This is a genomic window from Nostoc sp. (genome assembly GCF_036917935.1).
Classification (GTDB): Bacteria; Cyanobacteriota; Cyanobacteriia; order Cyanobacteriales; family Nostocaceae; genus Nostoc.
The window spans coordinates 1-57671 of record NZ_JBALEL010000067.1; the positions used below are offsets into that span (position 1 = coordinate 1).

49 protein-coding genes, 4 pseudogenes and 1 riboswitch are annotated in these 57671 nt (G+C 42.0%); of the genes and pseudogenes, 30 read left to right on the top strand and 23 right to left on the bottom strand.

What is annotated here, in order from left to right; translation table 11 throughout:
- Positions 1 to 274 precede the first annotated feature (274 nt).
- Both V7K62_RS29200 and V7K62_RS29205 read right to left on the bottom strand, forming a co-directional pair.
- Positions 275 to 1405: an SAM-dependent methyltransferase gene (locus tag V7K62_RS29200; protein WP_334870384.1), complete on the bottom strand. Its 1131-nt coding sequence runs from the start codon at positions 1403 to 1405 to the stop codon at positions 275 to 277.
- A gap of 393 nt (positions 1406 to 1798) precedes the next feature.
- The gene (locus tag V7K62_RS29205) at positions 1799 to 2776 is read right to left on the bottom strand and encodes a carbohydrate kinase family protein (RefSeq protein WP_334870386.1); all 978 of its coding nucleotides are present in this window, start codon (positions 2774 to 2776) and stop codon (positions 1799 to 1801) included.
- A gap of 363 nt (positions 2777 to 3139) precedes the next feature.
- On the opposite strand from V7K62_RS29205, the gene V7K62_RS29210 reads away from it, so the two are divergent.
- The 4 genes from V7K62_RS29210 to rfbB all read left to right on the top strand — a co-directional run bounded on the left by V7K62_RS29210 (position 3140) and on the right by rfbB (position 6817).
- On the top strand, positions 3140 to 3403 hold the full coding sequence (locus tag V7K62_RS29210; protein WP_099103136.1) for a helix-turn-helix domain-containing protein: 264 nt from the start codon (positions 3140 to 3142) through the stop codon (positions 3401 to 3403).
- A gap of 366 nt (positions 3404 to 3769) precedes the next feature.
- Positions 3770 to 4471, top strand: a complete 702-nt coding sequence (locus tag V7K62_RS29215; RefSeq protein WP_334870388.1) for a DUF6391 domain-containing protein — start codon at positions 3770 to 3772, stop codon at positions 4469 to 4471.
- A 107-nt stretch (positions 4472 to 4578) separates the two neighbouring features.
- Complete coding sequence (locus V7K62_RS29220; RefSeq protein WP_334870390.1) at positions 4579 to 5580, top strand: glycosyltransferase; 1002 nt, start codon at positions 4579 to 4581, stop codon at positions 5578 to 5580.
- A 175-nt stretch (positions 5581 to 5755) separates the two neighbouring features.
- Complete coding sequence (rfbB, locus tag V7K62_RS29225) at positions 5756 to 6817, top strand: dTDP-glucose 4,6-dehydratase (protein WP_334870392.1); 1062 nt, start codon at positions 5756 to 5758, stop codon at positions 6815 to 6817.
- Positions 6818 to 7176: 359 nt separating this feature from the next.
- Here rfbB and V7K62_RS29230 read toward each other — a convergent pair whose 3' ends face one another.
- Positions 7177 to 7407: an addiction module antidote protein gene (locus V7K62_RS29230; protein ID WP_334870394.1), complete on the bottom strand. Its 231-nt coding sequence runs from the start codon at positions 7405 to 7407 to the stop codon at positions 7177 to 7179.
- Positions 7408 to 7594: 187 nt separating this feature from the next.
- Between V7K62_RS29230 and V7K62_RS29235 the strand changes: the two genes are divergently transcribed.
- A complete protein-coding gene (locus V7K62_RS29235; protein WP_334870396.1) occupies positions 7595 to 8791 on the top strand; it encodes a serine/threonine protein kinase in 1197 nt (398 codons plus the stop codon).
- Positions 8792 to 9196: 405 nt separating this feature from the next.
- Here V7K62_RS29235 and V7K62_RS29240 read toward each other — a convergent pair whose 3' ends face one another.
- A complete protein-coding gene (locus tag V7K62_RS29240; RefSeq protein ID WP_334870515.1) occupies positions 9197 to 14863 on the bottom strand; it encodes an alpha-2-macroglobulin family protein in 5667 nt (1888 codons plus the stop codon).
- A 559-nt stretch (positions 14864 to 15422) separates the two neighbouring features.
- Between V7K62_RS29240 and pbpC the strand changes: the two genes are divergently transcribed.
- Positions 15423 to 17786 carry a penicillin-binding protein 1C gene (pbpC, locus tag V7K62_RS29245; protein ID WP_334870398.1) on the top strand — a complete coding sequence of 788 codons (2364 nt, stop codon included), beginning with the start codon at positions 15423 to 15425 and terminating at the stop codon, positions 17784 to 17786.
- Positions 17787 to 17835: 49 nt separating this feature from the next.
- On the opposite strand, the gene V7K62_RS29250 is transcribed toward pbpC, so the two are convergent.
- A complete protein-coding gene (locus tag V7K62_RS29250) occupies positions 17836 to 19455 on the bottom strand; it encodes a sensor histidine kinase (RefSeq protein WP_334870400.1) in 1620 nt (539 codons plus the stop codon).
- A 56-nt stretch (positions 19456 to 19511) separates the two neighbouring features.
- Positions 19512 to 20006 (bottom strand): hypothetical protein, encoded by a 495-nt coding sequence (locus V7K62_RS29255; protein WP_334870402.1) that lies wholly within the window; start codon positions 20004 to 20006, stop codon positions 19512 to 19514.
- A 364-nt stretch (positions 20007 to 20370) separates the two neighbouring features.
- Between V7K62_RS29255 and V7K62_RS29260 the strand changes: the two genes are divergently transcribed.
- The 8 genes and pseudogenes from V7K62_RS29260 (at position 20371) to V7K62_RS29295 (ending at position 27716) form a co-directional block, all read left to right on the top strand.
- A complete protein-coding gene (locus tag V7K62_RS29260) occupies positions 20371 to 21135 on the top strand; it encodes a red chlorophyll catabolite reductase (protein WP_334870403.1) in 765 nt (254 codons plus the stop codon).
- 65 nt (positions 21136 to 21200) lie between these two features.
- A complete protein-coding gene (locus V7K62_RS29265; protein WP_334870404.1) occupies positions 21201 to 22250 on the top strand; it encodes a nitrilase-related carbon-nitrogen hydrolase in 1050 nt (349 codons plus the stop codon).
- A gap of 60 nt (positions 22251 to 22310) precedes the next feature.
- A complete protein-coding gene (locus V7K62_RS29270) occupies positions 22311 to 23729 on the top strand; it encodes an aldehyde dehydrogenase family protein (RefSeq protein ID WP_334870405.1) in 1419 nt (472 codons plus the stop codon).
- 42 nt (positions 23730 to 23771) lie between these two features.
- Complete coding sequence (locus V7K62_RS29275; RefSeq protein ID WP_334870406.1) at positions 23772 to 24008, top strand: hypothetical protein; 237 nt, start codon at positions 23772 to 23774, stop codon at positions 24006 to 24008.
- 185 nt (positions 24009 to 24193) lie between these two features.
- Positions 24194 to 24640 carry a DUF3598 family protein gene (locus V7K62_RS29280; protein ID WP_334870408.1) on the top strand — a complete coding sequence of 149 codons (447 nt, stop codon included), beginning with the start codon at positions 24194 to 24196 and terminating at the stop codon, positions 24638 to 24640.
- A gap of 111 nt (positions 24641 to 24751) precedes the next feature.
- On the top strand, positions 24752 to 26140 hold the full coding sequence (gene hisS / locus V7K62_RS29285) for a histidine--tRNA ligase (RefSeq protein ID WP_334870410.1): 1389 nt from the start codon (positions 24752 to 24754) through the stop codon (positions 26138 to 26140).
- Positions 26141 to 26346: 206 nt separating this feature from the next.
- Positions 26347 to 26985, top strand: a pseudogene (locus V7K62_RS29290) (Uma2 family endonuclease).
- A gap of 155 nt (positions 26986 to 27140) precedes the next feature.
- Positions 27141 to 27716 (top strand): TMEM175 family protein, encoded by a 576-nt coding sequence (locus V7K62_RS29295; protein WP_334870412.1) that lies wholly within the window; start codon positions 27141 to 27143, stop codon positions 27714 to 27716.
- A 27-nt stretch (positions 27717 to 27743) separates the two neighbouring features.
- On the opposite strand, the gene V7K62_RS29300 is transcribed toward V7K62_RS29295, so the two are convergent.
- A complete protein-coding gene (locus V7K62_RS29300; protein ID WP_334870414.1) occupies positions 27744 to 29054 on the bottom strand; it encodes an efflux RND transporter periplasmic adaptor subunit in 1311 nt (436 codons plus the stop codon).
- Between the two features lie 493 nt (positions 29055 to 29547).
- Between V7K62_RS29300 and V7K62_RS29305 the strand changes: the two genes are divergently transcribed.
- The gene (locus V7K62_RS29305; RefSeq protein ID WP_334870416.1) at positions 29548 to 30090 is read left to right on the top strand and encodes a DM9 repeat-containing protein; all 543 of its coding nucleotides are present in this window, start codon (positions 29548 to 29550) and stop codon (positions 30088 to 30090) included.
- 660 nt (positions 30091 to 30750) lie between these two features.
- Here the strand turns inward: V7K62_RS29305 and V7K62_RS29310 are convergent.
- The 4 genes from V7K62_RS29310 to V7K62_RS29325 all read right to left on the bottom strand — a co-directional run bounded on the left by V7K62_RS29310 (position 30751) and on the right by V7K62_RS29325 (position 34588).
- A complete protein-coding gene (locus tag V7K62_RS29310; RefSeq protein ID WP_334870418.1) occupies positions 30751 to 32823 on the bottom strand; it encodes a glycoside hydrolase family 10 protein in 2073 nt (690 codons plus the stop codon).
- A 182-nt stretch (positions 32824 to 33005) separates the two neighbouring features.
- Complete coding sequence (locus V7K62_RS29315) at positions 33006 to 33578, bottom strand: HdeD family acid-resistance protein (RefSeq protein WP_334870420.1); 573 nt, start codon at positions 33576 to 33578, stop codon at positions 33006 to 33008.
- A gap of 182 nt (positions 33579 to 33760) precedes the next feature.
- Positions 33761 to 34312: an alpha/beta hydrolase gene (locus tag V7K62_RS29320; RefSeq protein WP_334870421.1), complete on the bottom strand. Its 552-nt coding sequence runs from the start codon at positions 34310 to 34312 to the stop codon at positions 33761 to 33763.
- Between the two features lie 60 nt (positions 34313 to 34372).
- A complete protein-coding gene (locus V7K62_RS29325) occupies positions 34373 to 34588 on the bottom strand; it encodes a bromodomain-containing protein (protein WP_334870423.1) in 216 nt (71 codons plus the stop codon).
- Positions 34589 to 35176: 588 nt separating this feature from the next.
- On the opposite strand from V7K62_RS29325, the gene V7K62_RS29330 reads away from it, so the two are divergent.
- From V7K62_RS29330 to V7K62_RS29345, 4 genes are all read left to right on the top strand, one after another.
- Positions 35177 to 35620, top strand: coding sequence for a pyridoxamine 5'-phosphate oxidase family protein (locus V7K62_RS29330; protein ID WP_334870425.1), 444 nt, complete (start codon positions 35177 to 35179; stop codon positions 35618 to 35620).
- 309 nt (positions 35621 to 35929) lie between these two features.
- Complete coding sequence (locus V7K62_RS29335; protein WP_334870427.1) at positions 35930 to 36319, top strand: hypothetical protein; 390 nt, start codon at positions 35930 to 35932, stop codon at positions 36317 to 36319.
- Between the two features lie 34 nt (positions 36320 to 36353).
- On the top strand, positions 36354 to 36506 hold the full coding sequence (locus V7K62_RS29340; RefSeq protein ID WP_334870429.1) for a hypothetical protein: 153 nt from the start codon (positions 36354 to 36356) through the stop codon (positions 36504 to 36506).
- 164 nt (positions 36507 to 36670) lie between these two features.
- A complete protein-coding gene (locus V7K62_RS29345) occupies positions 36671 to 37291 on the top strand; it encodes a DUF411 domain-containing protein (protein ID WP_334870431.1) in 621 nt (206 codons plus the stop codon).
- Between the two features lie 122 nt (positions 37292 to 37413).
- Here V7K62_RS29345 and V7K62_RS29350 read toward each other — a convergent pair whose 3' ends face one another.
- Together V7K62_RS29350 and V7K62_RS29355 are read right to left on the bottom strand one after the other, a co-directional pair.
- Complete coding sequence (locus V7K62_RS29350; RefSeq protein ID WP_334870433.1) at positions 37414 to 38358, bottom strand: tetratricopeptide repeat protein; 945 nt, start codon at positions 38356 to 38358, stop codon at positions 37414 to 37416.
- Positions 38359 to 38544: 186 nt separating this feature from the next.
- Positions 38545 to 38937, bottom strand: a complete 393-nt coding sequence (locus tag V7K62_RS29355; RefSeq protein WP_334870435.1) for a hypothetical protein — start codon at positions 38935 to 38937, stop codon at positions 38545 to 38547.
- Positions 38938 to 39562: 625 nt separating this feature from the next.
- Between V7K62_RS29355 and V7K62_RS29360 the strand changes: the two genes are divergently transcribed.
- The gene (locus tag V7K62_RS29360) at positions 39563 to 39979 is read left to right on the top strand and encodes a KTSC domain-containing protein (protein WP_334870437.1); all 417 of its coding nucleotides are present in this window, start codon (positions 39563 to 39565) and stop codon (positions 39977 to 39979) included.
- Here the strand turns inward: V7K62_RS29360 and V7K62_RS29365 are convergent.
- From V7K62_RS29365 to V7K62_RS29375, 3 genes and pseudogenes are all read right to left on the bottom strand, one after another.
- Positions 39976 to 40167, bottom strand: a pseudogene (locus V7K62_RS29365) (hypothetical protein); the annotation flags it as partial. The gene V7K62_RS29360 and the pseudogene V7K62_RS29365 overlap by 4 nt on opposite strands.
- A pseudogene (locus V7K62_RS29370) lies at positions 40125 to 40832 on the bottom strand (ATP-binding protein); the annotation flags it as partial. The pseudogenes V7K62_RS29370 and V7K62_RS29365, both read right to left, overlap by 43 nt.
- 114 nt (positions 40833 to 40946) lie before the next feature.
- Entirely contained in the window at positions 40947 to 41189 is a 243-nt protein-coding gene (locus V7K62_RS29375; RefSeq protein WP_334870439.1) for a GAF domain-containing protein, read from the bottom strand.
- A 129-nt stretch (positions 41190 to 41318) separates the two neighbouring features.
- Here V7K62_RS29375 and V7K62_RS29380 point away from each other — a divergent pair, with 129 nt between their 5' ends.
- From V7K62_RS29380 to arsH, 10 genes and pseudogenes are all read left to right on the top strand, one after another.
- Positions 41319 to 41804, top strand: a complete 486-nt coding sequence (locus tag V7K62_RS29380) for a molybdenum cofactor biosynthesis protein MoaE (protein ID WP_334870441.1) — start codon at positions 41319 to 41321, stop codon at positions 41802 to 41804.
- Between the two features lie 302 nt (positions 41805 to 42106).
- Positions 42107 to 42190: riboswitch (adenosylcobalamin-variant (AdoCbl-variant) riboswitch) on the top strand.
- 1 nt (position 42191) lies between these two features.
- On the top strand, positions 42192 to 43823 hold the full coding sequence (gene cobG, locus V7K62_RS29385) for a precorrin-3B synthase (protein WP_442937351.1): 1632 nt from the start codon (positions 42192 to 42194) through the stop codon (positions 43821 to 43823).
- A gap of 133 nt (positions 43824 to 43956) precedes the next feature.
- Positions 43957 to 45231, top strand: coding sequence for an IS200/IS605 family element RNA-guided endonuclease TnpB (gene tnpB / locus V7K62_RS29390; RefSeq protein WP_334870444.1), 1275 nt, complete (start codon positions 43957 to 43959; stop codon positions 45229 to 45231).
- Between the two features lie 60 nt (positions 45232 to 45291).
- On the top strand, positions 45292 to 45918 hold the full coding sequence (locus tag V7K62_RS29395) for a precorrin-8X methylmutase (protein WP_334870446.1): 627 nt from the start codon (positions 45292 to 45294) through the stop codon (positions 45916 to 45918).
- Between the two features lie 2 nt (positions 45919 to 45920).
- Positions 45921 to 46625, top strand: coding sequence for a precorrin-2 C(20)-methyltransferase (locus V7K62_RS29400; RefSeq protein ID WP_334870517.1), 705 nt, complete (start codon positions 45921 to 45923; stop codon positions 46623 to 46625).
- Between the two features lie 80 nt (positions 46626 to 46705).
- Positions 46706 to 47032, top strand: coding sequence for an ArsR/SmtB family transcription factor (locus V7K62_RS29405; RefSeq protein WP_334870447.1), 327 nt, complete (start codon positions 46706 to 46708; stop codon positions 47030 to 47032).
- 119 nt (positions 47033 to 47151) lie between these two features.
- Positions 47152 to 47469: pseudogene (locus V7K62_RS29410) on the top strand (ABC transporter substrate-binding protein); the annotation flags it as partial.
- 58 nt (positions 47470 to 47527) lie between these two features.
- Positions 47528 to 48601: an ACR3 family arsenite efflux transporter gene (gene arsB / locus V7K62_RS29415; RefSeq protein WP_334870448.1), complete on the top strand. Its 1074-nt coding sequence runs from the start codon at positions 47528 to 47530 to the stop codon at positions 48599 to 48601.
- A gap of 34 nt (positions 48602 to 48635) precedes the next feature.
- Positions 48636 to 49046, top strand: coding sequence for an arsenate reductase, glutathione/glutaredoxin type (gene arsC, locus V7K62_RS29420; protein ID WP_334870450.1), 411 nt, complete (start codon positions 48636 to 48638; stop codon positions 49044 to 49046).
- A 49-nt stretch (positions 49047 to 49095) separates the two neighbouring features.
- Positions 49096 to 49764, top strand: a complete 669-nt coding sequence (gene arsH / locus V7K62_RS29425; protein ID WP_334870452.1) for an arsenical resistance protein ArsH — start codon at positions 49096 to 49098, stop codon at positions 49762 to 49764.
- 234 nt (positions 49765 to 49998) lie between these two features.
- On the opposite strand, the gene V7K62_RS29430 is transcribed toward arsH, so the two are convergent.
- From V7K62_RS29430 to V7K62_RS29460, 7 genes are all read right to left on the bottom strand, one after another.
- The gene (locus V7K62_RS29430) at positions 49999 to 50685 is read right to left on the bottom strand and encodes a PHP domain-containing protein (protein ID WP_334870454.1); all 687 of its coding nucleotides are present in this window, start codon (positions 50683 to 50685) and stop codon (positions 49999 to 50001) included.
- Between the two features lie 482 nt (positions 50686 to 51167).
- The gene (locus V7K62_RS29435; RefSeq protein WP_334870456.1) at positions 51168 to 52304 is read right to left on the bottom strand and encodes an AIR synthase related protein; all 1137 of its coding nucleotides are present in this window, start codon (positions 52302 to 52304) and stop codon (positions 51168 to 51170) included.
- 69 nt (positions 52305 to 52373) lie between these two features.
- Positions 52374 to 52601 (bottom strand): hypothetical protein, encoded by a 228-nt coding sequence (locus V7K62_RS29440; RefSeq protein ID WP_334830232.1) that lies wholly within the window; start codon positions 52599 to 52601, stop codon positions 52374 to 52376.
- Between the two features lie 71 nt (positions 52602 to 52672).
- On the bottom strand, positions 52673 to 53008 hold the full coding sequence (locus V7K62_RS29445; protein WP_334830234.1) for a hypothetical protein: 336 nt from the start codon (positions 53006 to 53008) through the stop codon (positions 52673 to 52675).
- Between the two features lie 399 nt (positions 53009 to 53407).
- Complete coding sequence (locus V7K62_RS29450; protein ID WP_334870458.1) at positions 53408 to 54010, bottom strand: superoxide dismutase; 603 nt, start codon at positions 54008 to 54010, stop codon at positions 53408 to 53410.
- A gap of 605 nt (positions 54011 to 54615) precedes the next feature.
- Positions 54616 to 56223: a bifunctional pantoate--beta-alanine ligase/(d)CMP kinase gene (locus tag V7K62_RS29455; RefSeq protein ID WP_334870460.1), complete on the bottom strand. Its 1608-nt coding sequence runs from the start codon at positions 56221 to 56223 to the stop codon at positions 54616 to 54618.
- A gap of 218 nt (positions 56224 to 56441) precedes the next feature.
- On the bottom strand, positions 56442 to 57548 hold the full coding sequence (locus tag V7K62_RS29460; RefSeq protein WP_334870462.1) for a septal ring lytic transglycosylase RlpA family protein: 1107 nt from the start codon (positions 57546 to 57548) through the stop codon (positions 56442 to 56444).
- Positions 57549 to 57671 lie beyond the last annotated feature (123 nt).

Consider the following 57671-nt stretch of genomic DNA (forward strand, 5'->3'; position numbering starts at 1 on the left):
TTAATTATCCTTAATCGAGGATTGGGTACAGTAGGGCATACTGGAACCTTTGCACTTGATGCTCTTCCCCGCTTGGGGAGATGAAACCTCTACTCATGTTGGTGAAAACCTACATGAGCAAGTTATGTCTTAGATCCAAGAATCCCCGTCGATTTATCGCGGGGAGTGTCAAATCAGAGCCAACTCTCGAAGAGCGGGGAGGGGGTTGGGGGTGAGGTTCTTGTATCTCACAAGGGCCGAGAACCGCTATATTAGGACTTACGCAATTAACTTGTCACGCATGAACCAATAGGTATTGACCGTTACCAAGAATTTCACCATTACAACCGTCAAAATACTCTATGCACAAGAACAAATAAAGTCTCCACATCTGGTAGAACTTGGCATACTTCATGCCATAATTTAAATCTTTGATTTTTGCTTGATTTTGGTCAAAATTCATCAACCAATCTCTGAGGGTGTTTGAGTAATTAGAACCATTTAAATACCATCGATTAATGGTTTTCAGGTCTGTATTAATCTTTGGTATGACATCATAATTCCACACCCGCATATTGGGGAAAATATATTTATTGATAAAAGGATGGGTTATGTTGTAAGGTAATTTAGTTGTGATTATGTGAATTAAAAACTTACCATCATCTTTGAGTAGAGAAGCCAGTTTTGCGAATGATTTTGTTAAATTACCTACATGTTCAAACAGCCCAATCGCCATAATTTTATCAAACTTAGTCTCCAAATCAATATCATTAAAGTCCTTTTCGTATAGAGTGAATCTATCTGAACTAAGGTAACTGCTAAGGTCTTGCATTTTTTTCCGCATATATTCGCATTGCTCGTGGCTCAAATTAAGAGCCGTTACTTTCACATGCGGAAACCGGGAAAGAATGTAATTTGATGCAGAACCCCAACCGCATCCCAAATCTAAGATTTCGTCTCCGTCTTCAATGCCTACTTTTGCAATTAAATCGTCGAGCATGTCCATTTGAGCTTGCTCAAGGTTGGATGCTCCTTTTTCCCATAAAGCCATCGTGTATTTGGGATATAAAAGTTCTGTTTCTTTCAAGCTCAGACTGAACATTTCTTCGGGTAAGTTGTATTGAACCTTCATTAGTTCGTGTGACCCTTCTGCAAGGCGATCGCTTTCTTGCAACAACCATTCATAGGGAACTAAAAGAGAAGGAAAATACTTGTAGCTGATTTGCATGGAGAGATTTAAAAGGAGTTTAATCAGAGGATCGGGGATTTTTAGCCCATTGATATAAGCCTCTGCTCCTGCCATTAAGATTGCATTGAATCCGGCGATCGCTGTGCGGCTCGCTTGGTAAGCAATTCGACTTTTATTATTCACATCTCCTACTAAAGGAGTATGTCTTTGGATATCTTTCGGAATGCTGGAAGTCATGTATACAGTCCCGATATTTCTATTAAAATTTTTAGTTGTATTAGGGTTATTGTCAGATTTTGGCGATCAATGACGGTCTGGTTAAGGCAGAAGGCAGTCCCAATGAAATAAGTTTCACCGCCAAGCATGAAAGGGTTGCCAATAACTTCTATTGGACTATGATAAAACCAAATAAAATTGAGACTTATAAAACCAATTCATTGTATTAAAAATTAACATTTATTTTATTATTTTATGAAGCTTAATAACGACTCCAAACTAATTCCCCAGGAGGCGTATGCAAAAACATTACGTTTGCAACTACGTTTATTGTCCAATATGACCGCAGCGTCCATTTTCTAGTCGGGAGTATCAGCCTTTGGTAGCTGATATCCCAGTAATTTATGCTAGTTCCTAGAGTTGATGTGTGGCTAAAAAAGCTTCGACTTCAGCAGCAGTAGGTTGAGAAGCGATCGCACCTGGTTTAATGGTAGTCAGTGCCCCAACAGCACTGGCATAAGTGACAATGCGTTTTGCTGTTTCTGCATCCCGCAAGCTGTGGATACCATACTGACTCAGTTGGTGGATGAACCCTGCCAAAAAGCTATCTCCGGCACCAGTTGTATCAACGACAGGGATAGAAAACGAGGGTAATTTACCTTCGTTCTCACCCAGACAATAAGTGCAGCCGTTTTCTCCATCTGTCACCAGTACCCCCTCAATTGAAGCTAGACGGTAAGTGATGGCTCCGGGATCTGCGGTTTCAAATAGCCATTCAGCTTCTTCTTTGGAGAGTTTGAGGAAATCGACTCGCTTAAATAATTCTGGAATTTTTTGATGGGCGATGTTTGGTTCATCCCAAAATACAGGACGCCAGTTGACATCCAGCACAATTTTTAAGTCGTAATGTTCTGCTAACTCTAAAGCGCGGTGAATTGCCTCTTCACTTTCAGGATAGGCTAATTCCAAAGTACCCAAAACCAGAAAATCTGCCTCTTGAAACAGCGAATTTGGCAATTGTTTAGCTTGCAGGTGAGTATCGGCAAATTCAGAGGTATCATACTGACCAAATCCGGCGAAAGTGCGATCGCCAGCTAGATCGCGTGTAACATAAACTTGCCGCGTTGGTGCTGTCGGATGGCGTTGTACCCCCGTCGTCTCTACACCTACATCTTGTAATAGCTTGACCAGTGCATTCCCTGGCTCATCTTCGCCAACGGCTCCAATAAATCCCGCTGACATTCCCAGCTTGACTAAAGCACAAGCTACGTTAGCTGGTGCCCCTCCTGGGTAGGGAGTCCAAGATTTCACTTCTTCCAGCTTTAGCCCCAATTGATCGGCTAAACAATCAAACAAAATTTCACCAAGGCACAAAACACGGGGATTGCTCATCTCATTTTCAATTTTAGATTTCGATTTGGGATTAGGAATTTACAGTATAAAATCTACAATAGTTTCTACTAATCTGTCGCCAGTCCTTCATAGAATTAAATAGCAATTTTTACTACTACTATGGCATGTATATGCTTCTAATCCTCGCTTCTATTAACTCAGTGCTTAGACGACATGTTTATCAAAACAAGTTGTCTTTATTACTTTAACTATTGCGTAGTTTATATTTCTGCCAACTTGAAATCCAAAGAAAATATTGACAATCGTATTACTGCTAACACTTGAAACCCCTACCAAGAAAAGAATCTTCTAGAATTAGAAAGAGTGATTAAGTACATATACCAAGGGAGGATAGAAATAGTCATGGCTGGTGGCAAGTCTGAGACCCCCGTTAGTCTGTCAGACAGAGAACTGCAAATTATCGACCTAGTGGCCGCTGGCTTAACTAACCAAGAGATTGCAGGAAAACTGGAGATTAGCAAGCGTACAGTTGATAACCATATCAGTAATATTCTTACAAAGACTGAGACAGATAATCGAGTAGCTCTTGTCCGCTGGGCTTTACAGTGGGGCAAAGTCTGTTTGAATGATGTCAATTGCTGTACTCTACCGAACCAGATCGAATGAACAATTTACTAGTAGCAGCGTAATTGCTTTGGTCTAGTAAATTACAAGCTAATTTTGAGTTTTACTGATTGTTCCCCTCCTTACGCCTAAGTTTTCAGTGTGAACACTCTACCAAAAGTTCCGAGTCCTTCACTCAGCCGGAGTTTATGTTAGTGGAGCCAGCTGACCCTCGGACTCGGAAACTATAAAGATCAGAATTCCTTTCCAAATTCAGCAGAACAGATGTAGGACTGGGGACTAGGGAGAACCATCATATAATGCCCCAACTAAAAAATCATCCACAAAAATTAGCAACAATTTCAGTGGTGCAAGCGTTACATTTGAAAGAAATCTATGTTGCCCCATCAGCTTTGGAGCAGTGTTCCAATGAATACTTCCGCTTCTTGTCAGGGTAGCTCGTCTCCCTTTGAATTTTTTAACTTTGATTTTACGATACCTGTATCTGAGAAACTTCCGAGTCTTCAAGACCAATTTTCAGACTTTCCGCAACCCACACAAGATGCCGACTTACTCAGACAGCTATCGTTTATTCCAGGGTTGAAAGAAATTTTGATGCTGCGGCAAGTTCACGCTTTAGAACATGCTACTGTTTGGGTTCTTAGCGAATCAAAAAGCGCCTATCCTGCCACAGCAGAACCGACTAACGTTCAACTAGATAATGAACTATTAGGCGGGTTGTCTACTGAGCAGGGTTTCTACCTCTATGGTGAAGTAAATATTAGTGATTTGCGGCGTGCGGTCACACTTGCTCGACATCGCATCACCAGTGGAGAATGGAATTTGGCTGTACATCCCCGTTGCGGCACAAATTTATCAGTAGCAATGCTCTTAACCGCTGGGCTAGCTGTGGGTGTGCATCTATTGCTACCATTTCGACCAATTGAGCAACTTATAGGTTTGGGGTTAGCAGCAACCACAGCCGCTGAACTCGCACCTGATTTAGGTACTATAGCGCAGCGTTACCTAACAACTGCTATTCCTTTTAACCTAGCAATTGAAAATATTACCCGTACACGCGACGTTTGGGGGCGTGAGGCACATTTTGTTAAAGTGGGCTGGCAAGAATGAAGAGACTTCGAGGGATGAGAAGGATAAGGGTGACAGTGTAAAATTTTCTCCCTTGTCTCCCCCATTCCCCACTCCCCATTCCCTACTCCCACTCCCCTAAAAAAATTATGAGAAAACTTTACTTCTTACTCCCCGGTACAGATGAAAAATTTGCCTGTGGTGGTCTTTGGGCTGAATTAAAAGCACTTAATCTAGCTCAGAATTTCTGTAGTGCTGATGTTGTAACTTACCGTCAACGAGAAAAAGATCAGCTTTTTATTGATGATTTGCTAAAAGAGAAAAATTTAAATGATGTAATTTTTGTAATCAGTTGGGGATTTGATATAGCTCAACTCGTGGGTAAACTTAAGCAATACAATGTCGTTTACCATGCACATAGTGCAGGTTATCCATTTAGGCTACCTGCAAGTATTCCGATCATGACTGTTAGCCGCTATACAATGGGATATTGGGGAGAAAAATCACCCAATTCTCTGATTTATTATTTGCCCAATCAAATTTCTGATGAGTTTCAAAATTTAGGTCTGGAAAGGGATATTGATGTTTTAGTTCAGGCTCGCAAATCTTCTGAATATTTAATTAAAGAATTGATTCCAGCGTTGCAAAAACGTTGTAAAGTATTAGTTGTTGATTCATACATAGAGGATTTGCCTGGACTATTCAACCGAGCTAAGGTTTACCTCTATGATTCTGCTGAGTACTGGGCACAGCAGCGGGTTAGTGAAGGATTTGGTCTGCAACCAATGGAAGCTCTTGCCTGTGGCTGTCAAGTATTTTCTAGTGTCAACGGTGGACTGGCTGATTACTTAGATCCGGGATTTAATTGCTATAAAATTGCTGGATATTCTCAAGAATATGATGTCCAACGTATTATGAAGGTGATTGATTCTTCAGTAGTGTTTAGGTTGTCTGAAGAGTTTTTGGTTGAGCATCGGACTGAAAATATTATTCAGCGTTTCCAAGTTATTCTAGATGAGTTAAATGAGTTTTTTGACCATAAGATCCAGCAGCCATCTAATATTAAGGATTTGACGAGAATACGTATGGCAAAATTACTCGCTCAGAGGATATACGGTAAGCTGGGGAAGAAATACTTTAACTTTAAATAGGGACTTTGAAATCAAAAAATATTCAATTATTTATTGTGGGGTGGGCGTCTCGCCCGCCCAGTAACCAAAGGCGCTCATGTTGCCCACCCCACAAGATTGGATAATTTATTTCTGGAAAATTCCATAAAAGAACCGCTCCAGGCGCACAGATCACAGAGAGAAGAGAGGAAATTGAATGAGTCGGCGGTTATTAGTTACGGGGGGTGCGGGGTTTATTGGGGCGAATTTTGTCCATCATTGGTGTCAGGTTTATCCAGATGATCGGGTGGTGGTGTTGGATGCTCTAACTTACGCGGGGAATCGTCTGAATTTGGCGCTGCTTGAGGGTGGAGAAAATTTTCGGTTTGTGGAGGGGGATATTTGCGATCGCACCATCATAGACGAGCTATTATCAACGGAAAATATTGATACCATTGCCCATTTTGCCGCTGAATCTCATGTTGATCGTTCGATTCTTGGGCCAGCTGCTTTTGTGCAAACTAATGTGGTGGGAACTTTCACCCTACTAGAAGCTTTTCGCCAACATTGGGAGACAAAAGCACAGCCATCTGACTATCGTTTCCTGCACGTTTCGACTGATGAAGTCTACGGTAGTCTGGGCACAGATGACGCAGCTTTTTGTGAAACTACACCCTACGCTCCCAATAGTCCCTATTCAGCTTCAAAAGCTGGTAGCGATCATTTAGTTCGTGCTTATTATCATACTTATCAACTTCCCACCATTATCACAAATTGCTCTAATAATTATGGCCCTTATCAGTTTCCTGAAAAGCTAATTCCCCTGATGTGTATCAACACTTTGATAGGCAAACCATTACCTATTTATGGCGATGGTAAAAATGTGCGGGATTGGCTTTATGTGGGCGATCATTGCCGTGCTTTAGATGTAGTAATCAATCATGGTCAACCAGGAGAAACGTACAATATTGGTGGCAATAATGAGGTGGAAAATCTCAACCTCGTGCAACTTTTGTGTCAAATGATGGATGAATTAGCACCTGATTTACCACTACGTCCAGCCAAGCAGTTGATTAATTTTGTCAAAGATAGACAAGGACACGATCGGAGATATGCAATTAATGCGAACAAAATTAAAACTCAGCTTGGTTGGACACCTTCAGTAACAATTGCTGAGGGTTTACGTTTAACTGTTGAATGGTATCTCAATCATCGTGATTGGTGGGAACCTCTGCTGTCTGCGGAATATCAAGCTTACTATCGCCAAAATTATCTGTAACCCACATTTCGCACCTACCTAAGTAGGTGGGCGGGAAAATTTATAACTATGTCATTGCGTTCGCCCTTGGCGTTCCCGCAGGGTACGCAACGGAGTGGAGTGTTCGCGTAGCGTGTCGTAGACAAGCAATCGCAAGGTTTTCACCGCTTTTACTTTTCGTTACATAGTTAGGTTTATTTGTGCCTACCTACTTAATAGTGTCACGATCGTTAACTAATGAGGTGATTTACTCTGTGGCAGGAGGCAGGATTTTTGGCGGCGTGATATCATGTCCGCTTAATAACTTACGATAGTCATTGCGAACGAAGTGAAGCAATCACAAGGGTTCGGAGATTGCTTCACTTCGTTCGCAATGACAACTAATCAGCCGGACATGATATGAGACAATATTCCAGCGCTTTCATGATGGAATTAATGTTTTCAAGACGCGGGTTGCCATTGCTGGATAAGGCTTTTTGCAATCCCTGGCGTGTCATGCCTGTTTTCTCGGCTATCTCACTAATTCCCCGTACACGAGCAACGACGCGCAAGGATGCTAACAACGCGCCGGAATCGTTATCTTCTGCATATTCCTGAAATATCTCGGTCAAATAATCGTCAATTTATTCTGGGTGCTTGCGGAAGTACTCTTCTTCAACTTCATCAAGTGTTTTAAATTTTCTCATCGGTTAGGTACTCCTTTTTCAATAAATTATCTGGCTCTCACAATTTCTGTAGATAATGGCTATCCTTGAATATAAGGGAATCAGATCAACGTAAATTGCCAGCAGGTGTAAGATGCTGCAACCAGAACAGATATTACAAGACCGTTATCAAATCCAGCGCCAACTCGGTAACAATGGAATTCGCCAAACTTGGCAAGCATTGGATTTACAAGCCTCTGACGGCGAAAAAAAATCGACCGTTGTAGTCAAACTTTTGGCCTTTGGCGGTACTGTGCAGTGGGATGACTTGAAACTTTTTGAGAGGGAAGCACAAATTCTTAAACAGCTAAATCATCCCCGAATTCCCCAGTATATTGATTATTTTTGTATCGACGATCGCACACTCTGGTTTGCCTTAATACAAGAATATATTCCTGGTGAGTCGCTCAAGGAAAAACTTGCTGTTGGCAAAAGGTTTACTGAAAAGCGAGCGAGAAAAATTGCTGTTGAGATTTTAAATATTCTCACCTATCTACATGAGTTGAATCCAGGTGTATTACATAGAGATATTAAACCGAGTAATTTAATCTGGGGCGAAGATAATCGGATTTATTTAGTTGATTTTGGCGCAGTTCAGGATAAAGCGGCAAGAGAGGGCGTTACTTTTACCGTTGTAGGTACTTATGGTTATGCCCCAATGGAACAATTTGGTGGTCGAGCGGTTGCGGCTTCAGACCTCTATGCACTGGGAGCGACTTTAATTCATTTGTTAACTGGGACTTCCCCAGCTGATTTACCACAGCAGGATTTGCGACTGCAATTTACAGACCGAGTTAATCTCAGTCCCAGTTTTGTCAGTTGGCTACAAAAGTTGATAGAACCCGCTCCCGAACAAAGATTTAGTAGTGCTAGCCAAGCGCTAAATGCTCTACAATCGGGGCTAACTGTCAAATCTGCAAACAGGAATCAGCTTTTACCGCTAAAAGAAATAATCAACAATTCTGGATGCGGGATAAATAATCACAATGAAACAGTCCCAGAGGAAATTCTCGGTTGGAATTGGGGCGCATTTCTGATGCCTTGGTTGTGGATGTGGCCGAATCAAACTTGGTATGGACTATTCTGTTTTATACCTCAAGTTGGGTGTTTGATGGCGATCGCACTCGGTGCAAAAGGCAATGAATGGGCTTGGAAAAGTAGACGGTGGCGCAGTATTGAACAATTCAAAGCCCATCAAAGAGGCTGGGCGATCGCTGGGATTCTAATTGGAGCGCCTATTAGTATTATGCTGTGGGTCGGCGCGATCGCTTTACTCAAATCTGCACTGTAAGTCAGTCTTTTGGGAATAATACAGCAGATTGCAACAGGCGTGAGGTACAGATAATCGTAGGGGCACAACATGTTGCATTGGTGTCAACTTAAGCTGAAACTCCTTTAAAACCTCGTTTCTAGCCTCTGGCTAGAAATGCTGCTCCTGGCGGCTCTGCCGCCAGCAAGAGAGGCGGAGCCTCAAGGACGAGCATTCCCAGTCTCCGACTGGGAACGAGGCAATCTAAAAGCTAGTTCTAGACTTGCTTTCACGTTAAGTTGACACCAATGAACATGTTGTGCCCCTACCTGTTTACTTCATTTACCTGAAATACGCTGTATTTTCAGTTTCAACCAATTAAACTTAGGAGTTGGCTTCTCCCGATTATATGCAGCTTCACATTAAATTGGTATAAGCTATAAATCATCAGGAATGCTCCTCTAATATCAGTGTAGACTCAGCAGTACGCCCAAATTCTTCTGGTGCATATTGCAGGTGAACCTCCGCGCCAGGCCAAGAAAATGTACCAGGAGTAACAGAACGGACTAAGTAATGCAGACTATAAACTCCTGGATCGAGGTGGTCGGCGTAGGCGATAATGCGATCGCGGTACACATTCTTAAAACCAAGTTCCCAGCTATCGGCTTTTGCTTGTAATGCAGCTGTGGTAGTTTGAAAACTCGCATCCACCGCCTCAAAACCTGATGGTAGCGGATCTTTGATTACTATATGATCTACAGGATGATCGGCGATGATTTCTAAACCAATATCAAACACTTGTCCAGAGGCTAAAGTCAAAGGCTTATCGAACGCATAAAGACCTGTTTTTTGCAAAACTTTCTCTTTATTTACTTGACTAATTTCTCGTGTTATGCGTAAGCCGTTAAATCTGCCTGGTTGATTTCCCTGCAAGCGATAATTGTAAGCAACCAGATAGTGCAAAGTGCCATTACCTGATTTTTGCAATGTTAAATCATTACGACCACGAGGTAATTTATTCATCGGCACATTTAGTTGTAAACTAGGATTTTTATAGCCATCAAACCGATTTTCTCCTAACTTATTACCAGCTAATTCCATTGTGGCGACAAAATTAGGCGGCGTGGGTTGCAGTTGGCTATATTCTACCAAAGCTGTTAATGCTTGAGCATTGTTATATTTAGTTTGCCATGTACCATTCCGTCGCAATGCCAGAAGACTTTGGAATAACTTATCTATAACTTCGGGTTTACTTTGCTTGGCAATAAATAAGCGTAAAGCTTGGGCTTGCGTCGCGGTAGACGAACTCATCCATCCCCAACTATCTGGTAAACTTACAACTGCTGTGCGACCAGTTTCATAGATATTCTGTTGTAGCTTGTTCACCAGTTGTTGAGATTCGTCTTGCCATTCTGGGAATTGAGATAAGTATCGCGCCAATTTAATTTGAGTTACTACATCAAAGTTATTGCGTTGTTCATAAATATCTGCAAGAAAAGTATTGCGTTTTTCACCAATTTGTGCAAGTGCGATTAAAGCATTAAGTTGCAGTTGTCTTTTGCACAGTAGTTGTTTGCAAAAATCGTATTCTCCGGGATTTGCTAAAACTTTTTGGAGATAAACTTTCAGGCGAGACACCATTGCAGAATCGACTAAATTAGGGAACACCTGACTGGCTTTAGCCAAAGATTCAGCCGTATAAGAAGAAATCCAAGGGTCAGATTTTTCTTGTCCGGGGAAAGCTGCAAAACCACCATCTGCTATTTGGAGTTTTTGTAATTTTTCAATTGCTTGACTTGCCTGTTGGGTGGGATTAAATTCTGCAAATGCTTGACCATATTTTTGGGCAATAGTTTGCAGATTGGCAGCAATTGTTAACTGACTCGCCGCCGGTTCGGTAAACGGCAAATCATTATCTTCTAAAACCTGCTTTGCTGGTGCTTGAATCTCCGTTATCAAAGTACTGGCCAACTGAATATCTAAACCTCCCGCATCAGGGAAGGTATTTTTATCAACATTCAGGGGAATCTTTACCTGTTTTTCAGTGACACCAGCTTCAACGACTTGTTCTGTAATTTCAATTGGCTTAATTTCCAAAGGTACTTCAAAAGCATCTGCGGCTGTATTTAGCTGAGTGGTAAAGCGAACTTTACCAACTCCCACACTATCCGCCACCATTGGAAAGCGATAAGCATGAGTTGCAGATTCAGCTTTGGTTTGCAAAGAAGTAGTTGTGGGGTTTTTATCAGCAAACTTCACATTACCGTTAAGTTCGGCATTAATTGAGAGATTTCCTGTAGTCCCAGTGTTATTAGTTACAGATAAACCAGCGAGGATGCGATCGCCTGGACGGGCAAATTGTGGCAAGATGGCATTAGTTAGCAGTGGCTTTGTGGTGATAAACGTCGCGTCCCCATTGCCGAAACGCAGATTTCCATCGGTGGCGACAGCCATCACCCGCCATGTAGTTAAGTTATCTGGCAATTTAAAGGTTATCTGTGCATTCCCATTTGCATCGGTGAGGACAGAACCGTTGTAGTAAGCTAAGGCTTGAAAATCTGTTCGGGTGCGAGTATTTGCTGCACCAGTTGAGAAACCACCGCCATAACCCCAACCTTTGGGTTTAGCTACATCTTGTGGTTGTAATATTACATCCGCGCGATTATCGTTAAAGCGGGTAGATATTAGCTGTTCTGCATAAACTGTATCTACCAAATCTGGCGGACGATAACCAGAAAGTTGTAACACCGCTTCATTTACCACCATAACTGTAAACTGTCCTTTGGTGGGATTACCTTGATTGTCCTTCAATTCTAGCTGTACCGTTTCCTCTGCACCAGGTTCTAATGATGCTTGCACTGGTTTAACTTGCAGTTTTAAATACTTATCCTTTAAGTTAACTTTAAAAGGTGTAAAACCAATCTTCACCAAGTTATCTAAACTTCCGGCTTCCACTTGGTTTATGGGTTTACCTTGTCTTACTAAGACAGCTTCAATGGCTGCATTTGGCAGCATTTCTGGCGTAACTTGAAACTGAATTTGTGGTGCGCTTCCCTGAACTTTGATAATCTGCTGATAAAGGGGTTTGTCTTTAATCACAGCAAAGTATAATTCTGCCTCTGGATAGGGAGATTGAATTAGTACAGTAGCGGTTTCTCCAGGTTTGAACTCTTTTTTATCTAATTTAACTTCTAAGACATCTTTTTCTCCCGAACCCCAAAATACAGGATTTCCTCCAGTTGCCCAAATTTGTAAATCTGTGGCACTTAATTCGCTTTTGGCATCGCTAAAATTAACTCTAATCCGATATGAAGCAGATTCCGGCGCTGTCAAACTTACCGATTGCGGATTACTAGCAGATGTAATTTCTGCTTGTCCTACTGTTTTATATTCAACTTGATTTTTTGCTGTTCGGCTACCTTCCACTAACTGCGTGACGCTGCTGTATTTAATCTGTTGTAATTCCAGGCGCACTTGTTGACCTGTTATCGGTTTTCCTGTAGGGTCAGTAACAATCACTTCAATAGGAAAAGCCTTCCCAGCATCAGCGATGAAATTACTTTTTAACCCGATAAGGCGATTACTTGGTAAGGCTGTAAAAGTTTTAGAATTCGCTACTGATAGATTAGAAATATCTGCAACTTCCACATCTACCCGGTAAGTCATGGGATATGATAAATCATTAGCCACATTCACCGTTTGACTACTTTTACCATTAGCATCTAGCTGGGCATTAGTTTGCAATACATCACTAGATATAGTAGGGGTTTCCTCCGGCCATAACCATTGCCTACCAAAAGTAAATTCCTCCCAACCTTTAGGAACAAAATCAGCTTGCTGGCGAGTGATAAAGTATTTCGCTTCTCCACCTTCTACAGGTGCGCCAAACAAATAATTGCTTGTAGCATTAATATTAACTTTCTCGTCAATGAGAGCAAATTCTTTATCTAAGTTGAGTTCCACTTTAAAATTGGGTGGCTTAAACTCAGCTACCCGAAATTCTCCAGAAATTTCTTGCCCATTCTTCCCCTTCGCCTGGATTGTATAGTAGCCTAAGCGCTGAGTAGTCTTGATTGGCAGTTCCAGAGAAAACGTGCCAAATTCATTTGTAGTTTGCGTACCTAAGTTGGTCTTTTGTCCATCAGGATTTACCAAGGTTAATTGGTAAACAGCATTTTTATCTTGCTGAATTGCACCATTTTGTAAATAGTCCGCAAAACCAGTTAACCAAGCTTTTTCTCCTGGTTGATACAACTGTCTATCCGAGAAGATTATCCCGCGTGATTCTGGCTTACCATCTTGCCAACCTGCATCAATTCCATATCCATAAACGCCGCTATATTCTTCCGTTCTAGCAAATGCCCAATCTTGATTTTCACGGGCGATTACTAATAACTGTGGTGATTTACTAGAGCTTTCATTCCCAGAATAACATTGCGTTAATCCTTCACGAACAATTCTAAAAATTCCATTTTCATCAGTGTTACCCGTTGCACAAGGTACTGGTTCGGGGCGAGATTTTGCTTGTAATTTTGATTGATAAATTTCAACAACAGCCGCTTTAACTGGCGAACCATCTGTAAGATGATTAACGCGAATTAAGCCTGATTCAGGAAACCACTGATTAAATACGCCCAAATTCGTCAATTCAACCAAGCCATAAGTCGTCGGTTCACGCCACAGTTCCTTACCATTCTCCTGATATTTATTAGTGCGGGCTTGCACTCCGTAAGCTAACATCCCCGTAGCAGCACTTATTTTTTCTCGCAGAGGAACGGCAATATCAACTGATTGATTTTTCTTACCCGATACCTGAAAGCTTTGCCAATCAGCAGGTTGTGGTAATAAATCACTACTATTATTAAAATAAACTAAATCTGTCGGTTGAACTACTCGATAAGCTGCTTTGTATTTCGATTCTGGTAAATTTCCCGTACTAATATTTAACTGTAAATCTTTACTTGTGGGGAAAATATTCAAATCTGATGGTACCCAAATATCCCCAGCTAAATCTCCAGTATCATATTTAACTGTGACAGGTTTACCCAAAGTTTGCCCAAACTTATCTTTGAGATTTCCACCAATAGTAATTGTATAAGTCTTGGCAGGTTCTAGCGCATAAGGATTGATACCGACAATTTTATCCTGATCATTTATTTGGATAATTCTCGAAATATCTTTTGGTGCTGGATTAATAGTAATATTTTCTTTAGCTGAATCTGGCAGTAAGACATTATTAAATTCTAGCTGCGGACTGCCTTTAATAAATCTTCCATAAGTTCCTCCTGAATCTGGCTGTCCATAAAAGTTAATTTTCTGAAATGCCAAAGGCGAATAAGTTACTAACTTGCTGGCAAATTCTTTCGCTGTAGTTAGATTGCCATAAGCAGGACGTATTCCGGGAGAAAATACTAGCCGATAAGGGGTTGCTTTTTCGAGATTTTGCTGGGGGATGAGATTATAAATCCAATTGCGTGCTGAGGGGTCAAATTTTTCTAAAGGGTCTTCTTCATTTTTTACTGATTTTTCTTCTTTGTTGAATTCGACTTTGAAGCCGACACCCTTGTTTTTTCCTTCAGGAATTAACTGTAAATGTTCTTGTACAGAAGTTAAATCTAATTCTACATTTGAAGTAAACTGTAACTTTTGTTGTAAATCAATTGGTTCAATATCAGCCTTCTCAATGGGATTTACACCGGGTAAATTAGTCAGGTTGATAGATTCGGTATTGAAAGTCCAAGGTAAATCTTTGTCTAGGCGATGATTTTTTAAATCGGCTAAACCTGCTTTGAGAGTGACTTGAAATCTTGTTGCTATTGGCAATGCTTTATCAGCTTGAAATCCTACCATGCGCGGTGTTAAAAAGCGAAATTCACCGGGTAAAGGCGGCGACAGTGCAAATTTTTGTAATAATTTTTGCTGTTCTGGGCTGTCAAGACTTTCAAGTGGGATTAAAGCTTCTTTAAAACGGATGCGGATTTGGTTGAGAGGTTTGGCATCCCCAATGGGACTAATTTGTTCAATCCAGTCTGGTAGTTTCGGCGGTGTGAGTGGGGATACTGCTGGGAGTTGTTCTTTACTTGAGTTGATAGCAAAAAAATTACACCCTGTCATCGTTAGCGTAAATGTAAACAGCAGAATAAACTGTATTGTTCTCTTCCGGCTTGAGGAATGGGCGATTTTTTTTAACGTAGACGCTTCTCTACGAGACGCTACGCGAACGGCTTGCCGCAGGCTACCGCCTTTCCTTCGGAACGCTACGCCAACGCGCAGCCTCTCGTAGAGATGGAGAATTTTATGGTAGGAACGGAGTAAAAATCTGATAATCATATTTTTTAGTAATTAAAAATTCATAATTTATAGGGAACAAAACTTTGCACCACTTTATTGAGTGGGCAATGTCAAGACTAATAAAGTACATCAGTTGACTAGCTATTTATACTCAAAATTTGGATTTAACTATGTTTATTTACATTCATAGCTAACTCAGTGTGATTGTTCCAAAAAATAACTACAATTCTTAACTATAAAGAACTATTTAAATTTTGCAAAGATGAATTTACATCTGCTAAGTTAGTATAATTTGATTATTAAGAATTTGACATATTTCCTGATCTAGATGTAATCGTTGGGTCAAAATTAAGGTAAGTATTCTTGGACAGGGTATTCCCTGATGAAACTAATTTCACGATCGCTATTCCAAATTAAGCGCAGTAGTAAGATTATCCTGGCTGGGCTGCTAATCTGCCTAGTGGTACGCTTACTACCATATTTTGCGCCCATTCGTACCGCAGATATTGCCCAAAATCAGTTGGCAATGCAATTTAGCGATCGCAATGGTTTACCATTAGGAACACTACTCACCCGTGACCAAGAGCATACATCAGTAGTACCACTAAATCAGGTTTCGCCCCAGTTTACCTATGCCATTTTAGCCGCCGAAGATGGCAGCTTTTACCATCATGGGGCGTTGGATATGAAAGCTGTTATCCGCGCCAGCCAAGAAGCCATCCACGCCAAACGAATTGTTTCCGGCGCTTCCACTATTACTATGCAGTTGGCGCGGATGTTAGATCCAGTGCCCCGCAGCTTCTCTGGTAAACTGAGTGAGATTTGGCTATCTTGGCGGTTAGCAGCAGGGATGAACAAAGATGAAATTCTCTCTGCATACATCAATCGGCTGCCAATGGGAGGGAATATATATGGTGTGGAAGCAGCCGCACGGACTTATTTTTCCATCCCAGCGAGTGAATTGAATCTTGCACAAGCTAGTTTGTTGGCTGCTATTCCTAATAATCCCACATACTTCAACCCTTACGAACATTGGGAACGACTGAAGCAGCGGCAAAAATACGTCCTTAATCGTATGGTACTAGAAAAGTATATAAGTGAGGCGATCGCCACCCGAACATCCGCCGAAAAGGTTGTCTTTCAGTCTCGCCAAAGGGGAATTATCGCCGCACCACACTTTTTATTTTGGTTAGCCAATCAGATTCCCCCTAACCCCCCTGACAAAGGGGGGAATCAAGCGGGGGAGCAATCCGTTATTCGCACAACTATAAATCGCCCTTTGCAGCAGTTTGTCGAAGCACAGGTACAGCAGGTAATTTCTTCTCTCGCCGCCAACAATGTCCATGATGCAGGGGCGTTGGTGATTGACAACCACACTGGTGAAGTTTTGGCTTATGTGGGTTCACCTGATTACTTTAATGAAGCCAAACTGGGACGCAATGATGGAGTACAAGCACTACGTCAACCAGGTTCTACCCTTAAGCCTTTTGTCTATGAACTAGCTTTAGAAAAAGGTTTAATTCGCCCAAATACGATTTTGGCAGATGTACCCGCCCATTATGCAATTCCCGGCGCAAAACTTTACAGCCCCACAGATTACACCGAAAGTTTTCTTGGTCCTGTGCGGGTGCGAATCGCTTTAGCAAATTCTTTAAATGTACCCGCAGTCAGGGTGTTAGAAAAAGTAGGTGTGGAAACTTTCTTAGAACGACTGCATCAACTGGGATTTGAACATCTCAATCAAACCCCAGAACATTATGGCTTGGGTTTGACTCTTGGTAGTGGCGAAGTTAGTCTCTGGGAACTTGCCCGTGCTTACCTGACCATAGCACGACAAGGAGATGCGACCCCCTTAGTAAGTACATTTTCTAATTCCCCAATCCAAAAGACGCTCTCTACGAGACGCCGCGCGAACGCAGACTCGCTAACGCTACGCTATCCCAAATCTAAAATCCCAAATTCGACAATATGGCAATTAATCACCAACATACTCAGTGACAGCTATGCTCGTGCAACAGCATTTGGTGTAGACTCGGTGTTACATTTACCCTTTGCTGCTGCTGTTAAAACTGGCACTTCTTCTAATTTTCGTGATACTTGGACTGTTGGCTTCACCACAGATTACACTGTCGCTACTTGGGTAGGCAATTTCAACGGTGAACCGATGCGACAGGTTTCAGGTGTGACAGGCGCAGCACCCTTATGGAATCGAATTATGTTACATCTGCACGAACATCAAGAACCAGCAGGTTTTCCATCTCCAGAAGGTTTAGTGCAATTACCTGTTTGTGCAGTTTCGGGGTTACGACCAACACCAGATTGTACCTCAGTGGTGCTGGAATATTTCTATCCTGAAGATAAAAGTAATTACGAAGGTGAAAATCAATTTAATTTGCCACCAGAGTATGATGAATGGTTGGCAAAACAACAGCAATCGAATTTTACTTCTACTAATTTGAGAATTTTATCTCCGCATCATGGCGATTTATTCTTAGTGTATCCAGGTGAAGAAGCGAAGCAAAAACTCGAATTTAAGTTAGCGGGAAATAAATCTGCACCAGTGGAGTGGTGGTTAAATGGTGAAAAGTTAGATACAAACTCAGCTAATTCTTTATTTTGGAATTTGCGTCCTGGTAAGTGGACTTTGGAAGCGAGAAACGGGGAAATGAGCGACAAGGTGAGTTTTCAGGTGGAGTTAGCTAATGTTAAACCTACGCGTCGAGGATTTTCTATTAGTAATAATTGAAATTGCTTAGATGCCGAGAGTTGTTTTTATAAAGATGTCTCTATATCAATCAATCGGGAACTATTGAAGTTGCCTGCTTGATAGGAATCTCAATCACAAATTCTGTCCCCTCACCAGGTGCAGAAATACACTTAATTTTCCCTTTATGTTTTTCCACTATAATCTGGTAACTAATAGATAATCCTAAGCCAGTACCTTTCCCTATAGGTTTAGTAGTAAAGAAAGGGTCAAATAATCTAGTTTGAGCTTCCTTAGTTATTCCTGAACCATTATCTTTAATACTAATAAGTATGCACTCTTTCTTTTTAACTTGAGTATGGATAATAATAGAACTAAGCTGTTTTTCAATCTCTCCTTTTAAACACTCTGTTTCCCATTGATATAAAGCATCAATAGCGTTACTTAAGATATTCATAAATACCTGATTTAATCCTCCTGCATAACATTCAACAAGAGGCAAATTACCATAATCTTTGATAATTGTAATTTCCTGCTGGTTATGATTTTGTTTGAGACGATACTGTAAAATTAATAGCGTACTATTAATTCCTTCATGAATATCAACAAATTTCATTTCTGCTTCATCAAGACGCGAGAAGTTACGCAAAGTTAGTACAATTTCGCGGATACGTTCAGTACCAACTGCCATTGATGATAAGATTTTCGGCATATCATCAATAATAAACTCTAAATCTATCTCATCAACTAGAGTAGTTATTTCTGGGCTAGAATTATAACATTGTTGCTGATACAGGGTAATTAAAGTTAGTAATTGCCGACTATATTCTCTAAGGTGGAGTAGGTTGCCATAAATGAAATTAACTGGATTATTGATTTCATGAGCAACACCCGCAACTAACTGACCTAATGAAGACATTTTCTCGGTTTGAACAAGTTGTACTTGAGTGTGTTGCAATTCTTTGAGTGTCTGTTTTAGTTGAAAATTTTTGTATTTTAATTTTGCTGTTCTCTCTGCAACTTGCATTTCCAATCTAGAATTAGTTTCTTCTAAGGCGGCTTGAGCAATTTTTTTATCTTTTAAGTATTGCTGCAATAAATGCAATACTAACAGCCATGCTGGAATCAGCATTACTAAACTTATAATAGATTCTAAAATTGCCCAAAAAATCCTTTGATAATATTCATCAATTTTGTCCTGTAATTGAAGTAAAATGTTATGCTTTCTTTCGGCAACACCATTAGCATAAATGCGTTTATTGTTTTCATATTCGCTGCTAAAAAGTAGTAGTTTAGCTTCCTCTTTTTGATTTTTATTAACTAAATCAAAAGATTGATATTCCATTGCAACCAAGCGCTGATTAGCAGCATCAATTATTTTGGCATCCTCATTTTTATATGCTTTAGGAGCAAGTTTAATAGATTCATTAATAGCAATATCTAGCTTAGGTTCAAATTGGCGATACCGTTGTTCCCAAATAAAGTTACCTGTGGCAGCATTCATCCGGGCTGACATCGTTAATACTTCATCAAGATAAGTAATTTCATCACTCAGCATTTGTAGCTTAAATTCATATTTAACAATATTATTGAAGCTATGATACACTTGCCAGTTGAGCCAAATTTGAGGAATAAATAAGAGCAATGTTAGCAGTACTGTTACAGTTACAAGTTGAGAAGAAACAAATCTCAGTTTATAAGGTAGGCGCATTTTAATACTATCTATCTAGATATTTTTTAATTGGATATTATCACCATTTAATACTCTTACAAAAGCTGATATTCGTCAGTATCGATACCGAAATAATCTCTTAAAAATCCTATATTTTCATTTTGATAAGCTTCAAAATCAATTTCATTTATTTGTTTTATTTTAATCTTTCTGCCATAAATGAATCCTAGTTTAAAACTTATGAAGTCTAGCTTACAAAATTTATAAGGAACTGGATATATAAATTCAGCAAAGACTTGATAGACGAATAAATGTAGTTGATTAGTCTTTAAGTCATTACCCATTGTAAATCCGATAACAAAGGCTTCATCTTGAGTAGAAATCCCTCTATTTAAAAGTATGTGAATATAATCATGATGCAGCAGGCTAATTTTTCCAGGTAATGCTACTAGGCTATTAGGGTTTTCTAGTAACCAAATGATCAAAGGAATTTTCGTCTCATGCTGTAAGCTAAATACTAATGAATGTGCTTTTTTTAAATTCATTTTAGCTATATCTAGTTGAAAAGCTTTCTCTAAATCAAAAGCCATATTCTTTGTATTGATAATCAAACAACTAACTTATTAGTATTTGTTTTTCTTCTAATTTGTCTATATTTATCAACAAAATTATTTTTATTTTTATAATTAAGTACAGTAAAAAGAATTTTACATAAAATCACAGTATTATCACGGAGATTTGTGCTAAGGACAAAGGCATCTAAATGAAAAATCATCGACTGAGATAAATTGCTGCAATTTTGCCCTAAAAAAGATGTTATCGCGTTTTAGTTGATGGTCTGTTTGTCACAGTCCTGAATTCGATGAATGCACTGCTCGATATCAGTAACGAATTAGATACCGGAAAGTGTCAAACTAAATATTAAGTTTATAGAAAAACCAACAAACTCAAACTATGACTCAGCCACCAACTGATTTAGACAAGAAAGCTGTATTTGAGCAGTTGTGGGAGATTACAAAGGAACTCCGCCAAAAATTAGAGGCTCGTTTTCAGTTACATCCAGACCCTTCTGTAGAAAATTTACAGCAATACAGCAGTCTCGATGGCAATATGAAGGGTTCGCTCACCGCTTTTTCCGGGGAAGAAATTGACTGGTTAGTGCATTCGTGGTTGGGAAACGCCCAAAAATCAAACTTTAGTACTATGCGTCTTACCACTTGGTTGAAGTCGCATATTCAGGTTCCTCATTTGGCCTTTGAGTTTGGCACACTTCCAAATATTTTCTTTTATATAGATTACATTCCCCGGACTGAGCTTTTAACCGATTTGGCATATCTCGATCGCTATTATGAGCCAGTTAATGAAACATTCTTAAAGTTACAGGAAGATTCGCGGCTCAAGGTATTTACTAGCAAAAGTGCGTATATTCGCCTATTTCAATCGCCTGTTAGCTTGTGCTATACAGGCGCACCTACTTTTGAAACCCTGGAACTAACTCGCACACTTGCACACGAAACACTCGATCGCTGGCTAACTTGGGTAGATGCAGCTGAATCTGTGCCAGAAGATGCACAGTCAGCTTTGGCAACTCGTGATTTGGCGCTGCGCCGGATCAGTGCGGAACGCGATCCAGGTAATAAATTTGCCGCACAGATGTTTGGATCGGAGTTGACACATAGACTTGTGCGATCGCTGTGGGGTGGCGATCGCACTCTATAAATTAGTCATTTTCCCCATGCCCCATGCCCCATGCCCCATGCCCCATGCCCCATGCCCAATACCCCATGCCCACTAATTTAGAATCCTACCGCGCTTTAGCACTGCAAGTTACCTGTCATGCAGTCAACCAAACCAGCGATGCCAAAGGCGGCCTACGCCACGAAGCGCGTTCGCTGATGCAAAACTCCATCAACCGCCTAGCTCAACAAATTGCTGCCAGTATCGCTTTCATTGGCTTCGATTGTCGTTTAATTGTATTGCCAGAATATTTCCTCACCGGTTTCCCGATGGGAGATTCTCTCGCAGGATGGGCAGAAAAAGCCTGTATAGAAATGGCTGGTGCTGAGTATGAAGCCCTTGGTAAAATTGCCCAAAAGCATAAAATATTTTTAGCAGGTAACGCCTACGAAGTTGACCCCAACTTTCCCGGCTTGTATTTCCAAACCTGCTTTATTCTTGACCCCTCTGGCTCAATCATCTTGCGGTATCGGCGGCTAAATTCCTTGTTTGCTCCCACCCCACATGATGTTTGGGATAAATATCTCGACTGCTATGGCTTAGAGGGAGTTTTCCCCGTTGCCAAAACTGCGATCGGTAATTTGGCAGCTTTAGCATCAGAAGAAATTTTGTATCCAGAAGTGGCGCGGTGTCTGGCGATGCGAGGAGCAGAGATTTTTGTTCATTCCACCTCGGAAGTATACAACAAAAACCTCACACCCAAAGACGCGGCAAAAATCACTCGCGCCGTTGAAAATATGGCATACATAGTTTCAGCCAATACCGCAGGCATCGCTAATATTGCCATCCCTATTGCTTCGGCTGATGGTGGCTCTAAAATCATTGACCATCGCGGAATCGTTTTAGCAGAGACAGGTGCAGGTGAGAGCATGGCAGCTTTTGCAGAGATTGATTTAGCAGCATTACGCCGCGATCGCCGCCGACCAGGGTTAAATAATTTACTTGCCCGTCAGCGGTTTGAACTATACGCCGAAAGTTATCGCCAATCACACTTTTACCCCGCTAATACTATGCTGGAAGGAGAAGTAGACCGCAAACACTTCCTGCAAACCCAGCAAGCCACCATTGAGCGGTTAAGCCAATTAGGGATAATTTGAATTTGGGAATGGGGCATTGGGCATGGGAAGTAATAACAAATGACTAATGACTAATGACTAATGACAAAACCAATAGAAGTCCGCAATCCTCGAACTGGCAAATTTGACTATGTAATTATCCCGCCGCCTCCAAAGCTGGTGGTACAGCAATGTAAGCGCACGCGCAGGGCGCAAGTTCGCTGGCAGGAGTTGGGTTTAGAGGGGAGAATTGAAGCCTTACAGCAGTGGAAGGAAGCGATATTATCTGGACGCGATCGCCTCACAGAAGCTTTGGTAAATGATACAGGAAGATTGTCAATCTCGGTATTAGAAATAGATTCTTTCCTCTCCAGCATCGATCGCTGGTGTCGGTTAGCACCGGAATTGTTGCAAGAATCTGCAAAAAATACAGCCATTCCGTTTATTGCCTTACAACAAACATCCGTTCCTTATCCCCTAGTTGGGGTAATTAGCCCGTGGAATTTTCCCCTGTTGTTGTCTACCATTGATACCATTCCGGCATTACTCGCAGGTTGTGCTGTCATTGTCAAACCCAGTGAAATTACTCCCCGCTTTGTAGCACCACTGATTACAGCACTCAACGCCGTCCCCAAACTACACGATGTATTAACTTTTGTTGAAGGAGCAGGCGCAACCGGATCTGTTTTGATTGAAAATGTAGATTTGATCTGTTTTACAGGCAGTGTCGCGACGGGGCGAAAAGTAGCACAGGCGGCTGCAAAGCAGTTTATTCCAGCTTTTTTGGAATTAGGAGGAAAAGATCCTGCGATCGTTTTAGAATCAGCCAATTTAGAATTAGCAACCTCAGCAATATTGTGGGGTTCCGTCGTCAACACCGGACAGTCATGCCTCTCAATTGAGCGAATTTACGTTGCTGAATCGATATTTGAAAAGTTTTATCATCAACTACTAACCAAAGCGCATCGTCTTGGGCTAGCTTACCCCACTGTTGAAAGCGGAGAAATTGGCCCCATCATCACCGAAAAACAAGCAGCCATTATTAGCGATCATCTCCTAGATGCAGTGGAAAAGGGAGCGGTAATTCACAGTGGCGGTGTAGTAGAAGACTTAGGAGGGGGTTGGTGGTGTCGTCCAACAGTTCTCACCCAGGTTAATCATTCCATGAAAGTCATGACCGAAGAGACTTTTGGCCCCATTATGCCAGTGATGCCTTTTTCCACAGTAGAGGAAGCAGTGTCTTTAGCGAATGACTCAATTTATGGATTGAGTGCTGCTGTCTTTGCTTTGGAGACCGAAGCCTTAGAAGTTGCCCAGCAGATAGATGCAGGTGGTATTAGTATCAACGATGCTGGACTCACCGCCATGATGCATGAGGGAGAGAAAAACGCCTTCAAATTCTCCGGTTTGGGAGGGTCACGCATGGGTGCGGCAGCGCTGAAACGGTTCATGCGAAAAAAAGCTATTTTGATTAAAACTAACGCTAGTAGTGACCCTTGGTGGTTTGATAATGAAGCATAAATATTATCAACAAACAGAGGGTAAGTTTTTAGAAGCGGTGTAATGCATCGACTTACAATGGCATTGCATCGACTTACAATGGCATTGCATCGACTTACAATGGCATTGCATCGACTTACAATGGCATTGTCTCGACTTACAATGGCATTGTCTCGACTTACAATGGCATTGCATCGACTCACAATGGCATTGTCTCGACTCACAATGGCATTGCATCGACTTACAATGTTAATGCCGACATTTAAGAGTTTTTGTAGGGTCAGCACTGCTTACTGTTGATTCAAACTGTTATTTTTAGGACTTATGCACTCAGATCCCCCAACCCCCTTAAAAAGGGGGCTTTAGAACTTCCCCTCTTTTTAAGGGGGGTTAGGGGGGATCTAGGTTTCAGCCGTCAGTGCGTAAATCTTAATATTTATCTTGTGTTGTGCGCCTTACCTACGTTTGTTAAAAGGTGAATTGGAATGTCAAATATTCGAGAAGCAATGCCCGTACTTGCCCGTCATGAAGGAGATTGGGTAGGAACTTATACATTAATTGATACAGCAGGAAAAATCCTGGACAAGTATGAGTCTCACTTAACTTGTCAATTTCCAGAAAATGACTCTCATCCCTACTACCAAATCAATCGCTATAAGTGGTCTGATGGTAAACGAGAAGAGTACGAATTTCCAGGAATCTATAAAGATAATAAACTCTGGTTTGATACCGATCGCATTGAAGGAAAAGCCTGGGAAGCTGATGATTCAGTTGTTATTTTGTGGTTTGCTTATAAGACAAACCCAGAAATGAACTTATATGAAATGATCTACATTAGTCCCGACAATAACAATCGTGCCCGCACTTGGCATTGGTTTAAGAATAATCAAATCTTTCAACGCACCCTAATTCAAGAAGAACGGCTAAAATAGTAATTTGTCCACTGAGATAACCACTAATTATTCTCCAGTCCGCCTGCGCGAGTTATGCAGGCGGATTCTGTATGACTTTCATCTCGAATCTCAACTTAGTAAGGTAAACGCATGGTCAAAGGTGACAAAATAAACTTTTCTACCCCTAGCGGGTTTCCAGAATTTCTGCCTAGCGAAAAGCGTCTAGAATTATACTTGCTAGATATCATCCGTAGAGTTTTTGAAAGCTATGGATTTACGCCCATCGAAACACCTGCTGTCGAACGTTTAGAAGTGCTGCAAGCTAAAGGTAATCAAGGCGACAATATCATCTATGGAATTGATCCCATCTTGCCACCAAATCGACAAGCCGAGAGAGATAAATCGGGCGAAACTGGTTCGGAAGCAAGAGCTTTAAAGTTTGATCAAACAGTTCCTTTGGCGGCATATATAGCCCGTCACCTGAATGAATTAACCTTTCCCTTTGCTCGCTACCAAATGGATGTGGTTTTTCGGGGTGAACGGGCGAAAGATGGGCGTTTTCGTCAGTTTCGTCAATGCGATATTGATGTAGTTGCTCGTCGTGAACTCAGCTTGCTCTATGATGCTCAGATGCCTGCAATTATCACAGAGATATTTGAAGCAATTAATATTGGTGATTTTCTGATTCGCATCAATAACCGTAAAGTTCTGACTGGTTTCTTTAAATCATTGGGAATTGCTGAAAATCAAATTAAATCGTGTATTGGTATTGTTGATGCTCTAGAAAAGATTGGTGAAAATAAAGTAAAACAAGATTTAGAAAAAGAAGGAATTTCAGCAGAACAGGCGCAAAGAATCATTGAATTTATCAAAATAGACGGTTTGGTTGATGAAGTCTTAGATAAGCTCAAGCACCTCGCCCAAAATCTGCCAGAAACCGAGCAATTGAGCTTAGGAGTTACCGAATTAGAAACGGTAATTACAGGGGTGCGGAATCTCGGAGTTGCCGAAAATCGTTTCTGTATTGATTTATCCATTGCCCGTGGTCTTGATTATTATACCGGCACAGTTTACGAAACAACCCTATTAGGACATGAAGCTTTAGGTAGTATTTGTTCTGGCGGGAGATATGAAGAATTAGTCGGGGTATTTTTGGGCGAAAAAATGCCTGGTGTAGGCATTTCTATTGGCTTAACTCGCTTAATTAGTCGCTTGTTAAAAGCTGGGATTCTAAATACCTTAGCGGCTACACCCGCCCAAGTGATGGTAGTAAATATGCAAGAAGATTTAATGCCCACTTATTTAAAAGTTTCTCAATATCTCCGTCAGGCGGGAATTAATGTGATAACTAACTTTGATAAGCGTCCTTTGGGCAAACAATTTCAATTAGCAGACAAGCAAGGAATTCAATTTTGCGTAATTATTGGTTCTGAAGAAGCAGCAGCGCAAAAATCTTCGCTCAAAGATTTGAAAACAGGTGAGCAAGTAGAAGTACTACTAGAAAATTTGGCTGAGGAAGTTAAAAGAAAGCTTAGTTAAAAGTTGATTGATAAAGTAGCGACTGTCTATTGCAATGCGTTACGGCTTCCGCCGCATACACCCTACTTATTTGGAAGTCCTTTATGAGTTTGTCTGATCTCCCTAATCTCTGGGTTCCTTTAGCACTTTTAGGTTTAATTGTTATAGCTGCTGTATTTTTTAGCCGCAGCAATTGATATTTAAAGCATTAAGGTTCAGTTAGTTCTATGTTCGCTGTTGTCACACCCGATACAATCCATTTGCCCCCAGGTGCAGTAGTACGCCTACTTGGAAGTTGGCAAGATTATCAAGCATTGAATGAACAATTAGGCGATCGCTCTTCGCCTCGTATTAAGTATCGAGATGGAGAAATTCTCTTGATGGCACCGCTACCAGAGCATGGGCGTAAAGTAAGTGTAATTGCAGATGTAGTAAAAGTTTTGCTCGATCATCTGGGACAATAATACGAGGCATTTACCCCAATCACAATGGAACTGCCACAGGAAAGTGGTATAGAACCAGACTACTGTTTTTATATTGAAAACTGGGAGGCGAAAGCAGGTAAAAACCGCATCAATTGGGGCGTTGATCCATCACCCGATTTGGTGGTGGAGATAGACATCACCAGCTACACCGATGTGAACGATTACCTGCCTTATCGAGTACCAGAAGTTTGGTTGTTCAGGAAGAACCAGCTTGTGATTTACAGATTACAAGGCGATCGCTACACTGTTGAAACTAGTAGCCGTTATTTCCCTAACATCAATGTGTCAGAAGTAGTCACAGAGTGTTTAAAAATTGCCTACGAGCGTAATACTAGCGCTGCTATTCGGGAATTACGGCGGAAATTGGCGAGTGATAATTAAATATTTATTTTGCGGAGTAGCTTAAAGAAAAGTGCAACCATCGCATATCAAGGATCATCTCGTAGATAATCTTCATGAATGGCGACGACTACTTGGTACGATAAACTACAGAATGTCACAATTTAACTCTCAAGTAAATAAAAAGGAATGCGTACATGGGAAAAGGGAGATTAGAAGCATTCAGCGATGGGGTAATTGCCATTATCATCACCATTATGGTGCTGGAAATCAAAGTACCGCATGGATTCGATTTAGCTGCGCTGCGTCCGCTAATCCCGGTATTTCTGAGCTATGTGCTGAGTTTTATTTATATCGGCATCTACTGGAACAATCACCATCACCTACTACAAGCAGTCCGACAGGTTAATGGGCATATACTTTGGGCTAATCTGCATCTACTGTTTTGGTTATCCCTAATTCCCTTCGTCACTGGCTGGATGGGCGAGAATCATTTTGCTGCCATGCCAGTTGCCCTTTATGGTACGGTATTGTTGTTGGCTGCGATCGCTTATTTCATTCTTACCCGCACCCTGATTTCTTACCACGGCAAAGATTCGACTCTCGCGATCGCAGTTGGTGAAGACTTCAAAGGAAAAGTATCGGTGGTATTCTATGCTGTGGCAATTCCACTTGCCTTTGTGAACTCATGGTTTGCCTGTGCATTGTACGTTTTAGTCGCAATCATCTGGCTGATCCCTGACCGTCGCATTGAGAAGACTCTCACTTCCTAAACGAATTACCTACAAGACTCTCCTTAATTAAGATTCTGGAACGATCGCAACACCATCTCTGAGATTGAGCAAACCTGAAATAATAACTTTATCTTCTGGCTGTAATCCTTCAATAACTTGGTAATTATTGTCTTTGATCTCGCCTAGCTTCACTCGCCTTTGCCGAGCTACTTGTTGGGATACACCTTGGGGAGATGTCTCGGTTTCAACTACATAAACAAAAGTGTCCCCACCGACACGAGTCATTGCTGTTGTGGGGATTAAAACTCCGGGGCGCTGATTCCAGAACACTCTAGCCCTGACTAATTGATCTGCACGCAACTGACCATTAGGGTTGTTAAAAAGTGTTTTGATTAGTATCGTTTGTGTTTCATTACTGGCATTAGGTGCAATGAAAAATACTCTACTTCTACCTAGCTTCTGACCTTGTGTGTTCATAACCTCCACTGGCATTCCCTTACGCAGTTGGGGCCCTTGCTGTAGTGGCACAGAGATGTTCACTTCTAAAGGTCGATTTTGGGTGATATTAACTAATTGTGTGGAAGTATTAACTAAATCACCGACTTTCACAGCAATGTTACCAACTGTGCCACTAAAGGGAGCAGTAATTTTGTCAGACTGGGGCTGTTGTGTTTGAGTATTTACATTAGCTTGCTGTAAGGATTTTTCAGCTTGCAATATGCTGGTTCGTTGTGCTTGAATCCTGGAATCAATTGCATCAAGACTAGTCTTAGCAGTGGCGAGCCGATTAGCAAACTGATTACTAGTCTGTCGAGACACGGCTCCTTGTTGAGCTAGGGTGACAAACTTTTCGTAGTTCTGCTGGTACAATTGCACATTTGCAACGTAGGATGGTCGTTCTGCTTCCAGAGATTTTAGTGTAGCGCGGGCATTTGCCAGTTGCATTAAAAATGCTGGAGGCACAGTATTCTTAAGAGCGATCGCTGCTTGTGGTGTACGATCTACTTGGAGAATTGCCGCTCCTGCTGCGACTGGATCTCCCGATTTTACAAGTATCTGGGTAACTTGCCCCTGAATCCTTGGCTGAAGCGTGACTGAGCGCTGGGATTTTAGGCTAGCAATAAAATCTGAACTTTCCTCAATTATGCCGCTTTGTACTGTCGATATTTTGACTCTTACCCCTTGAGGTTGAGCGCTAGCAGTTGAAGGCGCTGAATTTTGCGGAGTGAGCAAACGCCAAACTATAATTGCTCCGCCTCCTAACAATAGTAGTGCAGGTAAAAATAACCAAAGCCACCGCCGTTTTCCAGAAGGTGGCTCAAATGAGGTTTGTGGAGGTTTGTCTCCAAAATCAGTTTGAGGCTCAGGGGATGTCATGGCTTTTGAGGAACTTAAGGAACAAATTGACTAGAATTCAATCAAAATTTCATCTATGTGATCTTGAAATTACTGATTTAGCATGAGGTTTTGTGGCAAATTATGTGTTACCCCATCCAAATATACAGTTTTGATGATTCTGTCTAAATCTACCCAAAGGTGAATCCCTAATTTTCCATCCTGTTATTCGAGACAAGGTTTGGTGATGCTGGCATACCCATCCCACAGCGATCGCGGCAACAGTGGTAGGGCAGTGGCGAGGTAGGTGACTTTAGCTGAAATGTCCAGATGGTAAGGCTTATAAAAACTTTTTGGTTTACTAAATTTTGTAATAATGTAACTTTTTATTTTTATTTTACGAACGCATAATAAAACATGAAAATCTTAAATAGGTTTTTTAATAAGTTGATTCTTTTCAAATATTAATTTATTATTCACCACTCTCCAAAAGGTTGATTTTACGATTTTTCTAAAAATTGGGAATTTATTAAATATGCAATTCAAAGCGATCGCAACAAATTTAATAAAATTTAATCGGATCGGTACACTCCTAGCAGTTGGAATAGTAGTTTCTATAGGAATACCTGCATTAGCGGCTGTTTCAAGGACTAATGTGAAACCCAATACTAGTAATTCTAGTCGTTATATTACAGGTGGTACTGAGGATAATGGTAGGAACACATTGTATATTTGCTCAACCATTGTTGATGGGGAGTATACACCTGGAAAATACTATCCACCAAATCAAAGATGCTACGTTGCATGGGGAGGTAAAGAATATTCGTACACATCGCCAATCAGATTCTACGCAACTAATAGCTGGACATGGGGAAATTTTCCGGGGTACATCGTTGGTAATAATCTTGCTGGTGGCACTGAGAATAATGGTAGAAACACATTATATTTTTGCCGAGCCAAGGTTGATGGCGAGTATACACCAGGGAAATACTATCCACCAAATAAAACTTGCTACGTTCCTTGGGGTGGACGAGAATACGTATACAGGAGCAATTTCCAGATTCTATTTGTAAACTAAACTGGTAGTTGGCAACTTTTGGTGAAGATAGAAAAAATGGCTTGAGCGGATGGTTAAAAAAGGTCAACTCCAAAGCTCAAGCCAGCAAGAATTATCGGCTCAGTAACGCTATTCCAGTCCCTAGCATACATTTAGGGACTGGAAAATCCGTGAATGCTGTACGCTACAAACTGGCTGCGTATTTGTAGGTGAGAAGTCGGTAAATATGATTTTTTATGGCTTGTTAGAAATCCGGGTTTTGTTCAACTCACTAGACTTCTTGCATAAATCAAAAATTAAGAACCCCACCCCGCATTTGCTTACGCAAACGCTCCCCTCGCCGCTTGCGGGGAGGGGTTGGGGGTGGGGTGTTTGGGACTTTTGCAAGAGGTCTACTGTAATAACTGTTCCCACACTCTCATTCGCCAATCTATCCACTGCACACACGGCATAGGTTCCCGCTAGTTGGACGGTAGCGAAGGTTGTGCCAGCAGACAAAAATCGCCCAATTGTCCAAGTAGGTTGGGTTGAGGAACGAAACCCAACATTTTGCGGGGTTTGTTGGGTTTCTACAAATATTCTTAACCGAGCAGTATTGTGTCCACTGCTACATCAAAAAAAGTCTTACATCAGGTCATGTAAATATGATTTTTTATGGCTTGCGAGAAATCTGGGTTTGGTTCAACTGACTGTAATAACTGTTCCCACACTCTCATTGGCCAATCTATCCACCGCACACACGGCATAAGTTCCCGCTAGTTGGACAGTAGCAAAGGTTGTGCCAGCAGACAAAATTCGCCCAATTGTCCAAGTATCGCCACTCTGCCGATAAAGTGTCCAAGAACGAACTGGCTGATTATCTCCAGGCTGCCAACTCAGTTTGCGGTTATTGACTTGTAATCCAATGGGCGGAGGGGGTGGTGTTGTATCCTGCCAAGGCAAAGTAGGCGGTAGCGCAGGTTTGTTATAAAGCAGACTTTGGAATTTATCAGCAATGCCCTGACTATTTTCTGTCAAAACACTGAGATTAAAGAAGATATTCCCCAGTGACAACTGTCCAGCTTGGCTACGACTAATTTTCACTTGCTTTTCAATCTCATCACTCTCTCGACTCTTGTTGCTTGGTTCTGTCAAATTGTTACCAGCGTAAACATGTCTTTGCTTTGTGTTTACCTGTGTCCACCACTTTAGCAACGCCGGATAACTTTGTTGTGGTTGATCTGTGCGCCAGTAAAGTTGAGGCGCGATATAATCAATCCAGCCTTGTTCTAGCCATTTCTTCGAGTCAGCATACAGCACGTTGTAAGCATCCAACCCAGTAATCCCAGTGGGTTGTCCGGGGCGATAAATCCCAAAGGGACTAATACCAAATTTCACGTCGGGTTTGGCTGCTTTAATTCCCTGGTAGAGGCGCTGTACCATTTTGTTAACATTGTCCCGTCGCCAGTCGCCAAGGCTGAGTGTACCACCAGTTGCCTTATATGCAGCGTAGGTTTTGTTATCGGGGAAAGGTTGTCCCTCGATGGGATATGGATAGAAATAATCATCTAAGTGAATGCCATCAACATCGTAGCGCTTTACTACGTCGATAATTACGTTGTAAGCTCTGTCCTGAACTATTTTCAGTCCTGGGTCCATCCAGCGCTGAGTTTTCCATAAATAAACGCTTTCGGGATTGGTAGCTGCGATGTGGGGACGGACTGTTTTAGCTGGGTCGGTGGAAGTGCTAGCGCGGTAGGGGTTAAACCAAGCATGGAGTTCAATATTGCGCTTGTGACATTCTGCGATCGCAAACGCTAAAGGATCATAAAATGGTTCTGGTGCTTGACCCTGAGTTCCTGTAATCCAAGCACTCCAAGGCTCTAATTGAGATTCATACAAAGCGTCTCCCTCCGGTCGCACCTGGAAAATCAGAGCATTGAAGTTTAGCGCTTGTAATTTAGTAATAATCTCGGTAAGTTCAGCTTTTTGTTGAGCAACTGAAAGTCCTGGTTTAGAAGGCCAATCACCATTCCACACAGATACTACCCATGCCCCCCGGAACTCCCGGCTATGATTCACCTTAACACTACCGACAGGTGTGGGTGTTGGTGTGGGTGTTGGTGTGGGTATCGGTGTCGGTGTCGGCGTGGGCGTTGATATTGGCGGCTGTACTAGGTAACTAGAGGCAATTTTTTCAGCCTGACCTAAATACACCAAAGCTTGATAAATAATCACTGCCACATCTGCACGAGTGGCTGCGAGATTAGGATTGAGTAATTTGATATTTGGGAAACTAACCACCAATCCAGCGCTAGTAGTAATAGCTACGTGATTTCTAGCATACTCAGGAATCTGAACAGAATCTTGATAAATTTGTGAAAGTTGTGAGAGGAGGTTAGGCTTTACCTTGGTGGCAATTTCTAAGCCTCCTACCAAAGAAACTAAAACTTCTACTCTAGTAATTCGGTTAGCGGAACGGAAAGTTTTATCAGGAAATCCGCTAATAAATGCTTTTTCGTAAGCTGTTTGAATGGCGGCTGCTGCCCAATAATTAGTGGGTACATCAACAAAGGGGATATACTGCCGCTTCTTGGAAACTGTCCCAAATGCGTTGGTGATGATTGCCGCAAATTCAGCGCGGGTAAGTGAGTTATCAGGGCGATAGGTGCCATTAGGCAACCCACTGACAATACCACGTTGGGCTAAGGCTGTAATAAATAAGCGTGCCCAATGGTTTTGAATATCCGAGAAGGGAGTAGCAATAGATACCATTGTTGATTGCAGCTAGCTGGCCTTGATTTTGATTTCCTTAGTTAATTTAGCAATTTTCTTGGCTATCACTGCTGCAATGTATTATAAACTTTCACTACTTAAGTTTGGGAATGGGGATTGGGCATTGGGCATTGGTTTTTCTCCCTCATCTCCCTCATCTCCCCACTCCCTACTCCCATCTACTAAGTAGCATTTGTAGCTTGGTCAGTAGGATTCAAGGTAGAACGCGCATTCAATGAAAACATCACGCGTGAAATGCCAGTGAAGAGAATACTCACACCAACTAGTGTCCCAAGAAGCCAGGGCGCATTGAAAGGCCACTGGAACCAAATCATTCCGCCCAAGACTAGGGTAATAATGCCATTAAAAAGCACCCATATCCAGTTATTTTGGGGACGTAACTGGAATGCCAGAATTAACTCAAATGTACCTTCAGTTAGCAAAAAAGTACCAAGTAACAGAGTCAGTGTCAGAACACCAGTGTAAGGGTAAACAAACAGCATTATGCCCGTTGCAATATAGAGTCCGCTCAATAGAAGTTTCCAAATAAAACCTCCTTGTTCGCGGGTTTGAGTGGCATAAACTAGTTTTGTAAATCCGGCGAAAATCAAAATCACCGCAATCCAACTTTCGGCAAATAGGGTGGTGAGATTAGGCGCTGCGATCGCAATAATCCCCAAAACGCTCAGGAGAACACCAGTTATCAGTGACCCATTAACATCCTTGTTAGTATCTCTAGAAACATCGGTTGTCATAAAATCTTTTTCCTATTCTTAGACTAAACTCTACATTTAGATTAGGGAATTTCTAAGTAACAGCGTATGAACCCTAAGATAGACTCATCAGTATTAACTGAATCCTGAGCGTGACTAAAATTCCCGACTTTGAGACACTAAATCAATCATTTGATGACAACTGTATTGTCTCTAAGTAAGCCTCATAATAGTTCTGCAAGACTGCTTAGGCGTTCATAAACAGGGATGAGACGATCTCCTTCAAGTTCAACAGAAGTATTTGGATAATTCTGAATAGCTCCAATTAGTGTAACTTCACCATTTTGTTTAATAGATGCACTTAAAGCGCTTCGCAACGCCTGCTGATCTAGTTGTCCTGCGGGAGGGTGAACTACCTCACCAATTTGGCTAACTAAAATTGGCCCTGCCCAACTAGACAGTAAGCTATTTAAAAAGGCAGCATCGGCTTTTATTGGGGCTTTCAGTGCCTTACGAGCTACTGCGGGGTCTTGTTTGGCCGCCTGCAAATAAGCCGTTAATGTTGGGGTAGTCTTACCAGTTTCTGTAAACTGACTTAATTCTTCAACAGATATTTGCCCCTGAAAAGTACCATATTTTAAAACAACTTGCTCGGCTGCATTCGCATTAGTACTTGAGAATAAAACAATAGCGCCTAAACCTAAAGCTACTGTCTGAGTGAGTAACTTAGTGAATTTCCGATTGTTTAATCGATTGAAAAGTTGATAAATTTGCATTTTGTCAAACTTGATAATGGTATGGAGCGTAGATATGCAAAAAATGCTTATGCCTTAGTATTAAACGCTTTCATTAGGCCAAGCTGCATGAGGTAGTATTGATTTTTCTTCGTCTAAGGTTGGTGCAGGTACACCCAAATGCTTCCTTGCAGTTTCTTCAGCTAGCTTTCGGTCATGGTCGTTCTCAAACTGACTCTCATCTAACAAATGAGGGTTTTTTACCGCTTCATCTCGGCTTGGTCGATAACCATTTTTCCACCTGTACTTCCAGTCCATAATTTGAAAGGCAGATATACTGCAATTTTGTTTCCTAGTTCTTCATCGTAGGCGCTGAATGGAAAGTGATACTCCTGCTATGGGTTGAAGAGGCTCATTCAGAGGGTACAAATTTTACACGTTAGAGTAAGAAGACTATAAAGTGTAAAATTAAATACATTGCTACGCTGAGAACAAGTCATGAGTAGCGATCGCAAATGTAATAACTATTCTCATGATCTGGGATCGCTGCTGGGTGTCATAATAATCAAGCGCCTGATAGTATGTCTGCTAAATGATGACTTTATCACCCTAAAGTTACAGATGCAGTTTAAATTTAGTGCAAAAATTCTAAAATTTATGTCTAAAGAAATAAGCACAAAATTAACCTGATTATGCTTAAAAATTGTGTATTCACAAAAAAGTCACTCTCAATCAATATCTCTATAGATATAACTAAAAAAGCTAATTTTAGGATAATTCCATCTGTAGACTCACGCAATTTTAACAAAAAAGGTTGATACTGAAAAATAACTTTACCAGTATTAAACTTGATTGTAATAAATAATTACAGTTCAGGAAAAGCAAATAGAAAAAACAGTACAAACAATGGCAACTTCTACAGACCGCAATCAACAGATTCAAAAGCTGCATGAACTAATCAAAGATATTGATTATGGTATGTTTACCACAGTCGATGATGATGGTAGTTTGCATAGTTATCCCATGTCAAAGAGTGGTGAGATTAACTCTGAGAGCATACTCTGGTTCTTTACATACACTGATTCTCATAAGGTGACTGAAATTGAACACCATGAGCAGGTCAATGTTAGTTTCTCGTCACCTGAACAGCAGCGATACGTTTCTATCTCAGGTACAGCGCAACTCGTCAAAGACCGCAACAAGTTGCAAGAGCTATGGAAGCCGGAACTTCAAACCTGGTTTCCTAAAGGACTGGACGAACCCGATATTGCTTTGCTCAAGGTAAATATTAACCAAGTTAACTATTGGGATAGTGTATCGAGTTTCAAGCCACAAACAATTACTTTTTAATACCCTCACGCCTTTAGAGGATGTTTTAAAAGTCCGATTGTAGGTATCCAAACGTTTTAGATCCTCCTAAATCCCCCGATAAATTGGGGGACTTTGATTCCAGTTCCCCCCTTTTTAAGGGGGGTTATGGGGGATCAACAAGTGCCTAAAATCATAGCCAAATACTTTTCAAACATCCTCTTAAGTAATTACTAATTCGTAATTCGTAATGACGCTCTCTACGAGACGCTAAAAGCGAACGCGGACTCGCTACCGCTACGCCAACGTAATTCGTAGTTAACAATTCAATTACGAATGATTTTAAGGTAATTGTTGGACAAAATTGGCAAACGGGGCAATCGAAGCTCTGGATCAGGCGAAAAAGGTAAAGTCAGGTTCGTTGGCTTTACGGGTCACAAAGACCCCGCTATTCATCTAAAAATGCTCTCCTACAATTACCCATTTGATGCAGTGCAAATGCCGCTTAATTGTTTTGATGCTACTTTTAGAAGCTTTGAGCGCCAGGTACTACCGGAACTCAATAAACGGGGAATTGCCGTAATTTGCATGAAAAGTCTCAGCGGCAATGCTGATGCAGTCAAAAAAGGTGTAGTGACTCCCCAAGAAGCCATCCGCTATGCCATGAGTTTACCGATCGCCACACTCGTCACCGGTATTGATTCTCTGAAAGTACTGCGTCAAAATTTAGCGTCGGCGTAGCCCGCCCTTAAACATCGCCCGTGGCTTTCAACCGATGCAGGCAAAAGAAATACAGGCGTTGCGCGATCGCTGTGCCCAATACGCTGCCGATGGAGGTTTTGAACTCTTCAAAACCTCCAAGCAGTTTGATGCTGATCAAGGCAGAATCCAACACGGCTTTCCACCCCAAAGCCAAGTGCAAACATGAGACTGGGGAAATAAAATTTATCGAGGAAGCCAGGAGGCAGAGGGAACAAATATTTAATTTCACTCATATCTCTTTTGTGTAAAATCGTAGTGTATTTAAACGCAGAGGGACGCAAAATAAGCGCAGAGTGTTTTTAAAGCAATGTTGTATTTAGGAAGTATCAGATGTCGCACAAACAATTGATTTATTGCTGGCAAAAATGGTTACTTCCCATCTTGATATCTGCTACTGTGCAAGTAGTGGTAATCATTGGTCTAACATTAGGGGTGTTGGGCATCTTAGGAAGCACTGCTAGTCTGAGTTATGCTCAAGCTGTTTTTCCTAGTTCTGTTGCAGGTAATGCTCAACTGGTAAATACTACTAGGCACATCCAGGAGCAACAGACACCATTAAAATCAACAGTGCTAAATGCCACTGTATATCACAGTCCTGATTGTAACTGTTGTGGCGGGTGGATTGATCACTTAAAGGCACAGGGTTTTAAAATCACAGATTTTTCTACGCCTGACATCGAAGCAGTTAAACAAAAGTACAATGTGCCGGATAACTTGTCATCTTGCCACACAGCAATTGTTAATGGATATGTCATCGAAGGACACGTCCCAGCAGACGACATCAAACGTCTGGTTCAAGAAAAGCCAAATGTTGTTGGTTTATCTGTTCCTCAAATGCCTGTAGGCACTCCTGGGATGGAGATCGGGAATCGAAAAGACCCGTTTTCGGTGTTTTCCTTTGATCGCCAGGACTCAGTTGCAGTATTCAATAAGTATCGTGGTCAGTCCTAAGTGAATTAAAAGAGTTGCTCATTACTTACAGCAGACTGCAACCTAATAAAGTACACCCCTCTCTACGAGACGATGCGCGTAGAGAGGGGTGGACGGTCTTTTAACTCAAAACTCAGCACTCTTCATTTAGAACCAGGTTTAATCAACTGCGACAAATGACTTAACCATCTCCTAAACCAGAACCCAGATGCTACGCTTGGAACATTTTGAGAAAGAAGCTCAATAGCATGGTTACAATCTTGCAGACTGGCATCGAGTCCCATTGCATGATAAATTTCACGAGCATTGCAAAAGGCATTCATCGCTTCTGATTCTCGATTGATTTTTTCTAACACTAAACCCAAATTAAACCAGGCGTTTGCTTCCCCATTTCGGTTATCAAGATCCCTTTTGATCTCTAATGAATGCTGATAAAACTCAAAGGCCTTGTGGTACTGTCCCAAAGCTTTATAAGCACTACCCAACCCACTTAAGGCCATGGCTTGCGCGTTGCGATCGCTGATGAATTTTGCCAGCCCTAACCATTGTTGGTAAAACTCAATTGCTAGTTGGTAATATCCCAATGATTCATAAGTATTGCCCAAACTTCCCAGGCTTATGCATTCCCCAGTCCAATCGCCTATTTTCTTGGTTATAGTCAACCACTGCTGATAAAACTCTATAGCTTGCTCGTACTTACCCAGGTATTCATAAGTATTGCCCAAACTTCCCAAGCTTATGCCTTCCCCAGTGCGATCGCCTATTTTCCTGGTAATACTTAACCACTGGTGATAAAATTCAATCGCTCGCTGGTATTTGCCCAGTGATTGGTAAGCGTTACCCAACCCAGATAAAGATTTAGCTTCTTCTAAGCGATCGCCTATTTCTCTAGCTATATCTAACCACTGCTGATAAAACTCAATTGCTAGGTGGTACTCGCCTAGTGACTGGTAAGCATTGCCCAAACTTCCCAAAGAAATGACTTCCCCATTGCGATCGCCTGTTTCTCTGGCTTTTTCTAAGCACCGCTCTTCAAACTCAATGGACTCAATATTATTTAGGCCCCCGGATCTTATTACTTCTGTCATTCTCTATAGAAATTTTTGCTCAATAAGCTGTCGATTATACAATTTTCTGTGCCTTTAGCACAGGATCAGTACAACTTATAGGGAGAAGTTATCTTAAAACTTAGAAATATCTTCTTCAGTATCAAACCTTCTTTTATACGCAGTCTTTTAGGTGTATAAAAGGATTTAGATAGAAGAAAAACCAAATCAATCAGCAGCAGCGTAATCGGACAATACGTTGAGTTCTAAATTAACAGCACTTAGATAATTTTGATCGTTTAAAACTTGTGATGGTAATTTATCTGCATTAACAGCAGCTTTAACCAAATCTTTCGCAATAATATTTCTATTCTGAGTTTTAAGTATTAGCGCTTCTCCGCTAGGAATACCGTGTTGTTGCAGACCTCCTTGATAAGCAAAAGTAACTAGATTCAAAGGCTGGAGGTAATTCACAGAAGTCGAGTTACTGGATAAATTGTTAGAGTTAACAGCTAATGTTTCACTGTTATTGGTAGTAGCTGTTTGAGCGCCAGCGATTCCAGGTATAAGAGTAATAGAAGCAAAAATAAGTGCAGAATTTATTAAGGTAGCAAGTTTCATAAGTTATATTTAGGTAAAATGCAATCGGTGTTCTTTAGTAATAGAGTCCTCTTTATTATTAATCTCAGCTTCCTTCAGTCAGGTCATCTGATCGGTTGATCTATGACTCACCCAAAAGGGTGAGCTAATTGAGCGACACAAAGAACATAGAGACTCAGTTAAGTCCAGACACAGAGAAGATTGGTTGAAATTTTTAAGTACTTAACTGAGGCGAATTGAACATTTATGCAATTTTTCGATTCGCCTCTTGAATTCCCCTAACAAAGCAGAAGTTGCTGCGGCTGATGACTCAAACGCGCTCATTAGCCCAAGCCGAATCGTGAGTATTTCCACATCAGGATGTCACACCATTTCACACAAACCCTGATACATAAAGATTTCTTGTAAGGGCACAGCATTTCTGTGCCCCTACCAACGTATTTGTATCATTATTAAAGTAAAACGCTGTCAGAGAAAAAACACTTAGTGCTGCTTTGCTAAAGCCTCTCTACATACCTAAAATTCTCGCTTGGGAGAAAAAACTTGACAGTAAAGTGAATTTTTAGTATAAATGTACTATTAAATCACTTAATGTTGCATAAAACTTTACCACTCCCGACTACGCCAATAAGAGAGTACAAAATAAATGAAGCTATCTAAGGTAGACTTGAGCAGTTTAGTAGCGATCGCTCACTCTGATGGATATTTGCAGTTGTTGCTCGACCGAGGCGAGGAATTAGAGTTTTTGGAAATTCCGGCGCCAATACAAGCTTATGAAGGATTGCAAGAACTTAACGAGGCGATTGCCGAAACGACTGCATTACCCTTTGAAGAAGAACCAATTGTGATGCTACCAGTTGTCTCCTCAATGGCTATGGCTCTAGGCTACGATCGCAACGAACAGATTTTGCAAGTTGAGTTTCAAAGTGGAGCGGTTTATCAGTACTTAGGCGTAGACGAGGATACTTGGGAAGATTTACATTCCTCTGGCTCGATTGGCAGCTTTTTCAATCAAGAGATTAAAGGTAGATATGACTGCGATCGTCTAGATAATGCAGATTAATGACTAATAACTGTATGTAGGGTTTTCAATAATTCTTGCGTTGTGTAGGGTTTAGGTAAAAAGGCAGTATACTCAGCCGTTTGATCGATCGGTACTTGCTCACTTGTTGCCAGTCCACTAACAGCAATAATCGGCAATCGCGGATTTATGCCTTGCAAAGTGCGAATAGTAGTTGCTCCATCCATCTTAGAGGATGAATGAACAAGTCCTCTTCTTGGTAGCAAATACTTTGAGATCCCCCTAAATCCCCCTTAAAGAAGGGGGACTTTGAGAGAGGTTGCCCCCCTTTTTTAAGGGGGGTTAGGGGGGATCTAGAAGTGCCTAAAATCACAGCCAACCACTTTTCAAACATCCTCTTAGACATAATTATATCAATAATCGCGGCACTAATTTTATCTTTATGCTGGGCATAAATTGCTAATGCTTCTATGCCATCACTAGCAGTAATTGCTGTGTAATTATAGTTTTCTAGGGATGCTTTAGTAATTTCCTGAATGGCAGTTTCATCATCGACAACCAAAATGCATTCTCCCGATCCCGTCGGTATTTCTATATCTTGTAACGACTGGATTGGAACTTGATTAACTGCTGGCAAGTACACCTGAAATTTTGTACCCTTGCCAACACAACTTGATACAGTGATAAAACCACCATGTTCTTTAATAATTGCCATTACTGTTGATAGCCCAAGCCCCGTACCTTTACCCAATTCTTTTGTGGTAAAAAATGGTTCAAATATTCTATCTAATATTTCTTTGCTAATTCCAAATCCTGTATCAGCAACCGTCAGGACAATGTAAGCACCAACTCTAGCTCCTATATGCATACTCGCATAAATTTCATCAATCCAAACTAACAATATCCAGTAATGCTGCTTGTTCGCGAATTTGTTGTTTACATCTGTCCAAAGTAGATTCGCTTTGGTGTAATGCTTCTTGTACCTGCTTGTACTGGTGTTTTATGCTTGTCAGTTCAACTTCCGTCGGTTCTCTAGCTGTCTAACTACCACGCGACTAAGAGTTTGTAATGCTTCCACCTGTTGAAGACTGATTTGGTGTGGTACGCGATCAACTATACACAGAGTCCCGATCGCTTCTCCTGTCGGTGCTAACAAAGGTGCGCCAGCATAAAATCTCACACTCAATTCAGCAGAGGTAACTAGGGGATTTGTCGCAAATCGTTCATCAGCCAAGGTGTCGGGAATAATCAAAACTTTGCCACATTTATCAACTTAAAAAATCCTTTTTTGCCCAAAAGCATTAACAAGAGCTAGTGAACATAGGCCAGCAACGCTTTGTTCAGAGACAATAGAAAAAGCCCACATAATATCAATGTAGTTATGACGAGTACACTTGCCTCTGCTGTTAAACCAAGAGCCGAAGATAGTTTTGCCATTACCTTTGCACCATTGTCTCTGGAAGAAATCTACACCAAGTCCGACGATCCAGCCAACGGTGCTGTGGTTGTGATGAGTGGTATGGTTCGCAATCAAACCGATGGTAAACCTGTGATTGCTCTAGAGTATCAAGCTTATGAACCGATGGCGTTGCGGATATTTTATCAAATTGCTGCTGATATTCGCTTATCTATGTCTGATGTGAATCGAGTCGCGATTTATCATCGCGTTGGACGTTTGCGAGTTGGGGAAATCAGCGTTTTAGTAGCTGTGGGTTCTCCTCATCGGAGTGAGGCGTTTGAAGCTTGCCAATATGCTATTGATACGCTCAAACACAATGCCCCTATATGGAAGAAAGAACATTGGGAAGATGGTTCTAGCACCTGGGTGAGTATTGGTGCGTGTGAAACATCAGGAGAAAATTGTTAAGATTTCCAATTTACCTACATTCTCGCCCACAATTATTAAGGGTTTTGACAAAATATTGACAATCTCTGGTAAAGTACTCTTTACATAACCACTTCCCCTAAAGGGGATGAAAACAAAAACTCACAGCCGTTTTCGACAAAAAGCTGCGATCTAGCTTTCCACGCGATCGCACTGGCGCATGAACCACTTAACACGACAGTGGATAAGCTCAGGTAAAATTTCTGGCTATGGTAATGTAAGATGATTATCTAGATGATGTCTGGTTGATATCTATAACCAAAACAAAGTCTAAATTACAAAAGCTGAGAGTTGGGAAACTCCGGTGAAATTCCGGGACTGTGCCGCAGCTGTGATGGGATCACCCAAGTCAGAATGCCAACTCTCAGGATGTCCTCAAGACACACTCACCGTCTACTCCCTGCGTTGCACGGGGAAGGAGTTCTAAGTTTGGTTTCTGGATTTGCCACGTGTCCTGGCTTGTTTTATGCTACACCCGCCGCAGATGGTATATTATCTCGCGTTAGAATACCAGGTGGAATTATTAGTAGTCAGCAGTGCCGTGCGATCGCAGATATAGCAGAACAGCACGGTGGCGGCTATATAGATGTGACTAATCGAGCTAACCTCCAAGTTCGTGAAATCCGCACGGGGATAAATGCTGAGGTTCTGAAGTACCTACAGGATATGGGATTGGGTTCTGACAATACTGTTGTAGACCAAATCCGCAATATTATGACCAGTCCAACTGCTGGTATCGATCCCCAGGAATTAATCGATACTCGCCCTTTTGTCCAAGGTTGGGATGATTATATTGCTGCACATCCGGCGCTTTCGGGACTGTCGGCAAAATTTAGCGTTTGCTTTGATGGTGGTGGGATAATTCAGGTGTGCGATCGCTTGAATGATATCGCCTTTGCTGCTGTTTTAGTTGATGGTAATGTTTACTTTCGCCTCTATCTCAGTGTCGGCGAGAAGGGTCAACCGCCTAGCGATACGGGAATTTTGTTACCACCAGAGAAATGTTTGCCCATCTTGGCAGCTTTGGCGGATGTCTATCTAGTTCATAGTCATACTACGAGTAAGCGGCGGCTACGTTTGAGAGAGTTATTGAATACTTTGGGTTGTGAAAATTATCTCCAGGAAGTTGAACAATGTTTACCTTTTTCTCTTTTATCTAGTGAAGCAAGAAAAGACCTAACCCCCCAGCCCCCTTCCCTCGCAGGGAAGGGGGAGAAATTCTCCCCTCTCCTGCAAGGAGAGGGGTTGGAGGAGCGATCAGATACGAAATATCAGCATATTGGCATCCATCCCCAACGTCAGCAAGGCTTATTTTACATTGGTGTCGTCTTGCCCCTCGGCCGATTGGAGAGTAGACAGATGCGGGGTTTAGCAGATTTAGCCGCAAAATACGGCAGTGAAACTCTCAGGTTAACCCCTTGGCAAAATTTACTTCTTACAGATATTCCTCAGCAATGCATTGCTGATGTCCAAAGTGAAATTGCTTTCTTAGGATTAGATTCCTCTGCAACCAACATCAAGGGTGGATTAGTTGCCTGTTCTGGAAAAAAGGGTTGCGCCGCTTCTGCCACGGATACTAAAAGTCATGCGTTGGCATTGGCAAAGTATCTTGAAACTCGCGTTACTCTTGATTACCCAGTTAATATCCACTTTAGCGGCTGCGAAAAATCGTGTGCCCAGCATAGCAAGAGTGATATTACTCTCCTCGGTGTCAGTATTGAAGCTGACAACGGAACTGTAGAGGGATATCACATTTATGTTGGTGACAGCAATCAGAAATTCGGACGTGAACTATATCAATATGTAACTTTTGCCGAACTACCTGCATTAATAGAGCGGATGCTATATGTATATAAAATTCAACGCTTAAATTCTGATGAGTCCTTTGGGGAATTTGCTAATCGATATGCACTGGAACAATTACAGCAATTATTTAACATTATTCCTCAATCATTTGTGAATAAGAAGATTCCCAACTTTTTAGAGAAGTCGGCAATCTAAGCATTTTGATTTCTACAAGCTGCACTCTTGTGCGAGCTTCAAGTCATGAGTGTACGGCTCCATATTTCTACATTTAGAATATTAGATGCTTGGTATTATGATAAAATTATTATAGCGAAATATTAATACAGAAATGCAAAAAACGTTTCAAGTTACACTTGTTCCTAGCCATAATCAAGAAGTCTTAATTAATAAGACAATTGGTTGCGTTAGGTTTGTGTATAACCGTTTTCTAGCATTGAGGCAAGAGTTATATACGACTGAGCAGAAAACTTTAAACTATAACGCTTGTAGTCAGCAGTTGACCCTACTAAAAAAGGAGATCGAATGGTTAAAAGAAGTCGATAAGTTTGCCTTACAGAATTCACTTAAGAATTTAGAGATAGCGTACAAGAACTTTTTTGCTGATTTCAAGAAGTCCAAAAATAAAAAAGGCGTCGGCTTCCCTAAATTCAAAAAGAAGCACGGTTGCAAGCAGTCTTACAAGACGAATCTGACAAACGGTAACATCCAGGTAATAGAGAATCGCTTAAAACTTCCGAAGTTAGGGTGGGTGAAATTTCACAAATCCCAAGACATTGCCGCTCATGTTGTAAACGTTACGATAACTCGGACTTCTTCTGGTAAGTATATTGCAAGTATTTTATGCGAAACTGAGTTAGAAAAATACCCTCAAGTCACACAAAATATTGGGCTAGACTTGGGAATTAAGTCTTATCTCGTTACTAGCGATGGTGAAGTTGTAGATAATCCGAAATATTATAGAACTCAAAAAAGGAAGTTACGCTCATACAATAAAAAATTATCCCGCAGCGTAAAAGGTAGTAACAATAGAGTCAAAGCGAAAATCAAGCTGGCTCAAATTTACCAACGGATTACCAATTTGAGAGATGACTTTTTGCACAAACTCTCGACTCGTTTAATTAAAGAAAATAGTATTATCTGTATTGAATATTTGCGAGTTGCCAATATGGTGAAAAACCATAAACTAGCTTTGAGTATAACCGATGCAAGTTGGTCTAAATTTACCACTATGCTTGAATACAAAGCTATTTGGCATGACAGAATTGTGCAAAAAATCGGTACATTTTACCCCTCATCTCAGACTTGTAACTCTTGTGGCTTTATCAACCCTCTAGTGAAAGATTTAAAGTTGCGTGAATGGACTTGTCCTAGTTGCAGTAATTATAACCTGAGAGATAAAAACGCCGCGTTAAATATTTTGAGTGAAGGGTTGAGAATTTTAACAGCGAAAAGCGGGGGTATTAATACTGCTGGGGTCTCCCCAGCAACAAAGAGACTTTTCAAGACAGCAGCCGTCGGTGCGCCGGATGCTATAACTGCCTGTGGAGAACTTGTAAGCCCTGAAGTAATTCAGGCACAGATCGTTGAAGCAGGAATCGCGTGACTTCTAGTCATGCGAGGTTCAATTTTATATATCAATCCAAAATTTAAAATCCTAAATTTAATGCCCGACTATATCCGAGATCCCAACGAAATTTACCGTAATTCTTTTGCAATCATCCGGTCAGAAGCGAACTTAGAGGTGCTGCCACTAGATGTAGCAAAAGTTGCTGTACGTCTCATTCATGCCTGTGGAATGACGGATATTGTCACTGACTTAGGATATTCACCAACAGCAGTACAATCCGCAAGAGCAGCATTGGCAGCAGGAGCGCCAATTTTGTGCGATTGCCGGATGGTTGCCGATGGCGTTACCAGGCGGCGGTTGTCTGCAAACAATCAAGTTATCTGTACCCTCAACGAACCAGAAGTGCCAGAACTTGCCCAGCGTATGGGTACTACAAGGTCGGCAGCAGCTTTAGAATTATGGCGATCGCACCTGGAAGGATCGGTGATCGCAATTGGCAATGCGCCCACAGCCCTGTTCCGACTGTTAGAAATGCTCGATGAAGGAGCGCCCAAACCTGCGATTATCTTGGGCTTTCCAGTCGGATTTGTCGGTGCAGCAGAATCAAAAGCAGCACTGGCAGCAGACAGCAGAAATGTACCATTTTTAACCTTACACGGTCGGCGCGGTGGAAGTGCGATCGCGGCAGCAGCAGTTAACGCCCTGGCAACGGAGGAAGAATGAATATGCAACCGAAAGGTCGTCTCTATGGAATTGGTGTCGGCCCAGGCGATCCAGAACTATTGACCCTGAAAGCGCTGCGGCTATTACGTGCTGCTCCTGTGGTAGCTTATCAATCAGCCACAGATAAACAAAGTATCGCTAGAGCGATCGTCGCGCAATATCTTCCTGGCAATCAAATCGAGGTGCTATTTCACCTCCCCCGCGCTTTGGAGCCAGAAAAGGCCAAGTCTATTTATGACCACGAAATTCAACCAATCGCTGACCATTTAGCAGCCGGTCGAGATGTCGTAGTGTTATGCGAGGGCGATCCATTTTTCTATGGTTCCTTCATGTACCTCTTCACGCGGTTATGTGACCAATACGAAACAGAAGTTGTCCCCGGAGTTTCCTCACTAATGGCTTGTCCGGTAGCCTTGGGTGTACCTTTCACCTACTACACCGATATCCTCACCGTCCTACCTGCGCCATTGCCAGCAGAAGAACTGACTACACATCTGTTGATGACTGATGCAGCGGCAATTATGAAACTAGGTCGTCACTTTACCAAAGTGCGAGATATCCTGCATAAATTAGGGCTAGCATCACGGGCAAGATATATTGAGCGGGCATCAACATCACAGCAACGCATCATACCCCTAGATGAAGTTGATCCAGCCGAAGTACCCTATTTCTCGATGATTGTGATTCCAACTAAGAATCGACTATAGACAGAGCTTTCTTTTTGGTAAAGGTATTGTTTAACCGATGATTTAGACTTTACCATAAAGAAACACTTCAAGAAAAGTTGATGGTTCCTAATAGCACCTTCACTCCTGATGCGATCGCTGCTGGCTTTCATGCCCTGTCTGACCCCCTACGGATTCAGGTCTTAGAACTACTGCGCTCTCAAGAACTATGCGTGTGTGACCTGTGCGACCACCTGGGAACCACTCAGTCTAAACTATCTTTTCACCTCAAAACCCTGAAAGAAGCTGGTTTAGTTCGCGCTCGTCAAGAAGGGCGCTGGATTTACTACAGCCTCAATCTACCGCAGTTTGTTGCCTTAGAGCAGTATTTAGCAGAATTCCGCCGCTTTAGCCCAATATTACCTATTCGTCCCCCCTGCGAGACTTAAAAATCCATCAATTTTTTTTGTAATGTTTTGTTTCCTTCTAGCTGTTTATAGATTGACAAATCAATTTTTTTTGAAATGATAGAGATATACTCTTGATATAACTCACAGGGGTGGGGTCAATGAACACAACAACAAAGGAATTAGCTCTCGCACTCGGAATGTTGGCTTTGACGACCAGTTGTACAGCACCATCCAACACATCTACTCAAACTCAGCAGTCACCGAAGGTTACTGAGGTAAGAGATTCTGGTAAGGCTGCAACAATAAAAATTGATGGTTCCAGCACAGTCTATCCGATTACCCAAGCGATACCTGCAACGGGCTACGCCTACGCCAAAGACTATCAAGCTGACTCAAAGAATCAGGTGCAGGTTGCAGTTAACATTTCTGGTACTACTGGCGGGTTTGAAAAATTCTGTGCTGGAGAAACAGATATTAGGCCTCTGCGGTTTGTTATTCCGTAAATCGTGCGTAAGTCCTAATAATGTAAGCAGTATGAACCCCGTAATAAACAAAAAGATTTCAAAGCGCCTCTCCTTTATTGACCGCTTCCTGACCTTGTGGATTTTTTTAGCAATGGCTATTGGTGTAGGTCTGGGCTATTTCTTTCCGGGAGTAGAAGCCTTTATCAACCAGTTCCAGGTGGGAGCAACCAATATACCGATCGCCATTGGGTTAATTCTGATGATGTACCCGCCCTTAGCCAAGGTGCGATACGAAGAATTAGGGGATGTATTTCGCAACGGAAAAATTCTTGGTGTGTCACTAATTCAGAATTGGATCATTGGGCCAATTTTGATGTTTGCTCTGGCGGCTACCTTTTTACACGGTTATCCAGAATACATGACGGGATTGATTCTGATTGGATTAGCCCGGTGTATTGCAATGGTAGTTGTGTGGAGTGATTTGGCACGAGGCAATACAGAGTACACGGCTGGATTGGTTGCCTTCAACAGTATCTTTCAAGTCATCTTTTATAGTCCTTATGCCTGGTTTTATATCACTGTACTGCCGCCACTGTTTGGGTTACAAGGCAGTGTTGTGAATGTCAGCATTGCCGAGATTGCTAAAAGTGTATTTATCTATCTTGGCATTCCCTTTCTAGCTGGATTTTTCACTCGTTACTTCTTAGTAAAAGTGAAAAGCAAGCAGTGGTATCACGAGGAATTTGTACCTAAAATCAGCCCGATGACGCTGATTGCTCTGTTATTTACAATCGTGGTTATGTTCAGCTTGAAAGGGAATTTGATCGTTCAGATACCCTTGGATGTGGTGAAGATTGCAATTCCGTTGATCGTCTATTTCTTCATCATGTTTCTGGTCAGCTTTTACATGGCTTGGCGGATTAAGACAGATTATTCTAGAGCCGCAAGTGTAGCCTTTACAGCCGCTGGAAATAATTTTGAACTAGCGATCGCAGTGGCGATCGCCGTGTTTGGCATTAATTCGGGTGTTGCTTTTGCTGCCGTGGTCGGGCCTCTGGTGGAAGTGCCTGTATTAATTGGTCTTGTGAATGTTGCTTTCTGGTTTGAAAAACGTTATTTTTTGCCATCTGAATCGAGAAGCTGATAAATTTAGTCAAATTATTCGGAGGATTTGAACCATGAAACGTGTGATGTTTGTCTGCAAAAAGAATTCAGCTCGTTCCCAAATGGCGGAAGGTTTTGCCAAAACTCTTGGTAAAGGAAAGATTGAAGTGATTAGTTCTGGGTTAGAAGCAAGTCAGGTCAGACCAGAAGCCTACGCAACCATGAAAGAAATTGGTATCGACATTACCGATCAACACTCCAAACCCCTCAGTGATTTTCAAGCACAAGACTTTGATGTAGTGATTTCTTTGTGTGGCTGTGGGGTGAATTTGCCACCGGAGTGGGTTGTGCGGGAAGTATTTGAAGACTGGCAGTTAGATGATCCAGCAGAACAACCAGAAATTTTTCCGCGAGTCCGCGATGAAATCAAAGAACGGGTCACTCAATTAATTGAGTCTGTGAATCAAGAAATTACATCTGCTTGATAAGCATTACAAGGATGCTTTATTTCTTGGAAATCCCTAACCAATTATCATGACAACATTTGACCATCCCCCCAGAATTTTATTTTTGTATGGCTCGCTGCGTGAGCGTTCCTATAGCCGCCTCTTGGCAGAAGAAGCTGCACGCATCATTGAAGAATTTGGGGCAGAGGTAAAGTTTTTCGACTCGCGTGAACTGCCGATCTACGGCAGCGTACCTGACACTCACCCAAAGGTGCAGGAGTTGCGCGAATTAAGCCTGTGGTCAGAGGGGCAGGTTTGGTCTAGCCCAGAGTTGCACGGTCAGATTTCTGGCATTATGAAAAACCAGATCGATTGGATTCCGCTTAGTATCGGAGCCGTTCGCCCGACTCAAGGGAGAACTTTGGCTGTTATGCAAGTGAGTGGTGGTTCGCAGTCTTTTAACGCCGTCAACACATTAAGAATTCTTGGGCGCTGGATGCGGATGTTCACTATCCCCAATCAATCCTCAGTGGCTAAAGCATATCAGGAGTTTAACGAAGACGGGACTATGAAGGATTCGCTCTACCGCGATCGCGTTGTCGATGTTATGGAAGAACTTTACAAATTTACCTTGCTATTGCGTGACAAAGTTGATTATCTCACAGACCGCTACAGTGAACGTCAGGAAAAAGCTGCCAAAGAGACAATCATGATAGCTTCTCAATCTCTTGAAGTTAACTCTAATAAAACTAAATAAGTAAAGCCGAAACACTTGTGGTTTAAGGTGATATTTTTGTACAGCAGAATAGTAAAGGAGAAAAATTTTTGAACCTCACATGACCTATTTTGCTAGAAGCACACCATGATTAATTTGTACAGTGCGTAAATCCTAGTCTCTACATTCATTTTCACCAGATATATATTGAATATCCCAAAAAAATAACCTCCTGGCTGCTGGAACCAGGGGTATTAAAAACAAATGGATTCATCTTTACAAGCGTTGTAGGAGGCTCAAACCGTGGCTATCAGTACCACAGGTATTGAAAAGAAAGTATTCATCAGCTAACTTTTGCACTTGTTCTGATTCCACGATGCTGGGTTTCCAGGGGTTAGGGTTATTGTAGGCGTAGAAAGTTTCCACGCCATCGATACCCTTTTGGGCCGCAGCTGGAATTAAGTCGAAATGCGATCGCTTGTAACGAGCTGGATGAGCCAGAACTGCCAATCCCCCAGCTTCATGAATAGCGGCAATCACGTTACTTGCCTGATATTCTTGGCCTGTAGTCGCCCTTCTTTGCAGATAGGGTTTCATACTAGGGTGTTCTGTTGCAAAAGCATAAGCCAAAATGTGAACTTCTATATTCAAAAGGTTGGCATTGATTTCCACGCCACTCCACAGGTGAGGAATGCTTGCATCAGGATTATTCCACTTCCAATCTTCTAACCAAGCAAGTGCAGCTTGATAGCCGATAATACCATGATGATCGGTGATGGCTAATCCTTTTAGACCAATAGCGATCGCCTGTTCCATCAATCCACTCGGCTGCAACCTGCCATCCGAGTAAACAGTGTGCATGTGAAAGTTGAATAACCTTGGACAACTTTGTGCATCAATGTTACGGAATACTTGCTTCAAAAGTTCTGCCGAAGCAGTAGTACGGGCCAAATTTACAACCATAACCCCCTCTGGACAAAAATATATATTCTTAACACACTAAAACGCCACATCTCTGGATGAGAAAGAACCAACACTAAAAATTAGTATCGGCTGCTACTTTCTCAGCTTTCTCAGCAAATTTTTCAATATGTTAAGACTACGTTAGCAAATCTTAATCTCAGTAGTCATGGGTATTTCGGACTACTTCAAATTTGCGTAGTGATAAAGATTGCATCATAAATTTCATAAATACGGCTATAGCATCTGTGTTAAATGACTTAGAGAATAAAGACTTAGTAGAATAATTATCTCTAATCAGCCGGAAATGCTATTCTATATTGTGTGTAAAAAATATTATTTATCTCAGTAATTACATCTGTAGTCTAACCAATAATGACTTTAGCGTAGGCGTAGCCCGTCGCAGGCATCGCATAAGTGAGTCTACAATAGCTTCGAGAAAACTAGCGATGTCTACGACGGGCTATGCCTACGCTTGGGCTGCATTATACCCCTCGCGCAATTCCAAAAGAATCTCCCTTCAAGGTGACTCCAAGCGGTTCTACCACTACCTCGCGGGAAAGGGACGCTTCAACCCTTCCGGCAATCACAGATGAGAGTTGATGTTCTCTTGCAAGCAGGACAATTTTCTCTGCATCCTGCTCCGACTCTGTATAGAATGCGAATCCTGCACCGTAATTGAACACCGAAAGCATCGTCTCGGCCCCGCCCTCAAGATGACTCTCAACAAATGTAAATATCTCTGGTACTGGGAGCATCGTTTTGATGACGTACCGAAGCGGCTTCACTGACCGCATCAATTTTTGCCAGCCGTGACCAGTAATATTTTCCATTGCCGTGGGACGAATTCCCTCACCAAGCACCGCCTGTACAAGCGGGGTGTAAAGATACGACGCAGCATTCATCGCTTCCCAGAACTCCTGCCCACTTGGAAGTTTTGTTCTGTAGCCATCAGGGAGCGATTCGGCGAGCTTTCGCAGTGGGGTAAAGCCGTTCTCATGGGGGCCCGAACTTTCGACGAGAACAATGGTATTTCCGGCATCCAGGCGGGAGCTATCAATAGGAGCGACACCAGCCGGCATAACCCCAAAAACCGAGCCAGCGATGTCGAGCCGCCCTGGAATCATCTTAGTTTTTAGTTGAGGAGTTTCCCCTGAGAGGTACACACACCCCACTCGTTTGCACCCCTCAACCACTCCATCCAGAAACCCATCAAGAAAAGCGGTGGTAAAGATTGTTTCAGGAGTACTCGACGGCAGATAAAGACCGAGAAGTAGAGTCTGCATACCAGATGTTGCAGCGTCGTTCGTCAGACACGAGATGATCTTGATCCCAATATTCCACCAGAATCGTCGAAGTTCTTCTCCACTGAGGTCGTCAGGGCGGGTATCATCTGCGGTGCCCAGTCCTTCGGGGACAAGTGTCATCGAAAGTTCTCTAGCCCCCGCCTCAATAAATGGAGCAAGGTTGAAGCTGAAAGCGTTAGCGCTTGCTCCGAGACCTGACGCGGGCACGATCCCATAAGCGCTTGCAAAGCCAAGTGTGCGTTTTGCGGCATCGATGAAGCGTCGTTTTGCAGCATCGAGAGTATCGTAATCGACTTGATCGAGAGCTTGAGGCATCAGGTTGCGTTTTAAGTTAAAAGTTAGGAGTTAAAAGCTAGTAAAATTCATAACTCATAACTCCTCACTTTAAAATACCTCATCTTCAATACCGCGCCACCATTCCCCCAAATTCATCAAGTCTTGGTAAATGTCTTCTAATTCTTTAGTGTAGACATCGTTTGTCAGGGTGGCTCGACGCTCTTGCAATTTCTTGAGGCGCAGTTGTACCAATAGCCAAGGTTTAGTGATACTATTCGTTGCTTCGATGTATTGCGCTAGTTCTTTACTACTGCCCGTTAGCTCATTTTTTGACATTTGCTCAAATTTAATAAAATCTATACTCGTTTTTTCTCTCTGTGCCTCTGCGTTTCCTCTCAGAAAAATTATTAGTTGAGTGCAGATGCGATCGCAGCCCCAAGTTTACGTAATGTTCTCTCTCGTGCAAAGTCAGCTGCTGCCCGTGCCGACTCTGCCAGAATTGTGTCAGTGTTTGGCGTTAACTTCAAAGCCCCACCTAAATAACCCAGTGCCTTAACATAACAATCAGATAAATTGGTCGAGGCTAACCGCTTTACAGTTTGATAATCGCCATTTACAAAGGCAGATAAAGCCTTGGCGTGTAAATCATTTCCGGGTTCGGGAACATCCAAAACATTGAGGATTGCCTCAATAGCTTTATTTACCTTTTCTAGTGTCAGTTCTTGTTGTACAGCTTGCACCATTGTTTTTACTCCTAAGTCCAGGTTTCAAAATTTTTAGCTCTAACCTGGGGCAAATAGAGTATGTCCCAGGTTAAAGCTAAATGCTATTTTACGATTCGTGACCCAAAACCAACAGCATTATCCCGGTCATCATGAATCGCAATTCTCAGAAAAGCTAGATTTTGCTCCCTCATCTCCCCCATCCCCTCAACAGTCAACCAAAAACAGCCACGAGACTAGTTCGTGACTGCTGACAAGATTGGTCAATTAACTGATTGTTAGGACTTACGTAGAAGAGATCCCCCAACCCCCTTAAAAAGGGGGCTTTTCAGATCCCCTCCTTTTTAAGGGGGTTAGGGGGGAATGCGCGAAGCGCACGCTACGCGAACGAAGTTTCAGCTTTTCAGTGCGTAAGTCCTATTAAGCTTTAGCCAAGTTTTCAGCAGCAAAGTCCCAGTTGACCAACTTGTCTAGGAAATTCTTGATGAACGCTGGACGGGCGTTTTTATAGTCGATGTAGTAGGCGTGTTCCCAAACATCCAAGGTTAGGAGTGCCTTCTTACCATGAGCTAGTGGGTTTTCTGCATTGGGTGTTTTGATCACCTTCAGCGTACCACCATCATCAATCAGCCAAGACCACCCGCTGCCGAATTGAGTTGCGGCGGCGTTAGAGAACTCTTCCTTGAATTTATCGAAGCTACCAAAATCTTTATCGATTTTGGCTGCGAGATCACCGGTGGGTGTGCCACCACCTTTTGGTTTCAAGGAATTCCAGAAGAAAGTGTGGTTCCAAACTTGGGCAGCATTGTTGAAGATTCCCACCTTAGAGGAGTCTTGGAAGGAAATTTTGATCACCTCTTCCAGAGACTTATCAGCAAGTTCTGTACCTTCAGTGAGCTTGTTGAGGTTGTCTACATAAGCTTTGTGATGCTTGCCATAGTGATACTCGAAAGTCTCAGCTTTCATGCCATCTGGCTCTAGAGCATTAATGTCAAAGGGTAGTGGTTCTTGTACAAATACCATTGTGTCAAATCCTCTCTTTACCGGTTTCCAGTTTTAAGCTATTGCAGAAGCTTGGGAAATTAGCAGCTTTTCTTTGATTGGGGGTTTTATGTCTTTAATGATGAAACATAAAACTTAACTTCGTCATTTTACTACCAAAGTGAAGATCAAGTGAAGATGAAAACAAAGTACTGCTCTGATAAGTCAAATCGCTAGTAATTAATGAATTTAAATAAAAATGACTAATATCTCATAGCGAAAGGCCAATAAGTAACTAGCATTTAGCAATTAGAGTTTTCATACTTCTATCTTTAGTAGGATTAATTACGATGTGAAAAATCAGCCGAAAGCGAGATGATTTAATACTTAAATAATCTAATATTTATAGTACAAGGCTTGATTTTCAATGAAGATAGTCAATATTAAAATTATCTATTTTATTTTTAATAGGACTTACGTTAAATTGTCTCAAATACCTGATTTGTCGTAGCGGTAATTCATGAATTACCGCTACTTCAGAACTTTTTTGCGTAAGTCCTGTTTAAATGCAGTTTTGAGGATGGTAAGTGAATAATCACTCACCCACCACCCTTGGAAACTAAAAAACTGGCAGCAAATATCGGTGGTTAAAACTGAGATAAACGCTGTTGGTAATAGTTAACGATTTGTGCCGTGACTTCAGACACGTCCAAACCATCGGTTTGAACTTCGATCGCATCTGCTGCTTTTTGCAAAGGAGAAACTTTGCGTGTACTATCTTTCCAGTCACGTTCGGCAATGTCGTGTTCCAGCTGCTCTAAACTCACTTCGGGTTGACCTTGTTTGTTAAAGTCTTGCTGGCGGCGACGGGCGCGTTCACTCACAGAAGCGGTTAAGAAGATTTTCACTTCGGCATCGGGGAATACATGAGTACCGATGTCCCGACCTTCAGCGACTAAACCACCTCTTTTACCCCAGTTTTGCTGTTGTTTAACCAATGCTTGACGGACAGCGCTTTGTGCCGCGATCGCCGATACAAGAGATGTTACCTCAATCCTGCGAATTACCTGGGTAATATCAGTACCGTTAATCCAAACCCGCACGGATGATTGTAAATCGGGGTTAGGAGTAAGTTCAATTTTACACTGGTTAGTTAATTCCGCGATCGCACACTCATCGTCAATAGCAATCCCTTTTTGCACTACTAACCAAGTGACAGCACGGTACATTGCTCCTGTATCTAAATACACTAAACCCAGGTTTGCTGCCACTTGCCGCGCCACTGTAGATTTTCCAGCACCAGCTGGGCCATCAATGGCAATAATGGGTTGACGATCGCGCAATATCGTATTGTCAATCAAACGTGTAGCACCAAGACGAGCTGCGATCGCCAACATTCCTTCCTCCTCAACTTTTTCTAAAGACATCAACGTAGTCGGTTCAACCAATTCAATATATTCCACTAAAACCGTGCTGACCATTGCCACTTCTTGCTGTACTATTGCTATCAACTTGTTGCTATTGCGATCGCCTGCAATGAATGCAGCTTCAGCTCGTCGCAAGCCACGATATAACACCGCTGCCTGCTCTTTTGCCGTTGCAGTCAAATATTGATTACGAGAACTGAAGGCAAGACCCGAAGCTTCCCGGACTATTGGACAACCAACAATCTCCACTGGCAAATTTAAGTCAGCTACTAAGCGTTTAATAATTGCCAGTTGCTGACCATCCTTTTGACCAAAGTAGGCACGGTCAGGCTGTACCAAGTTGAAAAGTTTGGTCACAATCGTAGCGACACCCTGAAAGTGACCTAGCCGAGAACGACCACACAAGCCTGTTATCATAGCAGATGGGGGGATAACTTGTGTAACCTTTGATTCTTGTATACTCTTCTGAGGAACTGCCATTTCTTCCGGAGTCGGCGCAAAAATTGCATCTACCCCAGCTTGTTCGCAAAGTTGTTGGTCTTGCTCTAAAGTGCGGGGGTAGCGTTGATAATCCTCATTGGGAGCGAATTGCAGGGGATTGACGAAAATACTCACAATCACCGTAGAATTTTCTTGCCGCGCCCGTTGAATCATGCTTAAATGACCTTGATGCAAATTCCCCATCGTTGGCACCAGACCGACTGCCGTCTGATACCAGCCAGTCATCTCATCTAGTCTCAGATCCTCAGTAACTGCAATCAGCTTGTTTTCTGAGCAGCGTTTAGTTAAATAGCAGCGTAAAGCTGCGACTGTTGTCAGCAGGCGCACAAAAATACCCCTAGTTCTTATCGATCCCTCCCCCGTTAGTTTATATCTGAAATAGAGGGAAGAGATGATTAAACTAGGGGAATTGTTATGGGGATTGGGGAAGGTGGGGCCCCCTCTGGGGATAAGGGGTAATGGGGATTGGGGATTGGGAAGAATGAAGAATATACCCTATACCCTATACCCTATACCCTATACCCTATACCCTACTCCGTACTAGATTATTTCCCCAAGACTTCAATATGTACTGGTGCTACGCCACTGCCCATCATTCCCAAAATCCGAGCCGCGCCAGCAGACACGTCAAGGATTCGACCCCGAATGAATGGGCCTCGGTCATTAATCCGCAGTACTACAGAACGACCATTGCGAGTGTTGGTTACACGGACTTGCGTACCAAAGGGTAAGCTGCGATGGGCGGCAGTCATTCCTTCTGGATTGAATCTCTGTCCGCTAGCAGTACGATTACCAGAACCGTCATAGCCGTAATAAGAAGCCATACCTCTGAAACTGATTCGCACTCCTCCGACGGAAATCTGTTGAGGCAGCTTTGGCATTGATGCTTGTTGACGCACTGGCAAATTCGCAATTTCTTTTAGGGGAGATGCATTGCCTAGTAGTCTTCGCAGGCGATTGGTTGCTTGCAATGCATCTTGCGCTAGATCGTTGGTAGTACCTGCTAATCGCGTACCTTCGTTGATTTCGACCAACTCTTCGCCATTAATTTTGATTACATAGCGATCGCCATCTTGCTGGAGGGGGGCGCTTTTGTTTTGCGCTTGATTAGCAACTGTAGATTTTTCCCCGGCTTTCCAACTGACGGTAATCTTACTCCCGTCCACATTTTCCCGGTTCAACTGGTTGATTTTAGCTGCTATTACACCAGCTATCTGAACCGGGTCATTGTCAATAGAACTAATCTGGTTACTCACATGCGTTACGTTCCTAGTACTCACTGTATTTAGTGAGTTGCTAGCAATAAGGGCGTACGATTGTACGCCCCCAGCATTTCCAATTTCACCAACTTTTTTACTTTCAAGATTTGTATTTGATACAGAACTCAAAAAGGTGAGAACGGGTATATTTCGGATAAAAAGGGTTGCCGCCTTACGTCCTTTAACGTTGTGAGGATGAATTTCTGTAATCACAGCATCCAAGGTTTGCTTTCCTGCTGTTGATTGATACTCCCCCACCTTCACCACATCAGGGGGAGGCGATTTTTGGGATGCTAGCGCATTTCCCTTGATGGTTTGAGTGCAACCGACTGAGGGTATACCCAAAACAGTCATAAACAGGGCAACAATAGTCCACAAATATCTTTGATTCATGCGTCCGTTTTTAAAGCGACTGTAGAACTTAAGTTTTATGAATTGTGGGATTTATCACTTTTTAAAAGCGACTTCCCTTCTGAAAAACTCGAACTCGTTCTGTTTTCACTTTTTCTTTATAAC

Coding starts and splice junctions, on each gene's coding strand:
- V7K62_RS29200 (WP_334870384.1), bottom strand. CDS start 1,405: ATGACTTCCAGCATTCCGAAAGATATCCAAAGACATACTCCTTTAGTA.
- V7K62_RS29205 (WP_334870386.1), bottom strand. CDS start 2,776: ATGAGCAATCCCCGTGTTTTGTGCCTTGGTGAAATTTTGTTTGATTGT.
- V7K62_RS29210 (WP_099103136.1), top strand. CDS start 3,140: ATGGCTGGTGGCAAGTCTGAGACCCCCGTTAGTCTGTCAGACAGAGAA.
- V7K62_RS29215 (WP_334870388.1), top strand. CDS start 3,770: ATGAATACTTCCGCTTCTTGTCAGGGTAGCTCGTCTCCCTTTGAATTT.
- V7K62_RS29220 (WP_334870390.1), top strand. CDS start 4,579: ATGAGAAAACTTTACTTCTTACTCCCCGGTACAGATGAAAAATTTGCC.
- rfbB (WP_334870392.1), top strand. CDS start 5,756: ATGAGTCGGCGGTTATTAGTTACGGGGGGTGCGGGGTTTATTGGGGCG.
- V7K62_RS29235 (WP_334870396.1), top strand. CDS start 7,595: ATGCTGCAACCAGAACAGATATTACAAGACCGTTATCAAATCCAGCGC.
- V7K62_RS29240 (WP_334870515.1), bottom strand. CDS start 14,863: ATGACAGGGTGTAATTTTTTTGCTATCAACTCAAGTAAAGAACAACTC.
- pbpC (WP_334870398.1), top strand. CDS start 15,423: ATGAAACTAATTTCACGATCGCTATTCCAAATTAAGCGCAGTAGTAAG.
- V7K62_RS29250 (WP_334870400.1), bottom strand. CDS start 19,455: ATGCGCCTACCTTATAAACTGAGATTTGTTTCTTCTCAACTTGTAACT.
- V7K62_RS29255 (WP_334870402.1), bottom strand. CDS start 20,006: ATGGCTTTTGATTTAGAGAAAGCTTTTCAACTAGATATAGCTAAAATG.
- V7K62_RS29260 (WP_334870403.1), top strand. CDS start 20,371: ATGACTCAGCCACCAACTGATTTAGACAAGAAAGCTGTATTTGAGCAG.
- V7K62_RS29265 (WP_334870404.1), top strand. CDS start 21,201: ATGCCCACTAATTTAGAATCCTACCGCGCTTTAGCACTGCAAGTTACC.
- V7K62_RS29270 (WP_334870405.1), top strand. CDS start 22,311: ATGACAAAACCAATAGAAGTCCGCAATCCTCGAACTGGCAAATTTGAC.
- V7K62_RS29275 (WP_334870406.1), top strand. CDS start 23,772: ATGCATCGACTTACAATGGCATTGCATCGACTTACAATGGCATTGCAT.
- V7K62_RS29280 (WP_334870408.1), top strand. CDS start 24,194: ATGTCAAATATTCGAGAAGCAATGCCCGTACTTGCCCGTCATGAAGGA.
- hisS (WP_334870410.1), top strand. CDS start 24,752: ATGGTCAAAGGTGACAAAATAAACTTTTCTACCCCTAGCGGGTTTCCA.
- V7K62_RS29295 (WP_334870412.1), top strand. CDS start 27,141: ATGGGAAAAGGGAGATTAGAAGCATTCAGCGATGGGGTAATTGCCATT.
- V7K62_RS29300 (WP_334870414.1), bottom strand. CDS start 29,054: ATGACATCCCCTGAGCCTCAAACTGATTTTGGAGACAAACCTCCACAA.
- V7K62_RS29305 (WP_334870416.1), top strand. CDS start 29,548: ATGCAATTCAAAGCGATCGCAACAAATTTAATAAAATTTAATCGGATC.
- V7K62_RS29310 (WP_334870418.1), bottom strand. CDS start 32,823: ATGGTATCTATTGCTACTCCCTTCTCGGATATTCAAAACCATTGGGCA.
- V7K62_RS29315 (WP_334870420.1), bottom strand. CDS start 33,578: ATGACAACCGATGTTTCTAGAGATACTAACAAGGATGTTAATGGGTCA.
- V7K62_RS29320 (WP_334870421.1), bottom strand. CDS start 34,312: ATGCAAATTTATCAACTTTTCAATCGATTAAACAATCGGAAATTCACT.
- V7K62_RS29325 (WP_334870423.1), bottom strand. CDS start 34,588: ATGGACTGGAAGTACAGGTGGAAAAATGGTTATCGACCAAGCCGAGAT.
- V7K62_RS29330 (WP_334870425.1), top strand. CDS start 35,177: ATGGCAACTTCTACAGACCGCAATCAACAGATTCAAAAGCTGCATGAA.
- V7K62_RS29340 (WP_334870429.1), top strand. CDS start 36,354: ATGCAGGCAAAAGAAATACAGGCGTTGCGCGATCGCTGTGCCCAATAC.
- V7K62_RS29345 (WP_334870431.1), top strand. CDS start 36,671: ATGTCGCACAAACAATTGATTTATTGCTGGCAAAAATGGTTACTTCCC.
- V7K62_RS29350 (WP_334870433.1), bottom strand. CDS start 38,358: ATGACAGAAGTAATAAGATCCGGGGGCCTAAATAATATTGAGTCCATT.
- V7K62_RS29355 (WP_334870435.1), bottom strand. CDS start 38,937: ATGAAACTTGCTACCTTAATAAATTCTGCACTTATTTTTGCTTCTATT.
- V7K62_RS29360 (WP_334870437.1), top strand. CDS start 39,563: ATGAAGCTATCTAAGGTAGACTTGAGCAGTTTAGTAGCGATCGCTCAC.
- V7K62_RS29380 (WP_334870441.1), top strand. CDS start 41,319: ATGACGAGTACACTTGCCTCTGCTGTTAAACCAAGAGCCGAAGATAGT.
- cobG (WP_442937351.1), top strand. CDS start 42,192: ATGTCCTCAAGACACACTCACCGTCTACTCCCTGCGTTGCACGGGGAA.
- tnpB (WP_334870444.1), top strand. CDS start 43,957: ATGCAAAAAACGTTTCAAGTTACACTTGTTCCTAGCCATAATCAAGAA.
- V7K62_RS29395 (WP_334870446.1), top strand. CDS start 45,292: ATGCCCGACTATATCCGAGATCCCAACGAAATTTACCGTAATTCTTTT.
- V7K62_RS29400 (WP_334870517.1), top strand. CDS start 45,921: ATGCAACCGAAAGGTCGTCTCTATGGAATTGGTGTCGGCCCAGGCGAT.
- V7K62_RS29405 (WP_334870447.1), top strand. CDS start 46,706: ATGGTTCCTAATAGCACCTTCACTCCTGATGCGATCGCTGCTGGCTTT.
- arsB (WP_334870448.1), top strand. CDS start 47,528: ATGAACCCCGTAATAAACAAAAAGATTTCAAAGCGCCTCTCCTTTATT.
- arsC (WP_334870450.1), top strand. CDS start 48,636: ATGAAACGTGTGATGTTTGTCTGCAAAAAGAATTCAGCTCGTTCCCAA.
- arsH (WP_334870452.1), top strand. CDS start 49,096: ATGACAACATTTGACCATCCCCCCAGAATTTTATTTTTGTATGGCTCG.
- V7K62_RS29430 (WP_334870454.1), bottom strand. CDS start 50,685: ATGGTTGTAAATTTGGCCCGTACTACTGCTTCGGCAGAACTTTTGAAG.
- V7K62_RS29435 (WP_334870456.1), bottom strand. CDS start 52,304: ATGCCTCAAGCTCTCGATCAAGTCGATTACGATACTCTCGATGCTGCA.
- V7K62_RS29440 (WP_334830232.1), bottom strand. CDS start 52,601: ATGTCAAAAAATGAGCTAACGGGCAGTAGTAAAGAACTAGCGCAATAC.
- V7K62_RS29445 (WP_334830234.1), bottom strand. CDS start 53,008: ATGGTGCAAGCTGTACAACAAGAACTGACACTAGAAAAGGTAAATAAA.
- V7K62_RS29450 (WP_334870458.1), bottom strand. CDS start 54,010: ATGGTATTTGTACAAGAACCACTACCCTTTGACATTAATGCTCTAGAG.
- V7K62_RS29460 (WP_334870462.1), bottom strand. CDS start 57,548: ATGAATCAAAGATATTTGTGGACTATTGTTGCCCTGTTTATGACTGTT.